Origin of the sequence: Bifidobacterium sp. AGR2158, assembly GCF_000424225.1 — a bacterium.
Taxonomy (GTDB): domain Bacteria; phylum Actinomycetota; class Actinomycetes; order Actinomycetales; family Bifidobacteriaceae; genus Bifidobacterium; species Bifidobacterium anseris.
Genome location: NZ_AUJM01000019.1, coordinates 1 through 47,629, shown reverse-complemented (window position 1 = coordinate 47,629; position 47,629 = coordinate 1). Strand labels below are relative to the sequence as shown.

29 protein-coding genes, 2 tRNA genes and 1 pseudogene are annotated in these 47,629 nt (G+C 65.6%); 24 read left to right on the top strand and 8 right to left on the bottom strand.

Annotation, left to right across the window (positions count from 1 at the left end):
- Positions 1 to 207: 207 nt before the first annotated feature.
- The 8 genes from G606_RS0108140 (at position 208) to G606_RS0108110 (ending at position 6,114) form a co-directional block, all read left to right on the top strand.
- On the top strand, positions 208 to 1,425 hold the full coding sequence (locus G606_RS0108140; protein WP_026645543.1) for a pyridoxal phosphate-dependent aminotransferase: 1,218 nt from the start codon (positions 208 to 210) through the stop codon (positions 1,423 to 1,425).
- Between the two features lie 511 nt (positions 1,426 to 1,936).
- Positions 1,937 to 2,009, top strand: a tRNA-Trp gene (locus G606_RS0108135).
- A 44-nt stretch (positions 2,010 to 2,053) separates the two neighbouring features.
- Positions 2,054 to 2,284: a preprotein translocase subunit SecE gene (secE, locus tag G606_RS0108130; RefSeq protein ID WP_026645542.1), complete on the top strand. Its 231-nt coding sequence runs from the start codon at positions 2,054 to 2,056 to the stop codon at positions 2,282 to 2,284.
- A gap of 119 nt (positions 2,285 to 2,403) precedes the next feature.
- Positions 2,404 to 3,330 (top strand): transcription termination/antitermination protein NusG, encoded by a 927-nt coding sequence (nusG, locus tag G606_RS0108125; protein WP_026645541.1) that lies wholly within the window; start codon positions 2,404 to 2,406, stop codon positions 3,328 to 3,330.
- Between the two features lie 88 nt (positions 3,331 to 3,418).
- A complete protein-coding gene (locus G606_RS11240; protein WP_155802857.1) occupies positions 3,419 to 3,559 on the top strand; it encodes a hypothetical protein in 141 nt (46 codons plus the stop codon).
- A 462-nt stretch (positions 3,560 to 4,021) separates the two neighbouring features.
- Positions 4,022 to 4,453: a 50S ribosomal protein L11 gene (gene rplK, locus G606_RS0108120; protein WP_024541045.1), complete on the top strand. Its 432-nt coding sequence runs from the start codon at positions 4,022 to 4,024 to the stop codon at positions 4,451 to 4,453.
- 14 nt (positions 4,454 to 4,467) lie between these two features.
- The gene (gene rplA / locus G606_RS0108115; protein ID WP_026645540.1) at positions 4,468 to 5,157 is read left to right on the top strand and encodes a 50S ribosomal protein L1; all 690 of its coding nucleotides are present in this window, start codon (positions 4,468 to 4,470) and stop codon (positions 5,155 to 5,157) included.
- Between the two features lie 174 nt (positions 5,158 to 5,331).
- The gene (locus G606_RS0108110) at positions 5,332 to 6,114 is read left to right on the top strand and encodes a PucR family transcriptional regulator (RefSeq protein ID WP_026645539.1); all 783 of its coding nucleotides are present in this window, start codon (positions 5,332 to 5,334) and stop codon (positions 6,112 to 6,114) included.
- A gap of 403 nt (positions 6,115 to 6,517) precedes the next feature.
- On the opposite strand, the gene G606_RS10320 is transcribed toward G606_RS0108110, so the two are convergent.
- Positions 6,518 to 8,887, bottom strand: coding sequence for a DUF6020 family protein (locus tag G606_RS10320; RefSeq protein ID WP_155802855.1), 2,370 nt, complete (start codon positions 8,885 to 8,887; stop codon positions 6,518 to 6,520).
- Positions 8,888 to 9,071: 184 nt separating this feature from the next.
- Here G606_RS10320 and G606_RS0108095 point away from each other — a divergent pair, with 184 nt between their 5' ends.
- On the top strand, positions 9,072 to 10,079 hold the full coding sequence (locus G606_RS0108095; RefSeq protein ID WP_231371468.1) for a biotin--[acetyl-CoA-carboxylase] ligase: 1,008 nt from the start codon (positions 9,072 to 9,074) through the stop codon (positions 10,077 to 10,079).
- A 191-nt stretch (positions 10,080 to 10,270) separates the two neighbouring features.
- On the opposite strand, the gene G606_RS0108090 is transcribed toward G606_RS0108095, so the two are convergent.
- Positions 10,271 to 10,927, bottom strand: a complete 657-nt coding sequence (locus G606_RS0108090) for a biotin transporter BioY (protein WP_026645536.1) — start codon at positions 10,925 to 10,927, stop codon at positions 10,271 to 10,273.
- A 400-nt stretch (positions 10,928 to 11,327) separates the two neighbouring features.
- Between G606_RS0108090 and G606_RS0108085 the strand changes: the two genes are divergently transcribed.
- From G606_RS0108085 to G606_RS0108065, 5 genes are all read left to right on the top strand, one after another.
- On the top strand, positions 11,328 to 13,259 hold the full coding sequence (locus G606_RS0108085) for an ATP-binding protein (RefSeq protein ID WP_442852248.1): 1,932 nt from the start codon (positions 11,328 to 11,330) through the stop codon (positions 13,257 to 13,259).
- Positions 13,256 to 14,926 (top strand): acyl-CoA carboxylase subunit beta, encoded by a 1,671-nt coding sequence (locus G606_RS0108080; protein ID WP_034524068.1) that lies wholly within the window; start codon positions 13,256 to 13,258, stop codon positions 14,924 to 14,926. Before G606_RS0108085 ends, G606_RS0108080 begins: the two co-directional genes overlap by 4 nt.
- 110 nt (positions 14,927 to 15,036) lie before the next feature.
- Entirely contained in the window at positions 15,037 to 24,390 is a 9,354-nt protein-coding gene (locus tag G606_RS0108075) for a type I polyketide synthase (RefSeq protein WP_026645533.1), read from the top strand.
- Positions 24,391 to 24,581: 191 nt separating this feature from the next.
- Positions 24,582 to 25,031 (top strand): holo-ACP synthase, encoded by a 450-nt coding sequence (locus G606_RS0108070; protein ID WP_024541036.1) that lies wholly within the window; start codon positions 24,582 to 24,584, stop codon positions 25,029 to 25,031.
- 108 nt (positions 25,032 to 25,139) lie between these two features.
- Positions 25,140 to 25,213, top strand: a tRNA-Gly gene (locus G606_RS0108065).
- Between the two features lie 618 nt (positions 25,214 to 25,831).
- Here the strand turns inward: G606_RS0108065 and G606_RS0108060 are convergent.
- Positions 25,832 to 26,299, bottom strand: coding sequence for a prolyl-tRNA synthetase associated domain-containing protein (locus tag G606_RS0108060; RefSeq protein WP_026645532.1), 468 nt, complete (start codon positions 26,297 to 26,299; stop codon positions 25,832 to 25,834).
- 337 nt (positions 26,300 to 26,636) lie between these two features.
- On the opposite strand from G606_RS0108060, the gene G606_RS0108055 reads away from it, so the two are divergent.
- Entirely contained in the window at positions 26,637 to 27,347 is a 711-nt protein-coding gene (locus tag G606_RS0108055; RefSeq protein WP_026645531.1) for a hypothetical protein, read from the top strand.
- A 97-nt stretch (positions 27,348 to 27,444) separates the two neighbouring features.
- Here the strand turns inward: G606_RS0108055 and G606_RS0108050 are convergent, their stop codons facing one another.
- Positions 27,445 to 28,416: a lactate/malate family dehydrogenase gene (locus G606_RS0108050; protein ID WP_026645530.1), complete on the bottom strand. Its 972-nt coding sequence runs from the start codon at positions 28,414 to 28,416 to the stop codon at positions 27,445 to 27,447.
- Between the two features lie 298 nt (positions 28,417 to 28,714).
- Here G606_RS0108050 and rpsO point away from each other — a divergent pair, with 298 nt between their 5' ends.
- Positions 28,715 to 28,984 carry a 30S ribosomal protein S15 gene (rpsO, locus tag G606_RS0108045; protein WP_024541032.1) on the top strand — a complete coding sequence of 90 codons (270 nt, stop codon included), beginning with the start codon at positions 28,715 to 28,717 and terminating at the stop codon, positions 28,982 to 28,984.
- Positions 28,985 to 29,327: 343 nt separating this feature from the next.
- Complete coding sequence (locus tag G606_RS0108040) at positions 29,328 to 31,979, top strand: polyribonucleotide nucleotidyltransferase (RefSeq protein ID WP_026645529.1); 2,652 nt, start codon at positions 29,328 to 29,330, stop codon at positions 31,977 to 31,979.
- A 104-nt stretch (positions 31,980 to 32,083) separates the two neighbouring features.
- On the opposite strand, the gene nrdF is transcribed toward G606_RS0108040, so the two are convergent.
- The 4 genes from nrdF to G606_RS0108020 form a co-directional block, all read right to left on the bottom strand.
- Positions 32,084 to 33,058, bottom strand: coding sequence for a class 1b ribonucleoside-diphosphate reductase subunit beta (gene nrdF, locus G606_RS0108035; RefSeq protein WP_026645528.1), 975 nt, complete (start codon positions 33,056 to 33,058; stop codon positions 32,084 to 32,086).
- A gap of 85 nt (positions 33,059 to 33,143) precedes the next feature.
- A complete protein-coding gene (gene nrdE / locus G606_RS0108030; protein WP_051198726.1) occupies positions 33,144 to 35,312 on the bottom strand; it encodes a class 1b ribonucleoside-diphosphate reductase subunit alpha in 2,169 nt (722 codons plus the stop codon).
- A gap of 54 nt (positions 35,313 to 35,366) precedes the next feature.
- The gene (gene nrdI, locus G606_RS0108025; protein WP_026645526.1) at positions 35,367 to 35,792 is read right to left on the bottom strand and encodes a class Ib ribonucleoside-diphosphate reductase assembly flavoprotein NrdI; all 426 of its coding nucleotides are present in this window, start codon (positions 35,790 to 35,792) and stop codon (positions 35,367 to 35,369) included.
- Positions 35,789 to 36,028: a glutaredoxin domain-containing protein gene (locus G606_RS0108020; RefSeq protein WP_026645525.1), complete on the bottom strand. Its 240-nt coding sequence runs from the start codon at positions 36,026 to 36,028 to the stop codon at positions 35,789 to 35,791. The genes nrdI and G606_RS0108020 overlap by 4 nt, the downstream gene beginning before the upstream one ends.
- Before the next feature lie 518 nt (positions 36,029 to 36,546).
- Here G606_RS0108020 and G606_RS10315 point away from each other — a divergent pair.
- The 7 genes and pseudogenes from G606_RS10315 to G606_RS0107985 all read left to right on the top strand — a co-directional run.
- Positions 36,547 to 37,122 (top strand): annotated as a pseudogene (locus G606_RS10315) (LemA family protein); the annotation flags it as partial.
- 749 nt (positions 37,123 to 37,871) lie between these two features.
- A complete protein-coding gene (locus tag G606_RS0108010; RefSeq protein ID WP_026645524.1) occupies positions 37,872 to 40,172 on the top strand; it encodes a DUF2207 domain-containing protein in 2,301 nt (766 codons plus the stop codon).
- A gap of 136 nt (positions 40,173 to 40,308) precedes the next feature.
- The gene (locus G606_RS0108005) at positions 40,309 to 42,450 is read left to right on the top strand and encodes a DUF2207 domain-containing protein (protein WP_026645523.1); all 2,142 of its coding nucleotides are present in this window, start codon (positions 40,309 to 40,311) and stop codon (positions 42,448 to 42,450) included.
- Between the two features lie 122 nt (positions 42,451 to 42,572).
- A complete protein-coding gene (locus G606_RS0108000) occupies positions 42,573 to 43,436 on the top strand; it encodes an aldo/keto reductase (protein ID WP_026645522.1) in 864 nt (287 codons plus the stop codon).
- A 289-nt stretch (positions 43,437 to 43,725) separates the two neighbouring features.
- Positions 43,726 to 45,297, top strand: coding sequence for a peptidase U32 family protein (locus G606_RS0107995; protein WP_026645521.1), 1,572 nt, complete (start codon positions 43,726 to 43,728; stop codon positions 45,295 to 45,297).
- 67 nt (positions 45,298 to 45,364) lie between these two features.
- On the top strand, positions 45,365 to 46,597 hold the full coding sequence (locus tag G606_RS0107990; protein WP_026645520.1) for a polyphenol oxidase family protein: 1,233 nt from the start codon (positions 45,365 to 45,367) through the stop codon (positions 46,595 to 46,597).
- Positions 46,598 to 46,657: 60 nt separating this feature from the next.
- Complete coding sequence (locus G606_RS0107985) at positions 46,658 to 47,482, top strand: IspD/TarI family cytidylyltransferase (protein ID WP_051198724.1); 825 nt, start codon at positions 46,658 to 46,660, stop codon at positions 47,480 to 47,482.
- The last annotated feature ends 147 nt before the right edge of the window (positions 47,483 to 47,629 follow it).

Sequence of the window (47,629 nt, the reverse complement as noted above, 5' to 3'; positions counted from 1 at the left end):
GAAACGTGAACCAAGCAGCGGCGCGAGCCGCGTGAGACTTGGAGCTGGCCTCGACAACGAGACCATGCAAACTACCACAAACTAGTTTGCAACGGAGAAGGCAGAAGAGGATGGAGAAATAGAAGGAAATGGGGAGGAGTCCGGATGGTGAATCGGGAAGGCCGACATGCGGCTGTGATGACAACGCAAAGGGATAGCATGGAGGGCATGAGCAACTCCCTTTCACTCTCCGAACGAATCAACCGTGTCGCGCCGAGCGCTACGCTCGCAGTGGACACCAAGGCCAAGGCGATGAAGGCGCAGGGCGTCGACGTCGTCGGTTTCGGCGCGGGCGAACCCAACTTCGCGACGCCGCAGGAAATCGTGGCCGTCGCCGCCGAAGCGGTCGTCGATCCGAAGAACTACAAGTACACGCCGACGGCCGGTCTGCCGGAACTGCGCGCGGCCATCGCCAATAAGACGTTGCGTGACAGCGGCTACGAAGTCAAGCCGGAACAGGTCGTTGTGACGAACGGCGGCAAGCAGGCCGTGTACGAGGCGATGCAGCTGATCCTCAACGATGACGACGAAGTCATCATTCCGACGCCGTACTGGACGAGCTATCCGGAAATGGTCAAGCTCGCCGGCGGCAAGCCCGTCGAAGTGTTCGCCGGTGCCGAAGTCGGCTTCGAGCCGAACATCGACGACATCGAAAAAGCGCGCACCGACAAGACGAAGGCGATCATCGTCACGTCGCCGAACAACCCCACCGGCGCAGTGTGGAGCGAGGAAACGATCAAGCAGATCGGCGAATGGGCGGTCGAACACGGCGTGTGGGTGCTCAGCGACGAAATCTACGAACACCTCACGTATGACGGCGTGAAGACGACGTACATCGGCGCGGCCGTGCCGGAAGTTCGCGGACAGCTCATCGTGCTCAACGGCGTGGCGAAGACGTATGCGATGCCCGGTTGGCGCGTCGGCTGGCTCATCGCGCCGCCGGAAGTCGCCAAGGAAGCGGCGAAACTGCAGGGGCACATGACGTCGAACGTCAACAACATCGCGCAGCGCGCGGCGCTCGCGGCGGTTTCGGGATCGCTCGACGCCGTTGATGCGATGCGCGGGGCCTTCGACAAGCGCCGCGGCATCATCGTCGCCGCGCTCAATGACATCGATGGCGTGCATTGCCCGACGCCGAAGGGCGCGTTCTATGCGTTCGCCGATGTTCGCGGACTGCTGAACAGGCCGGTCGGGCCGAACGGGCTCGAGTTCGAGACCTCGTCGGATCTGGCGGCTGCGCTGCTCGACGAAGCCCACGTGGCGGCCGTGCCGGGCGAGGCCTTCGGCGCGCCGGGATACATGCGGTTCTCGTACGCGGTTGCGGACGATCAGATCGTGGAAGGCATGCGTCGGTTCAAGGAATGGGCCGAGGCGGGGCGCGCGTGAGAGCGTGTGTGTCGTGAGCGTGTGAACGCGGGGCGATTCGGGTTGACTCGGGTCGCGTTGATTCGGGTCGGATCGGCTCACGGCGGGTTTGGCGGCGGTTGCGCAGGTGCGCGGCCGCCGCTTTTTTGGTTGGAGTGGGGTGTGCGGGTTGCTGGTGGGCGGAACGGGGGTGGGTTGTCGACGAAGTTGAGGAAAGTTGTCGACGAAGTTGAGGAAAGTTGTCGACGAAGTTGAGGAAAGTTGTCGACGAAGTTGAGGAAATAGGTCGGAACAGCGGGGGTTTGCAGGTCGGATCGTCGACGGTGTTGACGGAGTGGGACGGAACTGGGGCAGCTGGCGGGTCGAACTGTCGAGATGGGTGGCGAAGCGGGTCGGAACGAAGGGGAGGACGGGGAGAACGTGGTCGGATTGTGAAGGAAACACACGGGATTGGACATCGTCGGACGGATACGTTACTATTTCAACTTGGCAGTTTTGCGAAGGCCGGAAACGGCAGACGCAGAATCAACCTAGGGAAGTGGCGCAATTGGTAGCGCAACGGTCTCCAAAACCGTAGGTTGTGGGTTCGAGTCCCGCCTTCCCTGCAAAGACAGCGAGTAAGTTCATCGAATGCCTTTCAGGAGGGAACATGGCCAAGAAGACCGATCATGGCGAACTAGTCGTGAAGCCGAACGTGTTCATGCGCATCGGCCTGTTCATCAAGCAGATCATCGATGAACTCCGCAAGGTCGTGACGCCGACCAGGAAGCAGCTGTTCTACTGGTCGCTCGCATCGTTCATCTTCGTCGTGCTGCTCATGGTGCTCGTCACGCTGATGGACACCGGACTCGGCAAGCTCGCCTTCCTGATCTTCGGCTGATTCGGCCAAAGCGAAAAGAGGCGTAAACCTTGAGATTATAGCTGGGGGGAACCCCAGCTATAATCGTTTTCTGGTACATTCAATCGTTGGAATCAACCCCCCAGCACAAAAGGACATGCATGAGTGACGAAGTGAATCTCGATGAGCTCAATCAGGCTGATCAGGCTCAGTCGCAGACGGAGGAGATTGACGCCGTCGCCGCCGCGTCGCCGAGCGAGGATGTCGCGGAAGGCATCGCATACGACTCCGTGGACGCCGCGGAACAGACGCCGGCCGACGACGCCGACGAGGCTGCAACCGTGAGCATCGAAGAGGACATCGACGAGCAGCCGGACGTCAACTCGGACGCGAAATCGAACGGCACCGTGGACGCCGACGCAAACGACGACGGTCCGGCGGCAGAAGCGCAAGAAGAAGCCGAAGAAGAGGACGCCGGCGCGAAGGCGGTCAAGGAATTCTCGAAGAGCCTGCGCACGCTCGACGGCAAGTGGTACGTGCTGCACACGTATTCGGGATACGAGAAGCGCGTCAAGAGCAACATCGAATCGCGTGTGGCCAGCTTCGGTCTCGAAGACACGATCTTCCAGGTGGAAGTGCCGATGGAGGAAGTCGAGAAGCACACCGAGAAGGGCAAGAAGGTCGTCACGCGCGTGCGTGTGCCGGGATACGTGCTCATCCGCATGTGGCCGGACGAGGACGCGCGCCGCATCGTGCGCGAAACGGAAGGCGTGACCGGCTTCGTCGGGCCGACGCGTGAGCCGGCGCCGCTGACCCGCAAGGAAGTCGTGCAGATGATGGCGCCGATGATCGCGTCGCAGGCGCTCAAGGAGGCGGGCGACAAGCCGGCCGCTGCGAAGAAGCGCGTCATGGAGGTCTCGTACGCGGTGGGCGATCAGGTCACCGTCACCGACGGCCCGTTCGCGACGATGTCCGCGGTCGTCTCCGAAGTCGAGCCGTCGACGCAGAAGCTCACGGTGCTTGTGTCGATCTTCGGACGCGACACGCCGGTCGAGCTCGGTTTCGACCAGGTGGAGAAGCTCGTCTGAGCATCAGACGGCATCAAGCGGTTCTAAGCAACGCGCAGTTCGCCTTCGGGCGGCTGCGCGTTGCTCGTTGTGACGCATGATGCGGGCCATGTACGCCGTTGCATCGCTGATTGCAGGCGGTTGCGGTACGCGGGTGTATCTCAGCTGGGAAGGAGCATTTTCTCGGCAGCGGGTCAGTATGGGGGTGGAAATCGGCGTGATGACGCGCACCTCGGACGGGGATATCTGAGGGTGGCGGAGAAAATGCTCCTTCCCAGCCGAGATACGGCCAAAAGATGGGTGTGGCCGTTTCTTGTGCGCAATCGTGCCGTGCAGGCATGATGGGACGGGGCGGAAGGGGGCTTGCAAGGGAACACAAGCGCGCGAAAAACCTGGGTGTCGGTTTGGATTCGCGGGGTTATGGGACGGGCGGGATCGTAATGGGGTGCTGCGACGGTTGATGGCGCGCGATGTGCCGTGACGGGTTGGCATCGTGATGCGGACGTGCTGTGATGCGGACGTGTCGTGATGCGGACGTGCTGTGATGCGGACGCATCGTCGCATCGTGATGTCGGCGCATCACGGCATAATGGATAAGTTGTGACTGGAGGGTACGCGTATGCGTTCCCGCTGGCACAGCACAGCAAGACAAGGTTGCGGAAGGCGTGGAAACACGCCGTTTTCACCGCTTCACAGAAAGAAGAACCAACTTATGGCTCCTAAGAAGAAAGTCTCGGCGCTGATCAAGCTCCAGATCGAGGCTGGCAAGGCCAATCCGGCACCGCCGCTGGGCCCGGCTCTGGGTTCCCATGGCGTGAACATCATGGACTTCTGCAAGGCGTACAACGCGCAGACGCAGGACAAGATGGGCCAGATCATCCCTGTCGAGATCACCGTTTACGAGGATCGTTCCTTCGACTTCATCCTCAAGACGCCGCCGGCGGCCGCGCTGCTCAAGAAGGCTGCGGGCGTGCAGAAGGGCGCCGACAATCCGCTGACGACGAAGGTCGGCTCGGTCACCAAGGATCAGGTCCGCGAAATCGCGGAGACGAAGATGGCCGATCTTTCCGCTCGTGACATCGAAGCCGCAATGAAGATCATCGAGGGCACTGCGCGCTCGATGGGCATCACGGTGACGGACTGAGAGGAGAGGGACAGATGGCTAAGCACTCCAAGAAGTATCGCGAAGCGGCCGAGCGCATCGATCGCAACAACCTGTACACGCCGGAAGAGGCCATTGCTCTGCTCAAGAGCATGCCGTCATACAACTTCGACCAGACCGTCGAAGCTGTGCTCCGCCTCAACGTCGACCCGCGCAAGGCCGATCAGCTCGTGCGCGGCTCCGTCAACCTGCCGAACGGCACCGGTAAGACCGCCAAGGTTCTCGTGTTCGCCCGTGGCCCGAAGGCCACCGAGGCGCTCGAAGCTGGCGCGGACATCGTCGGTGACGACGATCTCGTCGAGCAGGTCGCCAACGGCTTCCTCGACTTCGACTCCGTCGTCGCGACGCCGGACATGATGGGCAAGGTCGGCCGCCTCGGCCGCGTGCTCGGTCCGCGTGGCCTCATGCCGAACCCGAAGACCGGCACCGTGACCATGGACGTCACGAAGGCCGTCAAGGACATCAAGGGCGGCAAGGTCGACTTCCGCGTCGACAAGAACGGCAACCTGAGCTTCCTCTTCGGCAAGCTTTCGTTCACCGCTGAAGCGCTCGATGAGAACTTCCGCGCAATCGCCGACGAAGTCAAGCGCCTCAAGCCGGCCACCGTCAAGGGTCGCTACATCACGAAGGCGACGATCACCGCGACGATGGATCCGGGCGTTCCGGTCGATCCGGCTTCAATCTGATTCGGTTTCCGATCGGTCGGCCGACTACGGCTGATTGAAGCGTCATCCCCGCTGGGCAACATGCCCGGCGGGGATTTCTTGTAGGTGGTGGGTGTTGGTCGGCGGCGTGCGTGAATCGTGAGGATGAAGAGACGAAGCTCGGAGAAGAAACGGTCGGTGGGTAGAATCGAAATCATGTTGGGCGACGAACACGCGGATATTCTGGAACTGTTGGCGGGACGCACGGACGATGGCACGATTCGGGCGCTCGCGTTCGAATGCCTGATCAGCGGACTGCGCGATGAGCGCGTCACGTCACTGCTCAACGTCATCGGATGGCGAGGACAGTTCGAATGCTTCGCCGTCGGGGGAGAACCGGCCGAAAGCATGGCGGCGACGGTGGCGAAAATCGGACAGGTCATCACGGATCTCGGCGGCGTGTCGCCGCTCATCGGCGTCTATGGCGCCTTCGTCATCGTATGCGCACGGGTGCAGGCGGCTGTGTCGCCGGGCATCGCGAGCACGAATATGCTGCCGGCGTTCAGCGAAGGGGCAGCCGTGTACGTCAGCCCGATGCGGGAAGGTGTCGAAGGGGCGAGCCATGCCGTGCGCGAAACGCTGTTCTCGTTGCAGGCGGCGCCGTCGATCGTCGAACCGGCGCGGCCGCTGCGCGCCGACGATCTGCTGCCGGAGCGCGCGCTCATCGGTGACGACATGGCGCGCGAGGAGCTGTACCGCAACGTCTATCAGGTATTGCACGGCAGCAGTGAGGACGATCCGACCTTCGTGACGGTGTCCACGTTCCTGCGGCACGGCGGGTCGCTTGAGGCGACGGCGAAGGAGCTCAACATCCATCCGAACACGGTCCGCTACCGGCTCAAGCGCGCGGCAGAGACGACCGGGTGGGATGCGACCGACCCGCGGGATGCCTTTGTGCTCAATACGGCGATCGCCATCGGTCGGATTCGGGACCGGTGAGGGCGATGGGGCGTTGGCAAGGGGCTACGGGCCTAGAAGGCGGTGATGGCGGCGACCAGGGCGGGGCTAGTTGATGGCTAAGCGGTGGTTGGTCGGGATCCGGGCAACAGTCTGATTGGTATCTGCGCTGAGGGAGAGCAACTTCGTCGGATAGGGCGCCTAGCGGGCTTGCGTGGTGGCGGAAATATGCGGTTTTGGATGGGGCTACTTGGCGAATGCCGGGAAGATGCTCTCCCTCAGCGCAGATATGGTTTCGGAGCTGGCTGCGCGGTTGTTTTGGAGTGCGGTTGTGTGCGGATGTGGGGCGTTCTGAGCGAACCGGGCGGTCTGAAGCCGTGGAATGGCTGGAATCCGAGTGGGATTGAGGTGTGCCGGCCGTGTGACCGGCACACCCAGCGCGGAATCAGTGCTGTGATGTTGGGATGGCCGGGAGGTCGAGACGGCGGAGAGTGTCGCGGTGGAACATGAGGCACAGGAAGCCGAAGACGAAGACGATCGGCAGCATGTGGCGCTCGAAGTTGTTCGCCGGCGCCGTGATCATGACGCCCATCAGCAGCAGCAACGGCATGTGCCACGACAGGGCGCGCCAACGTCTGAGCACGAGTTCGCCGGCGCCGATGAGCAATGTGAAGATGACATAGCAGTTGCCATGGGTGAACCAGCCAAGCACGGGGATGCTGCTCCAGCCGCGGGCGAAATCGGCGACCTTCGTGCGCCAGCCGTGGTCGTAGTACTTGATCCAGGTGTTCGTCTGCTGGACATAGTCGTTGTCGATGTAATAGCTCATCGGGACGTAGGGCGGATCGAAGATGTCGAAGTAGCCGTAGCTCTTGGCGAACAGGCCGTCGAAGGCGGTGCGCGGGTCGGCGCGAACGATCTCAAGCCACGCCTTGTTGAAGTTGTCCATGTCCTCGGGCGTGACGGAACGCCAACGATAGCTGACCTTCTTCGACTGGATACCGGAGGATTTGACCGGGTCGGCGTCCTGGGGACGGTAGGCCTGCGCGGTCTGGTCGAGGTTGAAAATCGGGGCGAGCTTGTCTCGCGCGTCCTGCGGGATCGCGTTCGGATTCTCGTGGGCGACGCGCGCGATCATCTGAATCTGGATGCCGCGGGATTCGATCGGGTCGCCGCTGATGATCGTGCCGGAGGCGATCAGCGCGGCGATCGAACCGTGGATCAGGATCGTCGGCAGCAGCAGCGTGCCGAGGTAGAGCTTCCAGCGGCGACGGTCGGCGAGCAACGAAAAAACGACCTGTGCGAGAAGGATATACCACGCGTACTTCGCGCTGATCAGCATGACGCTCACCGAGACGACGAGCGCGGCAATCGTGATATGGCGCGTGGGGAGGACCTCGGTGCGCAGGGTGGGGGAGGTCTTCACGCGCGGGGCGTAAGTCATGTAGAGCTCGTACATCAGGCCGAACCACCAGGTGAATGCGAACGCGAACAGTGGGGATTTCGTCAGCGAAATCGTCGCGAACAGCACGAGCGGGCAGCAGATGAAGACGAGCATGATGAGCGCGCGGGCGCAGGCACCGGCGGGAGTGCCCGCGTAAGGGGTGATGCGCGTGGAGATCGTCGTCGCGGTCGAGGTGATCAGTGAGGAATCAGCGGGCATGCTGCGGTGGTCCTTGCTGCGCGAACGGCGGGTGAGCCACGGCAGATTGAAGAAACGATTCGCGGCGGATGCACAGCAGAAACCGGCGAACAACCATTGGAGGAAGGCGAGGACGACGAGGCCGGCGTCGTTCGAGCCGGTCAGGTAGCGGGAGATGGCGAGGGCGCCGCCGTAGAAGACGGTGAGGACGATGTTGTGCTGGTCGGTCAGGTAGGTCGGCTGGTCGGGCCACATGTAGTGGGCGGTTGGGTAGATGTCCATCGGGACGAAGGAGAAGAAGCCGATGTAGGGCTGGTCGACGCCGGTCCATTGATTCCACGCCCAGGCGAATTCGCGGGCTTGCGAATAGATGTCGGCGCCGAAGGCCGCGAGGAGCGTCGCCGGAACCCACAGCCAGCAGATGGCGAGAACGAGCCAGATGCGTTTCCAGTCGGAAGTCGCCGCGATGATCGCGCGCGAGACGGCGGCGGTGATGTGGGAGCAGTGGGGGCGGAGGCGGAAGGCGAAGGTGTGCTTGATGGGCTTCGCGTGGATGTCGGAGGTGTGGGCGTTTTCGGGAGTGTGAGAGTTCGCGGGGGTGTGGATGGAGGAGGATGTGGACAGAGGGGATGTAGAATGCACCGCGATTGTGGAAGAGTCATTGTGATCGTCCACATCAGTATCCACAGCGATGTGGATTGAGTCGGTGGTGGATACGGAGGTTGTGGGACCGGAGACGGAATCGGTTGGGGTGGAAGGGGAATCAGATGTGGTAGCGGAAGGGGAATCACCGACAGTGGCGGAGGTCGGGGTGTGGGGGCGGACTCGGGTGAGGTTGCGGGGTTTGCACATGCCTTCGCGGCGGTAGGCGGTGAAAACAAGCAGCAGCACAAAACCGAAGGTGCAGCTGAACATGACGAGGAACAGCAGCGCGTTCGTCCATCCGAAGCCGGCGAGACCGACGTCGGAGCGCATCAGCGGACCGATCGACGTGCACCAGGAGATCCAAACGCAGGCGAGCGCGGCGATCAGCCAACGGAAGAACGCGCCGCAGCGGTCGGCGAACGTTGGCGGCGTCACGCGGAAAGCGGGGGTTGTGGTCGCGGAGGATTCGGCATTGGTGGACGACGCGGTCGTCGGGGTGTCGGAATCGGTGGGATGCTCACGTGCCATAGACGCGATTGTACAATCGGCGGCAGAATGGACGGCTCATGCGGGGTTAGCCGTCGGCGCAGTGGGCGGTGGCGGGATGTGCGGGGGCGTTGTCGGTGGGGAGGAGCATGGGTGGTCGCGTGTGGGCATCGGAGTTCGGGTGCATGATGGATAGGGAATCAGAACATCAACGGAGGAGCATCGCATGGCGGAAGGAAACATGAGCGGCAACGGCAACAACAACGATGGCGGTGCTGCGGCTGCGTCGATGTCTGGGTCGGTGGCCGCATCGAGCGCGCAGCAGAATCCGTTCCGCGATGACAATGTCGTCACCGGCGACCTGCCGCTGACGCGGGCGGTGGCGAATGTCGTGTCGCTCAAATCGGTCGGGTCGACGAACACGGTCGCTGAAACATACATCACAAGCGGGCGGTGGAATCGCAACGGCATGACGATTGTCAGCGCGCGGGAGCAGACGGCAGGGCGCGGCCGGCTCGACCACACATGGTTCAGCTCGCCGGGGAAATCGTTCATGATGTCGTTCATTTCCGCGGTGGGCAAGAATGTGGCATGCGACCCGCAGATCAACGGATGGCTGCAGATGATCGCGGGATTGTCCGTACTCGACGCGCTGCGTGAAACACTGAGTGAAACGGATATGATGCTCGTGCGCGACCCGGCGAACATCGACGACGCGCGCGACGACGTCATGCTCAAATGGCCGAACGACATCGTCTACCACGGGCATAAACTCGGCGGCATCCTCGCGCAGATCGTGACGGTGCCCGCGCCGGACATCGTCGCCGTCATCTATGGGGTCGGGCTCAACATCGACGTGCCGCTCGGCGAACTGCCGACCGACGAGGCGACGTCGTGGCAGCTCATCACACAACCCGAGCACGCGGGGGAGCGGCCGAGCACAGAGGCGGTGATGGATCTCATCGCATCGCGCACGGTAAAACATATCGAGGAGCGGCTGTGGAGTCTTGGGCTGAACCCCGAGGTGGACGTGCAGCATTTGCGGCGCCGGCTCGTGCAGGAAAGTTGGACGCTCGGGCATCCGGTCGAGGTGCACTATACGAACGGCGAGACGGAGCGCGGGATTGCGCATGGCATCAACGCCGACGCGTCGCTGGCGATGACGACCGACGACGGTGAAGAGCGGATCGTGCACACAGCCGACGTGGGCGTGCTGCCGAACGTGGCGCGCTGAGCGGGCGACGGGTGGCGGTCGCTGGCGGGCTGGGTTGCGAACGTGCCGGGTGCGGGGTGCGGCTGCGGCGTTCGCTGGGAGGGGCGGTTGTGATCGTTCCGGGTGAGGATCGTGACGCTGGCGTTCGCTGACGGTTCGGTTTGCGATCGTTCCGGGTGCGGGGTGCGCCTGGGACGATCGCAACCGGCGGGTCAGCGCAGCTTGGCGAGCGCGATTGGTGTCGCAAGCGAAGCGGCAAGCGCGGCTTTCAGCAGATCGCCGGGGAGGAAGGCCGACGACGCCATCGCGAGCGGCTTTAGCGGCGCATGCGTCGTCGCCGCCTGAACGAGCACGCCAACGCCATCCTGCAGCAGCACGCATCCGAGTGCACACGCGAGGAAATAGCCGAGGAAGACCACAATCGGCATCAGCGCGGCCGCGCGCGTGGAGTGAATGTGGCCGTTGATGCCGTTTCGCGACGCGAACCGCACGATGAGCGCGCCGAGCAGCGACGTGACGATGCCGGCCGGCAGGAACGCATACAGGAAGCCGCATGTTGGACCGACGAGCGCGGCCGTCGACATGCCGCCCGAGAAGACCGGCAGTCCGCACAGCCCCATCGTCAGGTAGAGGGCGACGGCGCTCGCGACACGTCGCCAATCGAGCGTCACGGCGGCGATCATCAGCACGAGCGTCTGCAACGTGATCGGCACCGGCGTTCCCGGAATTGCGATGCGACCGATCGCCGCGGCCGCCCACAACGCCCCGGCCGTGAGCGCTACCGGCAGCGCACCGCCGGCGACACGCCGAATAGTGACTTCTGACGTCCGAATGGTGAGACTGCTGTTGTGGTTCGATTGATGATTCATCGTCGTTCCTTCATATGTTGTGGACTGTCCGTATCCGCCATCCCCGCCTGCTACCGGTAACGGATTGCTGCCGGCGGCACACGGCTGTCTGTGATCAGGTGCCTCCCGCAACAGGTCGCTACCCGTAACTGGAGGCTACCCGTAGGAGCCGGGCGGATGGGTTGCAGCTGCGAGATGGTGGGGACGGGGGTAAGGATACGGAAGGGGACGGGGGACGGGTTTTGTTCACGTCCACAAAAGTCGGGGACGATTCTTGTGGGAACGAAAGTGTCGACGCCTCACGAAAAAGAGGATGCTGAAACGCATGCTTGACCAAGACCCGACTGTGCATCCACCCACTGCGTGCGCTTCACCGACCCGCACCGACGCATCGTCCCGAACGCCCGGCCTACGCACGCCCATGGCCGCCGCCGATTCCGCCGCATCCACAACTCCCGACGCCCCAACCCCGATGAAGCTTCTGGTGGCCAATCGGGGGGAGATTGCGCTGCGCGTCGTGCGGACGGCTCGGGAGATGGGGGTGCCGACCGTCGTCGTCTATGCGGAACAGGATCGCCACTGCCAGTATGTGCGCATGGCCGACGAGGCGTTTCTGCTGTCCGGCGACACCTATGCGGACACCTATCTCAATGAGGATCTGCTCATCTCGATTCTGCGCCGTTCGGGCGCGAACGCCGTCCACCCCGGCTACGGCTTCCTCTCCGAAGTGAGTTCCTTCGCGCGCAAGGTGATCGCCGAAGGTGCCATCTGGATTGGCCCGTCGCCGGAGGCGCTCGACGCGCTCGGCGACAAGATCAGCGCACGCCGCGTCGCCGAAAAAGCCGACGTGCCGCCGGTGCCGGGCATCTCGCACGCCGTCACCGGCATGCGTCCGCTGCTCGACTTCGCGCACACGCACGGCTATCCGCTGATGCTCAAACGCACTGACGGCGGCGGCGGACGCGGCATCACGCTTGTGCGCAGCGACGACGAGCTGCGCGGCTTCTACCTCAACCACAACGCCGCGCAGGGCGGCGACCTCGACGACTATTTCGTCGAACGATTCATCGACAACGGCCGACACGTCGAAACCCAATGCGGCCGCGACATGCACGGCGATTTCACCGTCTATTCGACGCGCGACTGCTCGGTGCAGCGACGCAATCAGAAACTCATCGAAGAGGCGCCGGCGCCGTTCCTGCCCGACGACGTCCTCGAACAGCTCGAACACTACTCGCGTCGCCTGTTTGAAGCGGTCGGCTATGTGGGCCTCGGCACCTGCGAGTTCATGGTGACGCCATCCGGCAAAGCGTATTTCCTCGAAGTCAATCCGCGTCTGCAGGTGGAACACACGGTCAGCGAGGAGGTCAGCGGCGTCGATCTCGTGCGCGAACAGCTGACGATCGCCGCCGGCGGTGCGCTGACGCACGCGCCGTCGCCGCGCGGCCACAGTTTCGAACTGCGCATCACGAGCGAGGATCCGCAATCGAATCTGACGCCGTCCGCAGGCACACTCGAGACGGTGCGTTGGCCGAGCGGCCCGGGCGTGCGCGTCGACTCCGGTGTCCTCGAAGGCGACACGATCTCCCCGAAATTCGATTCGATGATGGGCAAACTCGTCGTCACCGCGTCCGATCGCGCGGCGGCCGTCGCACGTGTGCGCCGCGCGCTCGACGAAATCGAAATCACCGGCGTGCCGACCCCGGTCGAGCTGTACCGCACCGTCTTCGCCGACGACGAATTCACGGCCGAACACGGTGCCGAATTCGCCGTGAGCACGAAATGGCTCGAACGCAAGTATCTCAACCGCGAGCCGGCGTCGACGCGCAGCGGCCAGCCGGCGTCGCTGAGCGCGTCCGCGGAGCCGGCCGACGCGCACACGCCGAGCGAGGAAATCGTCATCGAAATGAATCATCGGCGCGTCGTGCTCACCGTGCCGAGCGACGTCGTCGCGACGCTCACCGGAGGCGCACGCACACGCGCCGCCGAACGCGCGACGCAGCCGCTGCGCGGTCAGGGCATGCATCACATCGAGCGCGGACGGCAGCGCGAAGACGAACGTTCCGGCGTCATCGCGTCGCCGATGCAGGCGATCGTCACGCGCATCACCGTGACGCCGGGGCAGCGGGTGGCCAAAGGCGACCTGCTCGTCGTGCTCGAGTCGATGAAGATGGAAAACTACGTCTACGCGCCCGTCAACGGCGTCGTCAACAAGATCTTCGCGGCACCCGCGAGCGCCGTCGACGCCGGCGAAACGCTGCTGACGATCGACGTCGAAGGCGCGCATCGCAACGAGGAATCTACAGCTGCCGAGAACGCGGCTGCCAACACCAGCAAGGGGGAGCAGGCATGAGCGACATCACCGAATCACCGGCGCTGCAGGCGCTCGTCGCCGACGGCACGCTCGACGACGCCGTCGCCGCGGCCGTCGATACGCCGCGCGCAGCAACGGAGGGCGACGCGATGGGCGGCGAACGTCAGCCGATCCGGCCGTCTGTGCTCAAGGCGGCACAGCTGGCGCGCGACGCCGAGGCGCACGCGCGCGACCGTCAGCACGTCAAAGGCAAGCTGACGGCGCGCGAACGGCTCGATCTGCTGCTCGACACCGGCACCTTCGAGGAAATCGGACGATTCAGCGGCGGCGATATCAACGCAGGACGCGCCGGCGCGGCCGTCATCACTGGATTCGGCGAAGTCTACGGGCGGCGCGTCGCCGTCTATGCGCAGGATTTCTCGGTGCGCGGCGGCACACTTGGTGTTGCTGAAGGACGCAAGATCTGCCGGCTGATGGATCAGGCACTCACGTTGCGCATTCCGATCGTCGCGTTGATCGATTCGGGCGGCGCGCGCATCCAGGAAGGAGTCGCCGCGCTCACGCAGTACGGGCGCATCTTCCGGCGCACCTGCGAGGCGAGCGGCGCCGTCCCGCAGATCTCGCTGATCCTCGGGCCGTGCGCGGGAGGTGCCGTCTACTGCCCGGCGCTGACCGACCTGATCGTCATGACGCGTGAGAATTCGAACATGTTCGTCACCGGGCCGGACGTCATCAAGGCGGCGACCGGCGAATCAATCAGCATGGACGATCTTGGCGGCGGCGCCGTGCACAGCACGACGTCGGGCGTCGCGCACTATCTGGGCGTCGACGAGGCGGATGCGATCGACTATGCGCGCACCGTGCTCGCGTATCTGCCGGCGAATGCGGGCGAGCAGCCGCCGACCTACGCGTATATGGCGACGCGCGCCGACCATGGGGTCGCGCGACGTCTGGGCACGATCGTGCCCGACAACGACCGCCAGCCCTACGATGTGCTCGACGTCATCCGCTGCGTCGTCGACTACGGCGAGTTCGTGCAGGTGCATGAGCTGTTTGCGCCGTCGGCCGTCGTCGGATTCGCGTGCATCGACGGCCACCCGGTCGGCCTCGTCGCGAACCAGCCGAACGTCGACGCCGGCGGCCTTGACGTCGACTCGTCGGAGAAGGTCGCACGTTTCGTGCGACTGTGCGACGCGTTCAACCTGCCGGTCGTCACATTGGTGGACACGCCCGGATACAAGCCGGGCTCCGAACAGGAGCACGCCGGCATCATCCGCCGCGGCGCGAAGGTCATCTACGCGTATGCGAACGCGCAGGTGCCGCTCGTCACGATCGTGCTGCGCAAGGCGTACGGCGGCGCGTACATCGTCATGGGGTCGAAGTCGATCGGCGCCGACCTCAACTACGCGTGGCCGGCGGCGCAGATCGCCGTGCTCGGCGCGACCGGCGCCGTCAACATCATCCATCGCAAGGATCTGCAGAAGGCGAGGGATGCCGGCGCGGACGTCGAGGCGGTGCGTGCGAAGTACGCGGCCGAATACGAACGTACGACCGTCAACGCGAACCTGTCGATGGAAACCGGGCAGATCGACGCGATGATCGACCCCGAGCAGACACGCGACACCTTGATCGAGGGACTGCGGCTGCTGCGCGGTAAACGACGCGCGCGCCGCGCCGGCAGACACCACGGCAACCAACCGCTGTGACGGCGGCCGACTTAACCGCTTCATCAACTGCAAACTCAATCAACTGCAAACGCAATCAAATCAACTCAAGACCACCGAAGAACACCGAAGAGAAAGCATCACCGATACCGATGAGTACCGCATCATTCATGGAACGACTCCAGCACGAAGCCCACGCCCTGATGTTCGCCGGGCAGTCCACGCCGTGGACGACGGCGCTCGCCGAGCTGATGGACGAGCCGATGACCGCCGACGCGCTCAGGGCGGCCGCGCGCCGCGCACACGATCTGCTCACGCCGGTCGCCGCGCAGCTGCTCGCGACGAGCGGACAAGATGTCGACCTGTTCGACTTCGACGCGAACCCGGCGACGCTCGGCGCGGCCGCGGACGCGACGGCGAGCATCGAAGGCATCGCGCTCGCCCAGCTCGGCGCCCTGATCGACCTCGAACAGCTCGGCTATGCGATCGCCGACGCGAAGCCGGTCGCGCTGCTCGGCCACTCGCAGGGCATCCTCGCCGTGCACATGGCGCAGGCGATCGCCGACGCCGGCTCGATCGAGGCGGCGCGCCCGCGCATCGACGAGATCCTCGCGATCGCCGCGTTGATCGGCGCCGCCGGCACGCGCGAGGCACGCGCACGACGCATTGTGCGCAAGTTCGGCGAGGCGACGCCGATGCTGTCGGTCAAGGGGATCCTGCCGGCGCAGGCGGACGCGTTGATCGCACGCGTCGCCGACGCGCTCGGCCCGATCAGCGTCGCCGTCATCAACTCGGCGAACCACGTCGTCCTCTCTGGTCACCCGCAGGACCTCGCCGCATTCGCCGACGAGGCGGCGCGCGAGCATCGCCGTCAGGCGCGGCTGCGCGCCGACAAGGTGCGCGGCGGCGACGTCTTCGACCCGGTGCTCGAATACCTCGAGGTGACGCTGCCGTTCCATTCGCCGCTGATGGCGCAGGCCGTCGAGACGACCGTCACATGGGCGGCCGTATGCGGCATCGACAAGGCACGCGCGCGCACGCTCGCCGAGGAGGTGCTCGTCAATCAGGTCGACTGGAACATGCAGATCGGCGAACTGCTCAAGGAACACGATCCGCGCACATTGTGGACGATCGACCTCGGGCCGGGTATGACGCTCGGCAAGCTGTGCGCGGCCGTCGCTGAAGGCACCGGCGTCGGCGTCGTCGAAGCGTCGGACGTCGCCTCGCGCGCGGCGCTCGCGACGGCCGTCGACGACCCGGCGCGCCTGCAGAACTGGACGAAGTACGCGCCGCGGCTCGTGCGCACGCCACAGGGTGAGCGTATTGAGACGGCGTTCACTCGGCTGACCGGCAAGCCGCCGGTGCTGCTCGCCGGCATGACGCCGACGACCGTCGACCCCGAGATCGTCGCCGCGGCCGCGAACGCCGGATACTGGGCGGAGCTCGCCGGCGGCGGCCAGGTGACGGCCGAGGTCTTCGACCGTCATATGGCCGAACTCGGCGAACGGCTCGACGAGGGACGCACCGTCGAATTCAACGCGATGTTCATGGATCGCTATCTGTGGAACCTGCAGTTCGGCTCGTCGCGCATCGTGCCGAAGAAGCGCGCGTCCGGCGCGCCGATCGACGGCGTCGTCGTCTCTGCCGGCATTCCCGAACTCGACGAGGCGGTCGCGTTGGTCGCGTCGCTCAACGCCGACGGCTTCCCCTACGTATGCTTCAAGCCGGGCACCGTCGAGCAGATCCGCCAGGTTGTGCGCATCGCGAAGGCCGTCGTGCCGGCGAAGATCATCGTGCAGGTCGAAGGCGGCTCTGCGGGCGGCCACCACAGCTGGGAATCGCTCGACGACCTGCTGCTCGCCACCTACGCGCAGGTGCGCGGCCAGGACAACCTCGTGCTCGTCGTCGGCGGCGGCATCGGCACGCCCGAGCGCGGCGTCGACTACATCACCGGCGCATGGGCGACGCGCTACGGCCGCCCGGCGATGCCCGTCGACGGCGTGCTCGTCGGCACCGCCGTCATGACGGCGAAGGAGGCGCACACGTCGCCCGAGGTCAAGCGACTGCTCGTCGAGACGCCGGGCATCACGGCGGCCGACACCGATGCGGTCGACGTGTTCGCGCCGCTCGGCGAACAGTGGGTGCCGAGCGGCAAGGCCGTCGGCGGCGTGACGAGCGGCCTGAGCCATCTGCATGCTGACATCTACGAGCTCGAGAACGCCTCCGCGCGCTGCGGTCGCCTGCTTGTGCACATCATGAAGCACCCCGAGGAGCTCGAATCGCGCCGCGAGGAGATCATCGAAGCGCTCGACCAGACCGCGAAGCCGTACTTCGGCGACCTTGAGACGATGAGCTACGAGGATTGGGCTCGCCGATTCGCCGAACTCGCGTTCCCGTGGGCTGACGGCACATACGCCGACCGCTACCTGCATCTGCTGCAGCGCATCGAGGCGCGCGTCATCGACCTCGAACAGGGCGCGTTCACGCCGATGTTCACGCGCCGCGCCGACGTCGAAGCTGACCCCTTCGCCGCGCTCGCCGCGCTCGTCGAAGCCTATCCGGTGATGCAGGAACTCACGGTGACGCCGACCGATGAGGCGTGGTTCACCGAACTCGTGCGCGAATACCCCAAGCCGATGCCTTTCGTGCCGGCAATCGACCACGACCTGCTGCGCTGGTGGGGACAGGACCAGCTGTGGCAGTCCGAGGACCCGCGCTATCCGGCCGATTCGGTGCGCATCATCCCCGGCCCGATCTCGGTGGCCGGCATCACGACGGTCGACGAGCCGGTCGCCGACATCCTCGGCCGCTTCAACGACGCGATGACGGCGCGCGTGGCAGGCGAAACGGGTGCCGCGGATGTCGACGCGGCCGCCGCCGAGCGCTTCGCGCTGCTCGCCGGCGCCGACGACGCCGAGGACTTCATCCGCCGCAGTCCGAACCTCTCGTGGATCGGCCATCAGAGCGCCAACCCGGCCTACGGCACCGCGCGCGGCGACAAGACCTACGAATTGATTCATCTCGGCCGCGACGAGCAGGCCGGCGTCGAACAGTTCGACCTCGACATCCATCTCGACACGTTCTGGGACGACGAACCGGACGGCGGACTCGACAAGCATGCGGTGCGCGACATCGTCATCCCGCTCAACGTGCAGCTCGACGCGACCGGCATGATCCCGGTCGTCGACCGCGAGCGCCTGCCCGAACACGTCTACCGCATGCTCGCCGCGACGGCCGGTATCGGCAACACGGCGATCACCGGCGACCAGCTGACGGCGATGCCGACGATCGAAGCCGCCGACGCCGCGACGGACGGCGTGGACGAGACGGCCGCGCCCTTCGGCGTCGCGCACGCCGCATACACGCTGTCGGCGAATCTCGGCGCCGACCATGAGGCGGCCACCGGTGGGGCTCTGCCGGTCGACCTCGTGCCCGCGCCGATCGCGCCCGACGCGCTCGTCGGTCCCGCATGGCCGGCGATCTATGCGGCGCTCGGCTCGGTCAGCGTCGACGGATACCCGGTCATCGAAGGCCTGCTCAACGCCGTCCATCTCGACCATCTGATCGCGCTGGGCGTCGATGAGGAGACGCTGCTGGCGCACGTCGGAGAACAGGTGACGCTCACGAGCTGGGCAGAGCCGTACTTCGAATCGGCGTCAGGACGCGTCGTGACGATCCATGTGCGCCACACGGCCGCCGACGGCACCGTGCTCGCCGAAGAGAGCGAACGATTCGCGATCCGCGGCCGCGCCTACAGCGACGAACTGCCGGCGCCGGCCGCCGACGACGGCGGCCTCGACGCCCACGTCGTCGCGACGCCGCGCCGTCTGCTGCGCCGCGTCCACGTGCGCGCGCCGCACGAGATGACGGCGTTCGCGCGCACATCGGGCGATTTCAACCCGATCCACACGTCGCGCCGCGGCGCCGCGATCAGCGGACTGTCGCAGCCGCTCGTGCACGGCATGTGGCTGTCGGCGACGGCGCAGCACGCCCTGCAGTCGCTCGACGAACGCGGCGCGCACTACGAGATCGCCGGCTGGACCTACAACATGTACGGCATGGTGCAGCTCGACGACGACGTGGAGATCAGCGTCGAACGCGTCGGCCACGTCAGGCATGGCGGCCTCGCGCTCGAAGTGACGTGCCGCATCGACGGACAGCTCGTCAGCCGCGCGACAGCGGTCACGCGCGCGCCGATCAGCGCCTTCGTCTACCCCGGCCAGGGCATCCAAAGCCAGGGGATGGTGCTCGGCGAACGCATGAAGTCGCCGGCGGCACGCGACGTGTGGGAGCGCGCGGACAGGCTCACGCGCGATCGCCTCGGATTCTCGATCCTCGCCGTCGTGCGCGACAACCCGAAGGAGCTGACGGCGAACGGCGTCACCTACCGCCATCCGGAAGGTCTGCTCAACCTCACGCAGTTCACGCAGGTCGCGCTCGCGACCGTCGCGTTTGCGCAGACGGCGCGTATGCAGGAGGCAGGCGCCGACATCCGCCCGTCGTACTTCGCCGGCCATTCGCTCGGCGAATACAACGCGCTGAGCTCCTTCGCGCATGTCATCCCGCTGGAGACAGTGCTCGAACTCGTCTTCCACCGCGGCTCGACGATGCATCATCTCATCGACCGCGACGCGCAGGGCCGATCGAACTACCGCATGGGCGCGCTGCGTCCGAATCAGTTCGGCGTCGACGACGCGCACGTGCGCGAATATGTGGAGTCGGTCGCGCAGGCGAGCGGCGAGTTCCTCGAAATCGTCAATTACAATCTCGCCGGCCAGCAGTACGCGGTCGCCGGCACGATCGCCGGACTCAAGGCGCTCGCCGCCGACGCCGCGCGCCGCGTGGCGGAATTCGGCGGCAAGCCGGCGTTCATGCTCGTGCCGGGCATCGACGTGCCGTTCCATTCGTCGCTGCTGCGCAAGGGCGTGCCCGAGTTCCGCGACAAGCTCGATGCGCTGCTGCCGGCCGAAATCGACTACCGCGGCGCGCTCGAGGGACTGTACATCCCGAACCTCGTGGCCGCGCCGTTCGCGATGACGAAGGAGTTCGCGCAGCGGATCCTCGACGTCGTGCCGAGCGAACGCATCGCCGCCGCGCTCGCCGACGACGCTGTCTGGGACTCCTACGCCGCCGACGACCAGAAACTCGGACGACTGCTGCTCACCGAGCTGCTGTCGTGGCAGTTCGCGTCGCCGGTGCGCTGGATCGAAACGCAGGCGCTGCTGTTCGGTGCACGCGAACAGGGCGGACTCGGCGTCGAGGAATACGTCGAAGTCGGCCTCGGCAACGCGCCGACGCTCGCGAATCTCGCCGCCAAGACGCTCCGTCTGCCGCAGTTCGCGCGCCGGCAGGTCGCCGTGTACAACGTCGGCCGCGACGAAGGCCGCGTCTACATGACCGATGCGGATCCGCTCGTCGAGGACGCCGACATCGAGGAGACGACGACCGAAAGCGCACCGGCCGCGGCCGCCCCGGCGGCGCCGCAGTCCGTCGCACCGGCCGCCGCGGTGCCCGAAGTGCCGGTCGCGCCGGCGGCGGGCGTCTCCGGAGCAGACGTGCCGGACCTCGCGTTCCGCGCGCACGACGGCATCACGATGCTGCTCGCGTACGCCGCGAAGATCCGCCCCGAGCAGATCGGCGACGACGACACGACCGACACGTTGACGAACGGCGTCTCGTCGCGCCGCAACCAGCTGCTGATGGACATCAGCGCCGAACTCGGCGTCGCGAGCGTCGACGGCGCCGCCGAAGCGTCGATCCGCGACCTCGGCGCGCTCGTTGACAAGGTCGCGCCGAACTACAAGGCCTTCGGCCCCGTGCTCTCCGACATCGTGCGCGACCGCGTGCGCGCGCTCTTCGGCGCCGCCGGCGTCAAGCCCGCGCAGATCGAACGCCGCGTGCACGAGACGTGGGGACTGGGCGACGGATGGGCGAAGCACGTCGTCGCTGCGCTCACGCTCGGCTCGCGCGACGGCGCCTCCGCACGCGGCGGCGACCTGACGACGCTCGCCGCGACGACGGCCGCGAACGCCGCCGACGCGAACACGATGATCGACGCGGCCGTGCAGGCCGTCGCCGCCGCGCACGGCGTGCAGGTGGCGACGCCGAGCGCCGGCGCGGCCGCGGGCGGCGTCGTCGACTCGGCCGCGCTCGACGCTTACGCGCAGTCGGTCACCGGCTCCGACGGCGTGCTCGCCGCGACGGCCAGATTCGTTCTCGGACAGCTCGGCGTCGACGTGCCGGCGCCGCTGGGCGACGACGACGCCGAGCAGGCGGCCGTCGTCGCCGCCGTCGAAGCCGAACTCGGCTCCGACTGGCCCAAGCAGGTCGCGCCGCGCTTCGACGCGCGCCAGGCGATCCTCTTCGACGACCGCTGGGCGTCGGCACGCGAAGACCTCGCGCGCGGTTACTACAACGGCGACATGGACGCAATCGCTGGTGACTTCACGGCGGCCGGCGACGCCGTCGCCAAGCAGGCGGCATGGTACGCCGCGCACAGCGACGACGCTGCGCTCGCCGCACGCTACGCAGCGATCGCCGAGCAGGCGGCGGCCGACACGACCGAGGCCACGCTCGACTACGACGGTCAGGTGGCCGTCGTCACCGGCGTCGCGCCGAACTCGATCGCCGCGCAGATCGTCGGCGGACTGCTCGCTGGCGGCGCGACCGTCATCGCGACGTCGCACAGCTTCAAGCCGTCCGTCAAGACGTGGGCGCAGCGCAGCTACCGCGAACACGCGCGCGGCGACGCGAAACTGTGGCTCGTGCCGGCGAATCTGTCGTCGTATCGCGATGTGGACGCGCTTGTGGACTGGGTCGGCCATCAGCAGAAGAAGACGAACGGCGCGACGACGACGGTGCTCAAGCCGGCCTACGAGCCGGACCTGTTCTTCCCGTTCGCCGCACCGCCGGTGCACGGTTCGCTCGCCGACTCCGGCGCGCTCTTCGAATCGCAGGCGCGCCTGATGCTGTGGGGCGTCGAACGCGCGATCGGCGGATTCGCGGCTCTCGGCGCCGACACGGACGTGCGCCACAAACTGCACGTCGTGCTGCCCGGCTCACCGAACCGCGGCGTCTTCGGCGGCGACGGCGCATACGGCGAAGTCAAGTCGGCCTTCGATGCAATCGTCAACCGTGCGCGCGCCGAACGCGCATGGTCGCAGCGCGTCACCTTCGCGCATCCGAAGATCGGATGGGTGCGCGGCACCGGGCTCATGGGAGGCAACGACCCGCTCGTCGCCGTCGTCGAACGCCACGGCTTGACGACGTACTCGACCGAGCAGATCGCCGCCGAACTGCTCAAGCTGACGACGGACGAGGCGCGCGCGCAGGCCGCGCTCGCGCCGCTCGACGTCGACCTGACCGGCGGCCTCGGCGCCGAGCCGATCGACATCAAGGCTCTGCGCGCCGAAGCGCTCGCAGACGCTGAGCTCGACGCGGCGGAAACGGAGGCCAACGCCACCACCGACGACGTGCAGGTCAAGGCGCTGCCGAGCCCGCACGTGCCGAAGCAGGCTGCAGTCGACCTCGCCGACTGGGAACGTGTGAGCGCACGGCCGGAGGATGAAATCGTCATCGTCTCGATCGGTGAACTCGGCCCCTGGGGGTCGGGACGCACGCGTGCCGAAGCCGAGCTTGGCATCCACGCGGACGGCGACGTCGACCTCTCCGCCGGTGCCGTGCTCGAACTCGCATGGAACATGGGACTGCTCAGCTGGGCGGACTCGCCCAAGCCGGGCTGGTACGACGCCGACGGCAACCTCGTTCCCGAATCCGACATCGCCGAACGCTACCACGACGAGGTCGTCGCCAAATCCGGCGTGCGCCCCTTCGCGCTCGGCATGGGCTCCGACTACCGCGACGGCACCGACGAGGAGGAGGCCGAAGTCTATCTCGACCACGACGTGACCTTCAGCGTGCCGACGCGCGCGATCGCCGACGAATACATCGCAATGGACGCCGAGCACACGTCAATCATGCCCGACGACGACAGCGGCGAATGGATCGTGACGCGCCACGCCGGGTCGATGATCCGCGTGCCGCGGCGCGCGACGATGACGCGCACCGTCGGCGGTCAGTTCCCGGACGGCTTCGACCCGACGAAGTGGGGCATCCCCGCCTCGATGGTCGGCGACGTCGACCCGATCGCACTGTGGAACATCGTGACGACCGTCGACGCATACCTGTCCGCCGGCTTCACGCCGACCGAGATTCTGCAGGCCGTGCATCCGTCGATGGTCGCGAGCACGCAGGGCACCGGCTTCGGCGGCATGGCCTCGATGCGCAAGCTGTACCTCGACCGCTTCCTCGGTCACGAAATCCCGACCGACATCCTGCAGGAGGCACTTCCGAACGTCGTCGCCGCGCACGTCATGCAAAGCTACATCGGCGGCTACGGCAACATGGTGCAGCCGGTGTCCGCATGCGCGACGGCCGCCGTCTCGCTCGAAGAAGGCGCCGACAAAATCGCGCTCGGCAAGGCCGACTTCGTCGTCACCGGCGCCATCGACGACATCGGCGTCGAATCGGTTATCGGATTCGGCAACATGAACGCGACCGCGAACTCGCAGGAGATGTACGACAAGGGCATCGAAGCGCGGTTCTTCTCACGCGCGAATGACCGCCGCCGCGGAGGCTTCGTCGAATCGCAGGGCGGCGGCACCGTGTTGCTCACTCGCGGCGACATCGCGCTGCGCCTCGGCCTTCCGGTCGCCGGCGTCATCGGCTTCGTGCACTCCTACGCCGACGGCGCACACACGTCGATCCCGGCGCCCGGCCTCGGCGCACTCGCTGCGGGGCTCGGCGGCCGCTCGTCGAAGCTCGTGCGTGACCTCGCGGCGCTCGGCGTCACGCCGGACGACATCGCCGTGGTCTCGAAACACGACACGTCGACGAACGCGAACGATCCGAACGAATCGGAACTGCACAACACGCTCGCCCACGCAATCGGACGCGCCGACGGCAACCCGCTGTTCGTGATCTCGCAGAAGTCGCTCACCGGACATGCGAAAGGCGGCGCGTGCGTGTTCCAGATCAACGGCATCACGCAGCTGTTCCGCTCCGGCATCGTGCCGGCGAATGCGGCGCTCGAATGCGTCGACCCGAAGCTCGCGCGCGACGACTACATGGTGTGGCTGCGCCGGCCGCTCGCAATCGGCACGCGGCGGACGGTGAAGGCGGCGCTCGCGACATCGCTCGGCTTCGGTCACGTCTCCGGATTCGCGGCAATCGTGCATCCGGGTGCCTTCGAGGCGGCCGTCGAACATGCGCACGGCGCCGAAGCGCTCGCCGAGTGGCGTGCGCGGGCGAACGGGCGGCTCGCGGCCGGACGACGCAGGTTCGAGGAAGGCATGATGGGTCGTGCGGCGCTCTACGAGCCGGTCGACAACCGCCGATTCCACGAGGACGGACGCGGCTACGACGCGCACGAGGTCGAGAAGGCGATGCTGCTCGATCCGGATGCGCGACTCGGCGCGGACGGGTTCTTCGCGGCGTGCGCTCGCTGAGATTTGTGCGGGCGTTGTGTGGGGCGCGTGGGATGGCGTATGCGTAAGGCATACGGCGTTCGGCGCGCCCTGCGCGCGTTTTTGCGGAGGGTGCGCGTGTCGATTGCGTTGCGCCGTGGGGAGGACGCGGGTGCGGCGGCTATCGTGGGGATGACGGCAAACGTTGGCGTAGGGAGGTTGCGGCGATGACGATGCTCGGTGTCGGACATGATGTGGTGGACGTGCGCGCGTTCGAGGAACAGCTTGAGGCGCCCGGGTCGCATATGCGCGCGCTGTTCTCGGCGCGCGAGCTGCGGCAGGCACGGCTGCGCGCCGAGCAGAAGCACGACGGGCAGGCCGTGCACCTCGCCGGGCGGTGGGCGGCCAAGGAATCGGTCATCAAGGCGTGGTGCGAGGCGCTCGGGACGGCGACGAGCCCCTACACGCTCGACGATACGCCGTGGGCGGCCATCGAGGTGCTCAGCGAGGCCGACGGCTGCCCGCGCATCGTGCTTGGCGGCGATGTGGAAAGCCGACTGCGCAAATCGGTCGGTGCACACGTGTTCAGCGACGCCGAGCCGGAGCCGGATCTGCATTGGTTCGTGTCGATCTCTCACGACGGCGGGATCGCTTCGGCCGTCGTCATGCTCTGCGCGCAGTAGGGAGGTCGCGCGGGCTGGTCTGTGTGGGTTGTGCGGCTGCGGATTTGCGGTTGGCACGGCGTTGTGTATAATGGCACACGTTGTCCGGAACGCTGTTCCAGACGGCACGCGGATGTAGCTCAATGGTAGAGCCTCAGTCTTCCAAACTGATTACGCGGGTTCGATTCCCGTCATCCGCTCCATCAGAAAGGCCGTGGATTCCAACGAATCCGCGGCCTTTCGCATATCGTTGGCGGGGGTGAGAAGGTACAAGAGCGGGTTAAAGGACAAAATGTGGGTCTAATGGGGGGTGTGCCACGCCCGTCCGGCCCAGCCTGTTCTGATGCCGAATCCGTTTTCGTATGCGTCCACGCCGGGTGCGGGGCGTTGCACGTCGGTGAGGGATCCCTCCTTCGGACCCGGCGTGGCGGCCCTCTTGCGCATCGGATGGTTGCATATCGGGCATAGCCGCGCCCTTGCCGACTCTCTCCTGACCATGCACCAGCAGTAGCAGAAAACACCACGATGTCAAACTGGACCGCCGATTAGGCCCGGAAACCCTAATCACACCACGACACGCCAACCACCGGAAGGCCCGACGCCACTCATAAGACCCACATTCTGTCCTTTAACTCACAAGAGCGGTACAGGGGAGGCTGACTGCCCGTAGCGATTCCGTTGCGGGTTGGTTCGTCGATGAGGTCAACGGTTCGGGACGGAATGGAGCCTGTTAGCGGGGCGGTTCGTCGCCGTGGTCGACCGGTTGTATCGGAAATAGGCCTGCTTGCGGGTCGGTTCGTCGATGGGGGCGACGGAATGGGTCAGAACAGGGTTGGCGGGTGGTTGGTGGCGTCGAGGAAACGGATCAGATCGTCATAGTTGATCGCCATCGTCTTCGTATTCGTCAGTGGGTGCACGAGTAGACGCTTGCCGATGAGCGTGCGGTCGATGAGGACGGTCACCGCGTGGTCGGCGTCGTTGATGACGGCGAGCGGCGTGACGCTGCCAGGTTCGAGTCCAAGCGTGTCATGCAGTTGTTCGGCGTTTGCGAAACTCAGTCGCCCGCTGCGCAGGATGCGTGCGAGCTCCTTGAGATCGGCGCGTTTGCTCTCGTCGAGCATGGCGAGATAGTAGTCGTCGCGCGAGTTGCGCAACAACAGGTTCTTGACGCCGACGCCATCGATGAGCGTTTTGACGAACTGTGCGGCCTCGACCGTCGTCACCGGATCATGCTCGACCTCGTCGGTGTCGATGTGCAGGGCGGCGAGCGTGTGATACAACGTCTGCATACCGCGGATGCTACACCGCGACCTCTGACGAGACCGCTCAGCGGGTTGGTTCGTCGATGTGGCTGACGAAGTGGGACGGAAAGAGGCCGGTGAGCGGGTCGGTTCGCCGGCGTGGTCGACGGAATGGGACGTTGCGCGTCGACTGGTCGCCGTGGTCGACGGTTCAGCCTGGGACGGTAGGGCGCGGTTCGTATGCTGAAGCTGGCAGGCGTATATGCGTAACACGCGTCACACGTGCGGATCCGCGTCGGGTGCGCAACACGCGTCACGCATACGCAGCATACGCATAACAGGACGGCGCGCGTTTCGGGCGCGGGCATCGTAAGGGAGGTCACCGATGGCGGACGCCGACGAACGTGAGGTCGCGAAGCTCGAGGCCGAGCCGCGCCCGACACCCACCGAGCCGGAAAGCGGTCAGGAGATGGAGGAGAACCTCGTCTCGAAGCACCCCGAGGCCACGATCCCCGAATCGGACGTGTCGCTTGCCGACATCGAACGCAGCCGCTCGCATCCGGTGCGCTGGGCACTCGGCTGCATCCTCGTACTCGCCGCGCTCGTGTTCCCGTATTGGGCCGGCCGTTCGCTCGCGGTGCGGCACACGGCGCAGATCGTGCACCGTTTCGCGAACGTCGACCCGCGCGGCATCGCGCTTGTGGCCTGGGCGGTCACCGTATTCGCGTTCGTCTCACTCGCGATGATGATCGTCGACCGACGCAAGATCCCGTGGTTCACGTCTTTCCTCGTCTTCCTGTGCGCCGAACAGTTCATTTCGGGCGTGTCGCTGCTCAGGTTCGATTTCTGGCATTCGACCTACGTCATGTACGGCGACTCCGCGCGCATCGCGAACGCCGCGAACCTCGGTATCATCGCCGCGTCGCTTGCGCTCGCCGTCTTCGCCGTCGTCTGGGTGGGGCTGCTCGTCATCATCAGGAAGGATTCGCCGCTCAACGTGCTCACGCATGTGTGGACGTCGCTGCTGCTGTGGTTCGTCTTCGAAGTGGTCGCGCTGCTCATCGTGATGTTCGGCGGCATGCTGACGATCGTCTGACCACAATCAGTCATCCGCATAAGCAAAAACGGCTGTCCCCGCCGCACATGGCGGAGACGGCCGTTTTTTCGCACGTGCGACTGCGTGAACGCTCAGTTCAGCGCAGGCCGATGCGCTCGAGGTTCTCCTTGACGTGCGCGCAGCTCGCGTGGAACTCGGCGAGCTCGGCGTCCGACAGATCGAAGTGCATGACCTCCTCGACGCCGTCGGCGCCGACGACGCACGGCAGTGACGTGAAGAATCCCTCCTCGCCGTAGTCGCCGGTCATCAGCGTCGAGCACGGCGTGATGTAATGCTCGTTTGAGACGACGGCGCGCACGAGGCGGCATGCGGCGTCGGCGACGGCGAACTCGGTGCAGTGCTTGCCGGCGTAGGTCACGTAGCCGCCGTGTCGCGCCTCCTCCTCGACCTCGGCCTCGTCGAAGCCGAAGCGTTCCGGCTGCTCGCTCCTGAGCTGCGCGAGCGGCTTGCCGCCGAAGTTGACGGCGCTCCACGCGGCGAACATGCTGCTGCCGTGTTCGCCGAGCATGTACGCGCAGATCGAATGCTGGTCGTAGCCGGTCGCGCGCGACAGCGCGTACTTGAGGCGGCTCGAGTCGAGCGCAGTGCCGGTGCCGATGACGCGGCGCGGGTCGATGTCGGAGAGTTTCCAGATTTCGGTGGCGACGACGTCGCAGGGATTCGCGATGCTCACCCAGACGCCGTCGAATCCGGCATCGGCGATCGGCTTGATGAACTTCTTCGCCGTGTCGGTCGTGTAGAACAGTTCGCCGTCGCGATCCTTGCTTGCGAGGCTGACCTTGCCGGCGGCGTTGACGATGACGTCGCATTCGGCGAGCCGACCGTAGTCCTCGCCGCAGTTGACGAGCGCGACGTTGTGAGGGCAGAACGCGAGCGAATCGCCGAGGTCCTGCACTTCCGCCGCGAGCTTGGCGCTGTGGTCCTCGTCGCCGGAGCACTGTTCCGTCATGTACAGTTCGTCGGCGATGCCCTGCAGCACGAGGTTGTTCGCGACGTGCGCGCCCACATGTCCCATGCCGATGATGCCGACCTTCGTGACTGTGCCCATATGTGCTACCTCCCTGATGCTCGCGTCTGCGTTCTCTATGTTGTTCTGTGTTCGCTGAACGGCGATGATGTTCGCTGAACATTGTCGGACGCGGCTGTTGCGCCGTCGTTGATGGGACGCCGCGCTTCCACCTTGGGCGAACAAAAGGGTCACATCGTGGACGTTGGCATGGGCTTGGCGATTGATTGCGCGCCGTCGTGGGTCGTGTGTATAGTGGCCGATTGGCGTGTTTCGCCCGCGGATGGAGAGCGCACCGGCATCGGGCCGGCAGCACCGCGCAGTCTACAAGGAGGATGCCGTGGCACTGACGGCTGAAGAAAAGCAGGACATCATCGCTAAGTACGCTACCCATGAAGGTGACACCGGCTCCCCGGAGGTCCAGATCGCGCTGCTCACCAAGCGCATCGCCGATCTGACCGAGCACCTCAAGGAGCACAAGCACGATCACCACTCCCGTCGTGGTCTGCTGCTCATGGTCGGCGACCGTCGTCGTCTGCTCGACTATCTGAAGAACGTGGACATCAACCGTTATCGTTCGCTCATCGAACGTCTGGGTCTGCGCCGATAATCCAAACGTCCGCCCGAGTCCGGCCCAAGGTCGGCTCGGGTTTTTTGATGCCGCGTGCGACGGGAGCCGAAGAGGTCGCGCGACGATATAGCCGGCGGCATAGAGGGATGAGCACAGGCCGGCGGTATTACAATGAGACACTGGCGGAACCAAGGCCGGGAGAGGCTCGGGTTCCAGAACACAAGAGGCCCGGGGGATTCATCAGGCTGATGGATCGCGGGCGCGTGGGGCGAAACACCCGCGAACAACATAATCAAGCACGGCCACGGGAAGTCATCCGTGGCCCGACGAGGATGTTTGCAGAACAGTAGCAACAGCAACAACAGAAAAAAGGAGGAACCCTATGGAGGGTCCCGAAATCAAGGCGGTGGAAGCCGTCATCGACAACGGTTCGTATGGCAAGCGCACGGTGCGCTTCGAAACCGGACGTCTCGCCCAGCAGGCGGACGGCGCCGTGGCCGCGTATCTGGACGACGATTCAATGGTCCTGTCCACCACCACCGCGGGCAGCAGCCCGAAGGAGAACTACGATTTCTTCCCGCTCACCGTCGACGTGGAGGAGAAGATGTATGCCGCGGGCAAGATCCCAGGTTCGTTCTTCCGCCGCGAAGGCCGTCCGAGCTCCGAGGCGATCCTCGCGTGCCGCATCATCGACCGTCCGCTGCGCCCGCTCTTCCCGCACACGCTGCGCAACGAAGTGCAGGTCGTCGAGACGATTCTCGCGGTCAACCCGGAGGATTCGTACGATATGATCGCGCTCAACGCCGCCTCGGCGTCGACGCTCATCTCCGGCCTGCCGTTCGCGGGTCCGGTCGGCGGCGTGCGCCTCGCGCTCATCGACGGCCAGTGGGTCGCGTTCCCGCGCTGGAGCGAACGTGAACGCGCCGTCTTCGAAATCGTCGTCGCCGGCCGCGTCGTCGACAACGGCGACGTCGCGATTGCGATGATCGAGGCGGGCGCCGGCAAGAACGCGTGGAACCTCATCTACGACGAGGGCCAGGCCAAGCCGGACGAGGAGGTCGTGGCCGGTGGCCTCGAAGCCGCCAAGCCGTTCATCAAGGTCCTGTGCGACGCGCAGAACGAACTCAAGAAGATCGCCGCGAAGGAAACGCGCGACTTCCCGCTCTTCCCGGAGTTCACCGAGGAGATCTACAACCGCGTCGACGAGATCGCGCACGCCGACCTCGATGAGGCGCTCTCGATCGCCGAGAAGCTGCCACGTCAGGAACGCATCGCCGAAATCAAGCAGAAGGTCAAGGACACGCTTGATCTCGAATTCACCAACATGGACGACGCCGAGAAGGAAAAGGAACTCGGCAACGCGTTCAAGGAACTGCAGCGCCAGATCGTGCGCCGCCGCATCCTCACGCAGGACTACCGCATCGACGGGCGCGGCCTGCGCGACATCCGCACGCTGTCCGCCGAAGTCGGCATCGTGCCGCGCGTGCACGGCTCCGCGCTCTTCCAGCGCGGCGAAACGCAGATCCTCGGCGTCACGACGCTCAACATGCTCAAGATGGAGCAGCAGATCGACGCGCTGAGCGGCCCGCAGACGAAGCGTTACATGCACAACTACGAGATGCCGCCGTATTCGACCGGCGAAACCGGCCGCGTCGGCTCGCCTAAGCGCCGCGAGATCGGCCACGGCGCGCTCGCCGAGAAGGCGATCGTGCCGGTGCTGCCGAGCCGTGAGGAGTTCCCGTACGCGATCCGCCAGGTCTCCGAGGCGATCGGTTCGAACGGTTCGACGTCGATGGGTTCGGTGTGCGCGAGCACGCTGTCGCTGCTTGACGCCGGCGTCCCGCTCAAGGCTCCGGTCGCGGGCATCGCGATGGGCCTCGTCTCGGGCGATGTGGACGGCCAGCACGTCTACAAGACGCTCACCGACATCCTCGGCGCCGAGGACGCGTTCGGCGACATGGACTTCAAGGTCGCCGGCACCGCCGACTTCATCACCGCGCTGCAGCTCGACACGAAGCTCGACGGCATCCCGGCCGACGTGCTCGCCGGCGCGCTCAAGCAGGCGCACGAGGCGCGCACGACGATCCTCGAGGTCATCAACGAGTGCATCGACGGCCCGGCCGAGATGAGCCCGTTCGCACCGCGCATCATCACGACGATGGTCCCGGTCGACAAGATCGGCGAGGTCATCGGCCCGAAGGGCAAGATGATCAACCAGATTCAGGAGGACACCGGCGCCGAGATCACGATCGAGGACGACGGTACCGTCTACATCGCCTCCGAAGGCGGCGAGGCTGCGCAGAAGGCGAAGGAAATCATCGACCAGATCGCCAACCCGCACGTGCCGCGGGCAGGCGAGACCTACAACGGCAAGGTCGTCAAGACGACGAGCTTCGGCGCCTTCGTCAACCTGACGCCGGGCACCGACGGCCTGCTGCACATCTCGCAGATCCGCAACCTCGCCGACGGCGAGCGCATCGACTCGGTCGAGGACGTGCTCAAGGAAGGCGACACCGTCGAAGTCGTCGTGCAGGGCGTCGACGACCGCGGCAAGATCTCGCTCGCGATCCCGGGCTATGAGAATCAGGAGAGCAACGCGGGCCGCCGTGACGACCGCCGCCGCGACGATCGTCGTGACGACCGCCGCCGCGATGACCGCGATGATCGTCCGCGCCGCCGCCACGACGACGATGACGATCGCCCGCGCCGTCGCCGCGACGACGACCGCCGTTCCGAGCGCGACTACGACGATCGCCCGCGCCGCCGCGACTATGACGACGATGACTACGACGATCGTCCGCGCCGCCGCCGTTCCGACGACCGCGACCGCGACTACGACGACCGTCCGCGCCGTTCGCGCCGCCGCGACGACGACCGCGACCGCGATGAGCGTCCGCGCCGCCGCCGTAACGATGACCGCAATCCGCGTTACGTCGCCGACGAGAACTACGACGAGTACCGTGAGGGCCGCGAGGTTCGCCACGAACGCCCGCGCCGCCGTGTGCGCCGCGACTTCGATCCCTTCGAGGACTGATTCGCGGACGCCGGCCGAGGTCGGCCGCTGAACGATGAGGGCCCTTGCCGTCCGGATGGACGGCAAGGGCCCTCATCGTTGCCGCTGCCCGCAGCGACGCGGGATCAGAAGTCCCAATCGTCGTCGTCGGTCTCCTCGGCCTTGCCCATCACATAGGAGCTGCCGGAGCCGGAGAAGAAATCATGGTTCTCGTCGGCGTCCGGAGCGAGCGCGGCGAGGATCGCCGGGTTCACGTCGCAGATCTCGGCAGGGAACAGCGCCGGGTAGCCGAGGTTCATCAGCGCCTTGTTCGCGTTGTAGTGCAGGAACTTCTCGACGTCATCCGCGAGGCCGACCTCGTCGTACAGCGAATGCGTGTACGCGACCTCGTTCTCATAGAGTTCGTCGAGCAGGTCGTAGGTGTAGCGCTCCATCTCGGCGCGCTTCGCATCATCGGCCAGTTCGAGGCCGCGCTGGTACTTGTAGCCGATGTAGTAGCCGTGCACGGCCTCATCGCGGATGATCAGGCGGATCACGTCGGCCGTGTTCGTCAGCTTCGCATGCGCCGAGAAGTACATCGGCAGATAGAAGCCCGAATAGAACAGGAACGATTCGAGCAGCGTCGAAGCGACCTTGCGCTTGAGCGGGTCGTCGCCCTCGTAGTAGTCGAGCACGATCTGCGCCTTGCGCTGCAAATGGGGGTTCTGCTCGCTCCATGAGAAGGCCTCGTCGATCTGCGCCGTCGAGCACAGCGTCGAGAAGATCGACGAGTAGCTCTTCGCATGCACACTCTCCATGAACGCGATGTTCGTGTACACGGCCTCTTCATGTGGCGTGAGCGCGTCCGGGATCAGGCTGACGGCACCGACGGTGCCCTGGATCGTGTCGAGCAGCGTCAGCCCGGTGAACACGCGCATCGTCAGCGTATGCTCGGCTTCGCTCATCATGCGCCAATCAGGGATGTCGTTCGAGACCGGCACCTTCTCCGGCAGCCAGAAGTTGCCGGTGAGCCGGTCCCAGACCTCGAGGTCCTTGTCGTCCTCGAGACGGTTCCAGTTGATCGCGGTGACGCGGTCGATGAGTGCGGTGTGCGGTGCCATGGATGCTCCTTCGGTGCAATCGGTCGGATGGGCGGATTGGGTTGGCTTGGGTGGATTGGATGGTTCGGCCTGCTTCGGCCCGCGCCTACAGCGTGCAGCTGACGCAGCCGTCGACGGCGGTCCCTTCGAGCGCGCGCTGGCGGATGCGGATGTAGTAGAGCGTCTTGATGCCTTTGCGCCACGCGTAGATCTGCGCCTGGTTGAGCTCGCGCGTCGTCGCCGTGTCCGGGAAGAACAGCGTCAGCGAGAGCCCTTGGTCGACGTGCCGCGTCGCCTCGGCGTAGGTGTCGACGATCGCTTTCCAGCCGATCTCGTAGGCATCGGCGTACAGTTCGAGGTTGTCGTCCGTCATGTACGGGGCGGGGTAGTACATGCGGCCGGTCTTGCCTTCCTTGCGTATCTCGATCTTCGCGGCGATCGGGTGGATCGAGCTCGTGGCGTGGTTGATGTACGAGATCGACCCGGTCGGCGGCACCGCCTGCAAATACTGGTTGTAGATGCCGTCGCGCATGATCGCCTGCTGCAGCGCGCGCCAGTCGTCGGTGGTCGGGATCGCCACGCCGCAGCCGGCGAACAGCTCGGCCACATGCTTGGTGCGCGGTTCGACGTCGATTGACCCGTCGAGATACTTGTCGAAATGGTTGCCGGCGCCGGACGGCTTCGCGTAGGCGGAGTCCTCGAATCCGGCGAATGTGCGGCCGTGTTCGACGGCGAGCTCGTGCGAGGCGGTGTAGGCGTGGTAGGCGACCGTCATGAAGTACAGGTTCGTGAAGTCGAGCGCCTCCGGCGAACCGTAGCGGATGCCCTCGCGTGCTAGGAAACCGTGCAGGTTCATCTGTCCCAGTCCAATCGCGTGGCCTTCGTCGTTCGCGCGGCGGATCGACGGCACCGCGTCGATGTGTGTGTGTTCGGCGACGGCGGTGAGCGCGCGGATCGCCGTGCGCACCGGGCGCGCGAGCCCGGCGTCCATCGCGCGCGCGATGTTGAGCGAGCCGAGGTTGCAGCTGATGTCGCGTCCGACGTGGTCGTAGGCGAGGTCTTCGCGGTAGGTGCTCGGCTCCTGCACCTGCAGGATCTCCGAGCACAGGTTGCTCATCGTGATATGGCCGGCGATCGGGTTCGCTCGGTTCGCCGTGTCCTCGAACAGGATGTACGGGTAGCCGGATTCGAATTGAATCTGCGCAAGCGTCGTGAAGAATCCGCGCGCGTCGATCTCGGTGCGCCGGATTCTTGGGTTCGCGAGCAGTTCGTCGTAGTGCGCGCCGATGCCGAAGTCGGCGAACGGTACGCCGTATTCGCGTTCCACGTCGTAGGGGCTGAACAGCGCCATCGGTTCGCGCCGTTTCGCGAGCTCGAATGTGATGTCCGGGATGACGACGCCGAGCGCAAGCGATTTGATGCGGATTTTCTCGTCGGCGTTCTCGCGTTTCGTGTCGAGGAAGCGCATGATATCCGGGTGATGGGCGTGCAGATAGACGGCGCCGGCACCCTGTCTGGCGCCGAGCTGGTTCGCGTAGCTGAACGAGTCCTCGAGCAGTTTCATGACCGGCACGACGCCGCTCGATTGATGCTCGATATGCTTGATCGGCGCACCCGCCTCGCGCAGGTTGCTCAGCAGCAGCGCGACGCCGCCGCCGCGTTTGCTCAACTGCAGCGCCGCGTTGATGCCGCGTGAGATCGATTCCATGTTGTCCTCGATGCGCACGAGGAAGCAGCTGACCGGCTCGCCGCGCTGCGCCTTGCCGAGGTTGAGGAAAGTCGGCGTCGCAGGCTGGAAACGGCCGGAGACGATCTCGTCGAGGACGTCGCGTGCAGCGTCCTCGTCACCGTCGGCGAGCGCGAGCGCGACGGCGGCGGCGCGCTGCGGGAAGTCCTCGAGGTACTCCTCGCCGTCGAAGCTTTTCAGCGCATAGGAACGGTAGAACTTGAACGCGCCGAGGAAGGTCTCGAAACGGTGGCCGGCGTTCGCGGCGCGCATGTGCAGCTCGTCGAGGAAGGCCGGCGTATAGGCGGCGAATACGGCCGGGTCGTAGTAGTTGTGGGCGATCAGATAGTCAAGGCGTTCGGCGGTGCTTGCGAAACGGCGCGTGCGCGGATGTACATGGCCGTCGAGGAAGGCGTCGACGGCCATGTGGTCCTTGTCGAACTGGATATGGCCATCCTCGTCGTAGAGGTTGAGCATCGCATTGAGCACATGGGGATCGGCGGCGGGGTAGGTGATGGGGGAGTGGGTGGTCTGTGTGGTCTGTGTCATCGGTGGTCCTGGAAACGATTGGTCGGCAATGGTTGGGGATGTGGTGCGGACGGGTCACTGGGGGGCTGACGAGAAGAAGCGCGTCACGCCGTCGGTCACCGTCGCGACGTCGCGCGCGGTGCCCATCAGCTCGAAGCGGTACATCAGCGGGACATGGCATTTGGCGGCGATGATCGGGCCGGCGGCCGCATACGCCTCGCCGAAGTTCGTGTTGCCCGAGGCGATGACGCCGCGGATCCACGAACGGTTCACCTGGTCGTTGAGGAAGCGCTTGACCTGAGGCGGCACGGCTTTGCGCGCGTCGCCGCCGCCGTAGGTCGGCACGATCAGGATGTACGGGGCGTCGACGTGCAGCGGGTCGTGCGCCGGTACGAGCGGGATGCGCCGCACGTCGACGCCGTGCGACGGGAAGTCGCATTGTTCGACGAAGCGTTCGGTGTTGCGCGACGCCGACGAGAAGTAGACGACGGTGCCGGTCATGCCGCGGCATCCCGCTGGGCGAGCAGGCGGATGCGGTCGGGGCGGTAGCCGGACCAGGAGCCGGCGTCGGCGACGACGACCGGTGCCTGCAGGAACCCGGCGTCGCGCAGCGTCTGCGCCGCCGTCGGGTCGTGCGTGATGTCGACGGTGCGGTAGTCAAGGCCGAGACGGTCGAAGGCGCGGCGCGTCGCCGTGCATTGCGGGCATCCCGGCTTCGTGTAGATCGTGGTGGACATCAGTGCTCCTTTCGTTCGGCGGCCGTGGTGGGATGGAACGGACGGTCGTGCGCTGTCGGCGGTCCAAGGCGGCGCGCTGCGCCGCTCGCGCCGTTCGGGTGGCGGCTGCAGGTCGTCGTCAGTGGACGGTGTCGTTGCCCGAACAACGATACATGGTGTGTGCGCAGGTCGTTGAGCACTAGATGTAGTGGTTGTGGGTGTGAGCAAGGACACAGTGCGCGCATGTCGGCAGACGTCCGTAAGGGTCGGGTCGGCACCGTGCGGACGCTGGCGCTGGCATGTCCTGTGACGTTGTTCACAGGACATGCCGCCGGTGGGCATGCCGCTGCGCCGTCGGCGGACGGGGCTCGACCGCGGGGCGCGTCGGGAGGCTCGACGCGGGCATATGGGCGTGTCCGCGAATCTGGGATGCGGGGGCGACGTTGTTGGCTGAACGTGCGATAATCGGGGCAACACCGGGACTGCGGACGGCGATGCATGAAGCCGTCACACCCTTAGCCAATCAAGGAGAACCGCTTATGAACGGCCCCATCATCGCGCTGATCGTCATTCTGGCGATCATCCTCGTGCTTGTGATCTGGTTCATCACGACCTACAACTCGCTCGTGCAGCTGCGCAACCGCGTCACGAACGGGTGGGCGCAGGTCGACGTGCTGCTCAAGAAACGCGCCGACCTGATTCCGAACATCGTCGAAACGGTCAAGGGATACGCCGGGCATGAGAACACCGTGCTCACGCAGGTCACTCAGGCGCGCGCCAACGCCGTGAGCGCCGCAAGCCAGCCGAATATGCCGCTCGCGAACCGCATGGCCGCTGAGAACCAGCTGTCGCGCGCGATGTTCAACCTGCGCGCCGTCGTCGAGGCCTATCCGGATCTCAAGGCGAACGTCAATTTCATGAACCTGCAGGAGCAGCTTGCGCAGATCGAGGAGCAGATCGCTTACGGACGCCAGTTCTACAACGACGTCGTGCTCAAGTACAACAACAAGATCCAGACGATCCCGTCGAACATCGTCGCCGGCATCGGCCACTTCGTCGTGGCCGCGTACTTCAACGTTGACGACGTCGATCGCCAGGCGCCGCAGGTGAGCTTCGCGCAGCCGGCGATGCAGCAGCAGACGCCGGGCATGCCGGTGCAGCAGGCTGGAATGCCGCAGCAGGCACCCGGAATGCCGGTGCAGCAGCAGGGTATGCCGGCCCAGCCGCCGGCGAACGGCGGCTATCCGCAGTACCCTAGCGCCGACGGTGGTATGCAGGGCGGCGGCATGCAGGGCGGATACCCGCAGTACTGAGCCGGTTCGCTGCCGCGTCCATGATGCGGCAATGAGCTAGGTCCATGACAGCCTAGGTCAACCTTTGACATCCCGGGCGGTGACGGTGCGGAAGCGCGCCGCCCCCGCCTTCGCTGTTGTTGGGGCGCGTTCGGGGCGTGTACTGGGGCGCGGGTGGGGGATTTTGGCATGGCTGGATACGTATCTGCGCTGAGGGAGAGCATCTTGCGCGGCAAGGGCGAGTAGGCGCCTTGGGAACTGGCGGTTTTCGGGCCTGATACTCGGGATATTCGGGGAAGATGCTCTCCCTCAGCGTAGATACGTCGTACAGACCGCTCCGCGAGGCCCCGCAGCGGCCTGATGGCGCCCCGATGATGCACCGACGGGGCCGGTTTTGAGAAAAGCGAGCGGGGGGACGGCTCGGACGGGATAATCAGAAGCAGGTCCGGCGCCCTCGGAACGCAATGGCATCGTAACGGCGTCGTCGGAACATGGCCGTCCCGCCGAGATGACCGGCGGCCGGGCGCGCATATCGGCGCATGACCCAGAACAATGCACGTGCAGGGAGAAACATGAAGAAACGCGTATGGCTTTCGATGCTGAACTCGGTGGTCTGGACCGTCGTCATCTGCGCGCTCGTGTTCGGCCTCGGGTTCCTGATCGCGAAGGAATCGAACTCGTCCGACCTCGAATACAACTCGCTCGATTACGACGTGCAGGTGCTCGACAACGGCGACCTGCGCATCAAGGAGACCATCGACGTGCGGCTGCACGAACGCAAGGATTCGGACGACAACGTGATCGCGTGGAAGCAGCTGTACCAGACCTACACGCTCAACGCGTCGCAGCTGACGAACATCACCGACATCAGCGTGAAGAACCTCAGCACCGGCGAGGAATACACGCAGACCGAGCCGAAGAACCCGAAATACATTTCCGCAGGCGCATGGAACAAGGAATACGCGAAGCATTGGTACATCGCTGACGTGACCGCCGGCGCATCGTCGCCCAAGCCCTACGATCCGGACGTCGACGGGCTCGAATCGCGCACGCGCACGCAGATGGGGCTCGACGAGCGGGCTACGACGACGCCATCGGCGACCGCCTCGACCGGCACCGCCGACAGCCTCGACAAACCGCGCGACAAGGAAGTGGAGATCGGCTGGAACATCCCGGCGACGAGTTCGCGAAGCAGCATGCGCTTCGAGATCGCGATGACTTGGGAGGGCGTCTCGACCGAATACAACGACGTCACGAAGTTCCAATGGGAACCCTTCGGCCCGGAGAATATGACGCCGATCGGCATAATGCGCGCGAAGGTGACCTTCCCGCAGGGCGTTGGCGAGCGCGATTCGTGGGCGTGGCTGCACTACACCGGCAACTCGCTCACGAAGCGCATCCCCGGCGGCATCGAGTTCACTGCCTACAACGTGAAATCCAAGCAGTACCTCGATCTCGTCGCGATGATGACGAACGCCCACGTCAGCGGCGTCGCACGTCACGTCGACGCCGATGCGAAGCAATGGACGATTGACGACGAGACGCGTCAGGAACGCGAATGGCACGACCAGCAGCACCGTCGCGCCGTCATCCGCGTGTGCGTCTGGATCGCCGTCGCGCTCGTCGTCGTGCTGCTGAGCTTCTTCGGCATCCGCGCCGCGTTGCGCTCGCGCCGCGCCGCGCGCCTGACGAGCGACATCGACTATTGGCGCACCGCGCCCGCGATGACTCCGGGCGCGGCCGCCGTCCTGTGGACGAAGCTCGGTCGCGCGCCGTCCGCGTCGCGCACGTCGCGTGAAATGGCCGCGACGATGATGTCGCTGATCGACAAGAAATACATCGCCGTGTATCCGGGCGAGGCGAAACGCTACGCCGGCATCGACCTGAGTCGCGTCGGCGCCGCCGAGATCGCGCGCATGCTCGCGTCGGGTGAGACGAATCCGAGGAAGCTCGGCAAGACGAGCACGATCGTGCTGCTGCCGCGCGTGTTCGGCTCGACGATCACCGACGGCGGCGGCCACGGCGACAGCTTGTGCACGTCGGAGCGGCGGCTGCTGAAGATCCTGCTCGAGGCGAGTGAGCGGCTGCACACGCCGGTGTTCGACATCAAGCAGATGAACAAGGCGTTCCGCCAGTGGGAGGACGGCCATCTGTCGGTCGACCTGTTCACTGAGGCGTGCGACGACGAATGCGACGAGCTCGGCGCGATGAGCCCCGCGTCGCCGGCGGCCGTCACGCTCGGCATCTTCGACATCGTCGTCGGCGTGCTCGCCGGCATCTACTTCATGGCGGCCGAAGGCAATCTGCTGCTCGCGTGCTGCATAGGACTGCCGGCCGTCTTCTGCGGCCTGCTGGCGTGCCTGCTGCACAAGACCTACCGCATCACCGAATCCGGGCAGCGCACGATCGGCGAACTCGTCGGCTTCGAACGCTACCTCGAGGACTTCAGCGAGTTCTCCGACCGTGAAGTGCTCGATGTGACGCTGTGGGGGCGCTATCTCGTCTACGCGTCCGCGCTTGGCGTGTCGCGCAAGGTGCTGCAGCAGCTCGCGGCCGCCTATCCACAGGTCAACGACGCCGCATGGCTTGACGACAACGCGGCCGCTTCCGGCGTGCTGTTCTGGTCGGCCAGGCCGAGCACGATCGTCGGCGCTTCGCTCGGCTCGGCGCTCGCCGGCGGCAGCTTCGGCGCGTTCTCCGGCGGCTTCGTCGATTTCGGCTCCCAGCTGAGTTCGGGCATGGCCTCAATGCAGTCGACGATTTCGGCGGCGGCACCGTCATCGTCGTCGGGCGGTTCGGGCGGTTCATTCTCCGGCGGTGGATTCGGCGGCTCGTCGGGCGGTTCCGGCGGCGGCTCCTTCGGCGGACGGTGACGGCACCACCTGGCCGTTGGAGCGTCATAGGCGACGGTCCATGCCCTGTGGGCGTGGGCCGTCGCGTGCGCACCGGTATGATGTTCGCATCCGATGGGGCGGCACATGGCGCTCACAGTGAACGCGGGGGATATCAATGACCAGACGGACGAAGAACATCGTGCTGATGAGCCTGCTGCTCGCCGTGCTCGGCGTGATCAGTGTGCTCTCGATCGGTGTGCGCGAGCAGGCGGGTGCCCCGCCGCTGTCCTACAACGAGACGTCCTACGATGTGCAGGTGCTCGACAACGGCAACACGCGCGTGACAATGACGCTCGACTACCGTCTTGGCCGCCGCGAATCGTCGAAGACATGGAAACAGCTCTACCGCACGATCCCGCTGTCTCCAGCCGGCATCACCAACGTGTCCGTCGAACGCGTGCGCAACCTGAGCACCGGCGAAACGTACACGCAGGGCGAGGCGGTCGACGCAAGCCTGTACGGCAACGACAACTGGGACGTGCAGCACGCGCGCCAGTGGTACATCACGATTCAGGGCGACATGTACCACGGCTACGATCCGCGCACCGACGGCATCCGCGCGGGCTCGTCGGACGAAATCAGCAAAAACGTCGAAATCGGTTGGAACATCCCGGTGACGAAGTCGGCGAAAAGCGTGAGGATCGAAGTGACGATGACGCTCGCCGGCATGGTCACCGCGTGCCCGGGCAACGACGTTTTCAACTGGCAGCCGGTGGACGAGACGAACGAATCGCCGATCCGACGATTCTCGGCGACCGTGCGCTTCCCGCAGGCTGTGGACGAGCACAATTCGACGATGTGGGTGCACTACGACGGCACGTCGACGACGGCGTATCGCGACGGCATGTTCACGTTCGGCATCGACAACGTGCGCGCGCGATCATATGTGCAGCTCACGGCGATGCTGCCGGAGGGCAGCGTCGCGAGGCCGGCGAGGACGGACACGGTGAGCGGTGACGAACTCAACGAACAGGAACGCCGGCGTGAGACGAAATGGCGCAGCGAACAGCAGTCGTCGGCGCGTGGATTGCTCGTCATCAGTGGCCTGCTCGTGTTCGCCGCCGCCGTGATTGCCGCGATCGGCCTGCGCGGCGTCATCAAACAGGGACATCGGCGCGCGCAGCTCGAAACCATCATGCCGTATTGGCGGGGGCTGCCGCCGATGAGCCCGGGCGCCGCGGCGCTCGTCTACGACACCGTCAACGGCGTGACCACTGACCGCCGACTCATCGGCCGTCAGCTGAGCGCGACGATGCTGTCGCTCGTGACGAAAGGATTCGCGCGCATGTATCCGGGGACGGTCGACATGTATCGCGGCATCGATCTGCTCAGGACGGACGCGGCGGTGCTCGCGCAGATGGTGTCGGCACGGGGCACGGGGCGCGACGCCGACGCGACGAGCACAATCGTGCTGCTGCCGCGCGCATTCGACACGGTGTCGTGCCAGCGGCAGCTGTGCGCGTCGGAACGCGCCGCGCTCGACATGCTGCACACGGCGGGTCGACAGTTGGGATCGGTCGTTTTCGACACGCGGCAGTTTTCGCAGTGCCTCAAGGAGACAGGTGACGCGCAGGAACTGTCGCAATCGTTCTACCTATGTTGCGTTGCCGAGATGAGCGCGATGGGTGTGTTCCCGAAACGGTCGATGAGCGCGCGCGTATGCGCCGTCTTCTCGTACGTGTGCGCGTTCTTCGCGGCGCTGCTGTGGCTGCTGCAGGCGGGCGGCGTACTGTTGCCGATCGTCATCGTCGTCGTGTTCGCTGCGCTCGCCGGCGTGCAGTCGATGGGGCAGACGCAGTACGGCGTCGACGATCAGGGGATGCGGCTCGCGGCGCAGGTGCGGGGCTTGGGCAGATATCTCGAGGACTTCAGTCATTTCGCCGACCGCGGCGTGCTCGACGTCAAACTGTGGGGACGCTACATGGTGTACGCGACGGCGTTCGGCATCGCCGACAAGGCGATGGCGCAGCTGACGGCCGCATATCCGCAGTTGACGGACCCCGCGTGGGCGTCCGGCGGTGCGGACGGCTACTCGCTCGTCTACTGGATGGACAGGTCGTTCCGACATACGCGCATGCGCGGCGGATCCGCTAGCAGCATGTTCATGGTCGGCGATTTCGTCGATCTTGGCGCGCGCTTCGCCGTCGGATTCAGCGACGTCGCGCACGTGATCTCGGCGGCGTCCGGCGCGTTCTCCGGCGGCTCGGGCGGATGGAACAGCAAGCCGGGCGCAGGCTGGGGCGGCGGCGGACGGTGAGTGGTCGCGGCGGCGGTTGTTGCTTACGACGGTTGTGGGAATTACTGGGCGATTTCTATGATGGTGACGGCGCGTCGTGCACGGCGCCGCGCCGGAACGTCAACAACCGCGAAGGAGCAGCGATGGTACTGCACAGGAACATGGGACCGTTCGACACGACGGCGATCGGTCTGGGCGAAATGCCGCTGACCATTGAAAACAATCTGGGCCCGAACATGGGCGTCGAGACGATCCATGCGGCGCTCGACGCCGGCTGCCGCCAGATCGACACGGCGTGGGCGTACTACTGCTCGGGCGGCGAGGAACAGGCCGGCGAGAAGCTCGTGCGCGAGGCGATGGCCAGCTGGGACGGCCCGAAGGACGAAGTGCTCATCGCGACGAAGGTCGGCCACTACCGCAACTTCACCGACGGCAAGCCGACGTGGGCCGTCGACGGCTCGCCGGAGAACCTGATCCGCCGCGCGAAGGAAAGCGCGCTCGCGTTCGGCGTGGATACGATCGATCTGCTGTACTTCCACCGTCCCGATCCGCGCATCCCCTACGGCGAGTCGATTGAGGCGATCAAGCAGCTCGTCGACGAAGGCGTGGCGCGCGAGGCGGGCGTCTCGAACGCGTCGATCGAGCAGATGGACATCGCGCAGGAGATCCTCGGCGAGAAGCTCATCGCCGTGCAGAACCAGTATTCGCCGATCTACACGCAGACGGCGGACACGCTCGAGCATGCGGCGAGGATCGGCATCAGCTTCGTGTGCTGGAGCCCGCTCGGCGGCTTCCGCAAGCCCAAGGACGAGTCGAAGTTCGACCCGTTCCGCGCAATCGCCGAACGGCGCGGCGTCAGCTATCAGCAGGTCGTGCTCGCATGGGAGCTGTCCAAGGGCGACCACGTGTTCGTCATTCCGGGCGCGCACCGTCCTGCGACGATCCTCGATTCGCTCAAGGCCGGCGACCTCGAGCTGACCCCGGAGGAGCTCGCAACGCTCGGCTAGTGGCGTACGGGGCGGGGCGGATTGTCGGTGTGGTCGACGGTTCGTCCCGCAACTAGGCCCTTTTGCGGGTCGGTTCGTCGACGGGGCGGATGAGCCGACCCGGAGCGGGTTGGGTTGTCGACGGGGGCGACGGTTCGACCCGGAAATGGGGCTCTTTGCGGGTCGGGTTGTCGGCGTAGTCGACGGATCGGAACGGGGTGGCGTTGCGGTTAGACTGGGCTGCGGCGAAAACGGGGTCGCGCGGGCGCAAGGACAATCGTCGCGCGGCGGCAACAGGAGGAAATCGGGCATGAAACGTCGTGTGAAACCAGAGGTGCTCGCACCGGCAGGCAATCTGCGCGGACTGAAGACAGCCGTCGACTACGGCGCGGACGCCGTGTACTGCGGCGGCAAGGCCTTCGGCATGCGGTCGGCGCCGCGCAACCTGAGCATCGAGGACTTCGCCGAAGGCGCACGCTACGCGCATGAACGCGGCGCGCGCGTCTACGTCACGCTCAACATCCTGCCGAGGAACAACGAGATCACGGCGATCGAGACGTACATCAACGATCTGAAGACGACCGGAGTCGACGCGCTCATCGTCACCGACATCGGCGTCATGATGCTCGCGCACCGCATCGCGCCGGAACTCGAACTGCACGTCTCCACGCAGGCCGGCGTCACGAACTACCTCGCCGCAAACGCGCTGTACGAGCTCGGCGCGCGACGCGTCGTGCTCGCGCGCGAGATGGATCTGCAGGCCGTGCGCGACATCCGCGCGAACATCCCCGACGACCTCGACATCGAAACATTCGTCCACGGATCGATGTGCATGGCGTTCTCGGGACGCTGCCTCATCTCGAACTACCTCACCGGCCGCGACGGCAACCACGGCGAATGCGCGCAGCCATGCCGATGGAAGTATTCGCTCGTCGAGGAGAAACGGCCCGGGCAGGTGTTCCCGGTCGAGGAGACCGCGCAGGGCACCTATCTGTTCAACTCGCAGGACATGAACATGATGGCGCACATCGATGATTTGATCGATTCGGGCGCCACGTCGCTCAAAATCGAAGGACGATCGAAATCGGCGTACTACGTGGCCGCGATGACGAACGCCTACAAGACCGCCGTGAACGAGTACATGGTGCAGCGCGGCTTCGAAGACGAGGACGGCAACGAACTCAAGCCGTTCCGCGACCGCGTCGTGCGCGCGGGCGACACAATCGACGATGACATGATCGGCACTGACTCGATCATGGCGAACGCCGACGCCGCGTTCGCCGGCATGCCGAATTGGGACAGCGCGAACGACGAAGGCGAGGAGACGGCCGCCGCAGCACAGGAAACGACGGCCGCCGCCGAGATCTCGAATCGCGCGGCGCGCCGCAGCGGCCTCGACCGCCAGCGCGCGTACGCCGAACAGACCGCCGACGGCTGGCAGCACGCCGCCGTACACCCCGCGCCGCACGTCGAACTGCCCGATTGGCTGATGGAGGAACCGTACAAGGTCGCACACCGCGACTACAGCACCGGTTTCTACTACCCCGAGCACAAAGTGGCGCAGAACACCGATCGCAGCGCATACTTCCGCGAATGGCTCGTCGTCGGCGAAACGCTCGGATGGAGCCCCGACGAAGGCGGTCGCGTCACGATTATGAGCCGCAACAAGATCGAGCCGGGACAGCTCGTCGAATTCCTGCTGCCGGGACGCGCGCCGCTCGAATACATTGTGCCCGACCACGGCATCCGCGACGCCGACGGCAACGACGTGCCGATGGTCAACAACCCCGCCCACGTGTTCTCGCTGCCGCTGGAGACGGAAGTCCCCGTCAACGCGGCGCTGCGTTCGCGCACGAAGAAGCCGACGCTCAAAGCGGAATGACACGTCCGTTATTGCCTGAGCTTAGGGAGGTGTCCGTCGGCGCGCGTCAGGCGCTAAAGTGAGCGGTATGAGTGAAACAGCACATGACGCGCAGCCCGACGAGGCGAGCGCACAGCACGGCGAACACCAGCCGCAGACGATCAATCTCGACGACCTGCTGCAGGCGGTGCAGGCGCACGGCAAGAAGACGATCGACGAACAGGACAAGGCGGCACGCGAACACGACGCCAAGGACGCCGACGGCAAACAATACGACGACGCAATCCTCGACAGCTCGGCGATCCAACCGACCGACGACGAAGGCAACCCGATTCCGGTGACGATTCCGATCGTGCTCGCCCCCGGCATCAACGTCATCTACACGACACGACTCGGCGGCGTAAGCACCGACGAATGGGCGCACTTCAACCTCGGCGGCAAATCCGGCGACGACCCGGCGCACGTGCGCGCGAACCGCGACGCGCTCGCGAACGAACTGCACGCGAAGCTGTCGATCATCAATCAGGTGCATTCAGCGAAGGCGATCGACACCGACGACGTGTTCACCGAAAACGCGACCTTCGGCTTCGACGCCTCCGGCACACAGCGCACCGCCGTGCGCGAAGAGGACGGCTCGATCGCCGTGGAGCAGCCGAGCGACGACGTCGACGACGTCGAATCGGTCGACGGCGCCGTGCAGATCATCGAAGGCGACGCGCAGGTGACGACGAAGACCGGCATCGCGCTCGGCGTATTCGCCGCCGACTGCCTGCCGGTGCTGCTCGCCGACCCGGTCGCCGGCGTCATCGCCGCCGCACACTGCGGACGCAAGGGACTGATGGCGAGCGTCATCGCCGAAACCGTCGACATGATGAAGCACAAAGGCGCCGATCCCGCGCACATCCTGGCGACGCTCGGCCCGGCGATCTGCGGCGACTGTTACGAGGTTGGCGACGAGATCGCCGACGCCTTCGACGCGCGATTCCCCGGCACGTTCACGCTCACGCGCTTCGGCGGCCCCGGCATCGACATCAACAAGGCGGCGCTGCAGGCGCTTGAAGAAGCCGGCGTCCTGCCGAAGCACATCTTCTCATCGCAGCCGCGCGTCAACGCGGCCACGCAGTACCTGTCGCAGGACGCCGAACTGCAGCAGCTGTGCCGCGAAGACAACGAAGGCGACCCCGAACTCGACGAGCGCATCAAAGGCATCCGCCACAGCATGTGCACGCTCGAGAATCCGCTGTGGTTCTCTCATCGCCGCGCGCAGCTCGCGCACAAGAGCCACGAAGGGCGCATGCTCGCACTCATCGTGCGGCAGTGAGCGGTTGCTCGGCAATCGTTCGATTTCTTGGATTTCTCGGATCTCTTGGAAGGAACAACCATGGAACAACAGGACGTGACCACGGCGGGCGACGCGCAGGCGCAGGAACGCAAGGGTGTGCCGGTCGTCGCCGTCGTGCTCGCCGCGGGTTCGGGACTGCGGTTCGACCCGGACAACCCCAAGCAGCTCGTCGCGATCGACGGCAAGCCGATTGTCGGGTGGAGCATCGACGCCTTCGAGCATAACGCGCACGTCAGCGACATCATCGTCGTCGTCAACGCGCAGGTGCGCGCCTCGGTCGAACAGCTCATCCGCGACGGCGGCGCCACGAAGGTGCGCGCCATCATCGACGGGGGCGCCGAACGCGCGGACAGCACGGCCGCGGCGCTCGAAACGCTGTCCGCCGCAGGCGTGCCCGGCGACGCGAAGATCCTCATCCACGATTCGGTGCGGCCCTTCGTCACGCAGTCGCAGATCGACGGCTGCATCGACGCGCTCGAGGAGTTCGATGCGGCCACCGTCGCGTGCCCGTCGACGGACACGATTCTGCTCACCGAGGATCTCGGCGACCGGCAGGCCGTCAAGTCGGTGCCCGAACGGCGCCATGCGTACCGCGCGCAGACGCCGCAGGCCTTCCGCTTTGCGACGATTCACGAGGCCTACGAACTCGCGTCCGACGACCCCGATTTCCGGCCGACCGACGACACGCGCGTCGTCGTCGACTATCTGCCCGATACGCCGGTAGCGATCGTCGGTGGTTCGTCGCTCAACATGAAGGTCACGACGCGCGACGACATGCCGTTCGCGACGCTCATCGCCGGCGAGATCACGAAGACCGCCGCCAAACAGCAGGTGCATACGATGTTCCAGCAGGCGCTGAGCTGAACCGGCTGCGCTGAATCAGCTGCGAAGACGAACGCGGCGCATGGGAGTACAGCTCCTGTGCGCCGCGTTTTGCGTTGTTGTGCGTGTGTCTACGGCTGTGTAGGTCCGTGTCGGGTGGCGGTTCGCTGGTATCTCGGCTGGGAGGGT

Bases quoted from the DNA above. Each gene is read 5' to 3' on its own strand.
- nrdI (WP_026645526.1), bottom strand. From the start codon at position 35,792: ATGACCGGCACCGTCGTCTACTTCTCGTCGGCGTCGCGCAACACCGAA.
- rplK (WP_024541045.1), top strand. From the start codon at position 4,022: ATGGCTCCTAAGAAGAAAGTCTCGGCGCTGATCAAGCTCCAGATCGAG.
- G606_RS0107990 (WP_026645520.1), top strand. From the start codon at position 45,365: ATGAGTGAAACAGCACATGACGCGCAGCCCGACGAGGCGAGCGCACAG.
- G606_RS0107995 (WP_026645521.1), top strand. From the start codon at position 43,726: ATGAAACGTCGTGTGAAACCAGAGGTGCTCGCACCGGCAGGCAATCTG.
- nrdE (WP_051198726.1), bottom strand. From the start codon at position 35,312: ATGACACAGACCACACAGACCACCCACTCCCCCATCACCTACCCCGCC.
- G606_RS0108085 (WP_442852248.1), top strand. From the start codon at position 11,328: ATGGCCGCCGCCGATTCCGCCGCATCCACAACTCCCGACGCCCCAACC.
- secE (WP_026645542.1), top strand. From the start codon at position 2,054: ATGGCCAAGAAGACCGATCATGGCGAACTAGTCGTGAAGCCGAACGTG.
- G606_RS0108020 (WP_026645525.1), bottom strand. From the start codon at position 36,028: ATGTCCACCACGATCTACACGAAGCCGGGATGCCCGCAATGCACGGCG.
- G606_RS0108005 (WP_026645523.1), top strand. From the start codon at position 40,309: ATGACCAGACGGACGAAGAACATCGTGCTGATGAGCCTGCTGCTCGCC.
- rplA (WP_026645540.1), top strand. From the start codon at position 4,468: ATGGCTAAGCACTCCAAGAAGTATCGCGAAGCGGCCGAGCGCATCGAT.
- G606_RS0108140 (WP_026645543.1), top strand. From the start codon at position 208: ATGAGCAACTCCCTTTCACTCTCCGAACGAATCAACCGTGTCGCGCCG.
- G606_RS0108090 (WP_026645536.1), bottom strand. From the start codon at position 10,927: ATGAATCATCAATCGAACCACAACAGCAGTCTCACCATTCGGACGTCA.
- G606_RS0108040 (WP_026645529.1), top strand. From the start codon at position 29,328: ATGGAGGGTCCCGAAATCAAGGCGGTGGAAGCCGTCATCGACAACGGT.
- G606_RS0108050 (WP_026645530.1), bottom strand. From the start codon at position 28,416: ATGGGCACAGTCACGAAGGTCGGCATCATCGGCATGGGACATGTGGGC.
- G606_RS0108080 (WP_034524068.1), top strand. From the start codon at position 13,256: ATGAGCGACATCACCGAATCACCGGCGCTGCAGGCGCTCGTCGCCGAC.
- G606_RS0108095 (WP_231371468.1), top strand. From the start codon at position 9,072: ATGGCGGAAGGAAACATGAGCGGCAACGGCAACAACAACGATGGCGGT.
- G606_RS0108060 (WP_026645532.1), bottom strand. From the start codon at position 26,299: ATGCAGACGTTGTATCACACGCTCGCCGCCCTGCACATCGACACCGAC.
- G606_RS11240 (WP_155802857.1), top strand. From the start codon at position 3,419: ATGTACGCCGTTGCATCGCTGATTGCAGGCGGTTGCGGTACGCGGGTG.
- G606_RS10320 (WP_155802855.1), bottom strand. From the start codon at position 8,887: ATGGCACGTGAGCATCCCACCGATTCCGACACCCCGACGACCGCGTCG.
- G606_RS0108075 (WP_026645533.1), top strand. From the start codon at position 15,037: ATGAGTACCGCATCATTCATGGAACGACTCCAGCACGAAGCCCACGCC.
- nusG (WP_026645541.1), top strand. From the start codon at position 2,404: ATGAGTGACGAAGTGAATCTCGATGAGCTCAATCAGGCTGATCAGGCT.
- G606_RS0108000 (WP_026645522.1), top strand. From the start codon at position 42,573: ATGGTACTGCACAGGAACATGGGACCGTTCGACACGACGGCGATCGGT.
- G606_RS0108010 (WP_026645524.1), top strand. From the start codon at position 37,872: ATGAAGAAACGCGTATGGCTTTCGATGCTGAACTCGGTGGTCTGGACC.
- nrdF (WP_026645528.1), bottom strand. From the start codon at position 33,058: ATGGCACCGCACACCGCACTCATCGACCGCGTCACCGCGATCAACTGG.
- G606_RS0108055 (WP_026645531.1), top strand. From the start codon at position 26,637: ATGGCGGACGCCGACGAACGTGAGGTCGCGAAGCTCGAGGCCGAGCCG.
- G606_RS0108070 (WP_024541036.1), top strand. From the start codon at position 24,582: ATGCTCGGTGTCGGACATGATGTGGTGGACGTGCGCGCGTTCGAGGAA.
- G606_RS0108110 (WP_026645539.1), top strand. From the start codon at position 5,332: ATGTTGGGCGACGAACACGCGGATATTCTGGAACTGTTGGCGGGACGC.
- G606_RS0107985 (WP_051198724.1), top strand. From the start codon at position 46,658: ATGGAACAACAGGACGTGACCACGGCGGGCGACGCGCAGGCGCAGGAA.